The sequence below is a fragment of the Agromyces sp. GXS1127 genome, assembly GCF_050565425.1.
Taxonomy (GTDB): Bacteria; Actinomycetota; Actinomycetes; order Actinomycetales; family Microbacteriaceae; genus Agromyces.
In genome coordinates, this window is record NZ_JBOCIG010000003.1 from 465381 (window position 1) to 521591 (window position 56211).

The 56211-nt window shown below is 73.1% G+C and carries 56 protein-coding genes (2 of these 56 running past the window's edge); 42 read left to right on the plus strand and 14 right to left on the minus strand.

The window, feature by feature from the left end:
- From ACQ393_RS07620 to ACQ393_RS07630, 3 genes are all read right to left on the minus strand, one after another.
- A protein-coding gene (locus tag ACQ393_RS07620) for a GNAT family N-acetyltransferase (protein ID WP_430646225.1) crosses the window boundary here: on the minus strand, nt 1–288 show its 5' portion. It extends 198 nt beyond the left edge of the window; the window shows 288 of its 486 coding nt (coding positions 1–288); it begins with the start codon at nt 286–288; the stop codon falls past the left edge of the window.
- Nucleotides 267–863: an SACE_7040 family transcriptional regulator gene (locus tag ACQ393_RS07625; protein WP_430646307.1), complete on the minus strand. Its 597-nt coding sequence runs from the start codon at nt 861–863 to the stop codon at nt 267–269. Before ACQ393_RS07625 ends, ACQ393_RS07620 begins: the two co-directional genes overlap by 22 nt.
- An 80-nt stretch (nt 864–943) precedes the next feature.
- Nucleotides 944–1675, minus strand: coding sequence for an MBL fold metallo-hydrolase (locus tag ACQ393_RS07630; protein ID WP_430646226.1), 732 nt, complete (start codon nt 1673–1675; stop codon nt 944–946).
- Between the two features lie 57 nt (nt 1676–1732).
- Between ACQ393_RS07630 and ACQ393_RS07635 the strand changes: the two genes are divergently transcribed.
- From ACQ393_RS07635 to ACQ393_RS07670, 8 genes are all read left to right on the plus strand, one after another.
- Complete coding sequence (locus tag ACQ393_RS07635; protein ID WP_430646227.1) at nt 1733–2299, plus strand: TetR-like C-terminal domain-containing protein; 567 nt, start codon at nt 1733–1735, stop codon at nt 2297–2299.
- A gap of 109 nt (nt 2300–2408) precedes the next feature.
- Entirely contained in the window at nt 2409–4016 is a 1608-nt protein-coding gene (locus ACQ393_RS07640; protein ID WP_430646228.1) for a carboxyl transferase domain-containing protein, read from the plus strand.
- A 5-nt stretch (nt 4017–4021) separates the two neighbouring features.
- Nucleotides 4022–6049, plus strand: coding sequence for an acetyl/propionyl/methylcrotonyl-CoA carboxylase subunit alpha (locus tag ACQ393_RS07645; protein WP_430646229.1), 2028 nt, complete (start codon nt 4022–4024; stop codon nt 6047–6049).
- 8 nt (nt 6050–6057) lie between these two features.
- Nucleotides 6058–7221 carry an acyl-CoA dehydrogenase family protein gene (locus tag ACQ393_RS07650; RefSeq protein ID WP_430646230.1) on the plus strand — a complete coding sequence of 388 codons (1164 nt, stop codon included), beginning with the start codon at nt 6058–6060 and terminating at the stop codon, nt 7219–7221.
- Between the two features lie 29 nt (nt 7222–7250).
- Nucleotides 7251–7772: a MaoC family dehydratase gene (locus ACQ393_RS07655; RefSeq protein ID WP_430646231.1), complete on the plus strand. Its 522-nt coding sequence runs from the start codon at nt 7251–7253 to the stop codon at nt 7770–7772.
- A complete protein-coding gene (locus tag ACQ393_RS07660; protein WP_430646232.1) occupies nt 7769–8593 on the plus strand; it encodes an HpcH/HpaI aldolase/citrate lyase family protein in 825 nt (274 codons plus the stop codon). Before ACQ393_RS07655 ends, ACQ393_RS07660 begins: the two co-directional genes overlap by 4 nt.
- Nucleotides 8594–8645: 52 nt before the next feature.
- Complete coding sequence (locus tag ACQ393_RS07665; RefSeq protein ID WP_430646233.1) at nt 8646–9422, plus strand: electron transfer flavoprotein subunit beta/FixA family protein; 777 nt, start codon at nt 8646–8648, stop codon at nt 9420–9422.
- A 10-nt stretch (nt 9423–9432) separates the two neighbouring features.
- The gene (locus tag ACQ393_RS07670) at nt 9433–10419 is read left to right on the plus strand and encodes an electron transfer flavoprotein subunit alpha/FixB family protein (RefSeq protein ID WP_430646234.1); all 987 of its coding nucleotides are present in this window, start codon (nt 9433–9435) and stop codon (nt 10417–10419) included.
- 107 nt (nt 10420–10526) lie between these two features.
- Here the strand turns inward: ACQ393_RS07670 and ACQ393_RS07675 are convergent, their stop codons facing one another.
- Nucleotides 10527–11171 carry a hypothetical protein gene (locus ACQ393_RS07675; protein WP_430646235.1) on the minus strand — a complete coding sequence of 215 codons (645 nt, stop codon included), beginning with the start codon at nt 11169–11171 and terminating at the stop codon, nt 10527–10529.
- Here ACQ393_RS07675 and ACQ393_RS07680 point away from each other — a divergent pair.
- Nucleotides 11161–12138, plus strand: coding sequence for a cytochrome b/b6 domain-containing protein (locus ACQ393_RS07680; protein ID WP_430646236.1), 978 nt, complete (start codon nt 11161–11163; stop codon nt 12136–12138). The genes ACQ393_RS07675 and ACQ393_RS07680 overlap by 11 nt on opposite strands.
- Before the next feature lie 34 nt (nt 12139–12172).
- Here ACQ393_RS07680 and ACQ393_RS07685 read toward each other — a convergent pair whose 3' ends face one another.
- On the minus strand, nt 12173–12970 hold the full coding sequence (locus ACQ393_RS07685; protein ID WP_430646237.1) for an ABC transporter permease subunit: 798 nt from the start codon (nt 12968–12970) through the stop codon (nt 12173–12175).
- On the minus strand, nt 12967–13932 hold the full coding sequence (locus ACQ393_RS07690; RefSeq protein ID WP_430646238.1) for an ABC transporter ATP-binding protein: 966 nt from the start codon (nt 13930–13932) through the stop codon (nt 12967–12969). Before ACQ393_RS07690 ends, ACQ393_RS07685 begins: the two co-directional genes overlap by 4 nt.
- Before the next feature lie 216 nt (nt 13933–14148).
- Between ACQ393_RS07690 and ACQ393_RS07695 the strand changes: the two genes are divergently transcribed.
- Genes ACQ393_RS07695 through ACQ393_RS07705 form a run of 3 tightly spaced genes read left to right on the plus strand, consistent with a single transcriptional unit; the run spans nt 14149 to nt 17331 of the window.
- A complete protein-coding gene (locus ACQ393_RS07695; protein ID WP_430646239.1) occupies nt 14149–15252 on the plus strand; it encodes an aldo/keto reductase in 1104 nt (367 codons plus the stop codon).
- Nucleotides 15253–15312: 60 nt separating this feature from the next.
- Complete coding sequence (locus tag ACQ393_RS07700) at nt 15313–16698, plus strand: M16 family metallopeptidase (RefSeq protein WP_430646240.1); 1386 nt, start codon at nt 15313–15315, stop codon at nt 16696–16698.
- A 27-nt stretch (nt 16699–16725) separates the two neighbouring features.
- On the plus strand, nt 16726–17331 hold the full coding sequence (locus ACQ393_RS07705; protein WP_430646241.1) for a histidine phosphatase family protein: 606 nt from the start codon (nt 16726–16728) through the stop codon (nt 17329–17331).
- Nucleotides 17332–17391: 60 nt separating this feature from the next.
- Here ACQ393_RS07705 and ACQ393_RS07710 read toward each other — a convergent pair whose 3' ends face one another.
- Entirely contained in the window at nt 17392–17883 is a 492-nt protein-coding gene (locus tag ACQ393_RS07710; protein ID WP_430646242.1) for a GNAT family N-acetyltransferase, read from the minus strand.
- Between the two features lie 84 nt (nt 17884–17967).
- Here ACQ393_RS07710 and dapB point away from each other — a divergent pair, with 84 nt between their 5' ends.
- Together dapB and ACQ393_RS07720 are read left to right on the plus strand one after the other, a co-directional pair.
- A complete protein-coding gene (gene dapB / locus ACQ393_RS07715; RefSeq protein WP_430646243.1) occupies nt 17968–18717 on the plus strand; it encodes a 4-hydroxy-tetrahydrodipicolinate reductase in 750 nt (249 codons plus the stop codon).
- Nucleotides 18714–19157 (plus strand): tetratricopeptide repeat protein, encoded by a 444-nt coding sequence (locus ACQ393_RS07720; RefSeq protein WP_430646244.1) that lies wholly within the window; start codon nt 18714–18716, stop codon nt 19155–19157. Before dapB ends, ACQ393_RS07720 begins: the two co-directional genes overlap by 4 nt.
- Here ACQ393_RS07720 and ACQ393_RS07725 read toward each other — a convergent pair.
- The 4 genes from ACQ393_RS07725 to ACQ393_RS07740 form a co-directional block, all read right to left on the minus strand.
- Entirely contained in the window at nt 19129–20034 is a 906-nt protein-coding gene (locus ACQ393_RS07725) for a TIGR01777 family oxidoreductase (RefSeq protein ID WP_430646245.1), read from the minus strand. The genes ACQ393_RS07720 and ACQ393_RS07725 overlap by 29 nt on opposite strands.
- 2 nt (nt 20035–20036) lie before the next feature.
- Nucleotides 20037–20462 (minus strand): OsmC family peroxiredoxin, encoded by a 426-nt coding sequence (locus ACQ393_RS07730; protein WP_430646246.1) that lies wholly within the window; start codon nt 20460–20462, stop codon nt 20037–20039.
- 89 nt (nt 20463–20551) lie between these two features.
- A complete protein-coding gene (locus ACQ393_RS07735; protein ID WP_430646247.1) occupies nt 20552–21073 on the minus strand; it encodes a DUF4395 domain-containing protein in 522 nt (173 codons plus the stop codon).
- Complete coding sequence (locus tag ACQ393_RS07740; protein WP_430646248.1) at nt 21054–21557, minus strand: thioredoxin family protein; 504 nt, start codon at nt 21555–21557, stop codon at nt 21054–21056. Before ACQ393_RS07740 ends, ACQ393_RS07735 begins: the two co-directional genes overlap by 20 nt.
- Before the next feature lie 80 nt (nt 21558–21637).
- Between ACQ393_RS07740 and ACQ393_RS07745 the strand changes: the two genes are divergently transcribed.
- The 15 genes from ACQ393_RS07745 to dapF all read left to right on the plus strand — a co-directional run bounded on the left by ACQ393_RS07745 (nt 21638) and on the right by dapF (nt 36945).
- Nucleotides 21638–22486: a thymidylate synthase gene (locus tag ACQ393_RS07745; RefSeq protein ID WP_430646249.1), complete on the plus strand. Its 849-nt coding sequence runs from the start codon at nt 21638–21640 to the stop codon at nt 22484–22486.
- A complete protein-coding gene (locus ACQ393_RS07750) occupies nt 22483–23010 on the plus strand; it encodes a dihydrofolate reductase (RefSeq protein ID WP_430646250.1) in 528 nt (175 codons plus the stop codon). Before ACQ393_RS07745 ends, ACQ393_RS07750 begins: the two co-directional genes overlap by 4 nt.
- Nucleotides 23011–23083: 73 nt before the next feature.
- Nucleotides 23084–24058, plus strand: coding sequence for a 4-hydroxy-tetrahydrodipicolinate synthase (gene dapA / locus ACQ393_RS07755; protein ID WP_430646251.1), 975 nt, complete (start codon nt 23084–23086; stop codon nt 24056–24058).
- Nucleotides 24059–24196: 138 nt separating this feature from the next.
- A complete protein-coding gene (locus ACQ393_RS07760; RefSeq protein ID WP_430646252.1) occupies nt 24197–25873 on the plus strand; it encodes a ribonuclease J in 1677 nt (558 codons plus the stop codon).
- Nucleotides 25874–26015: 142 nt separating this feature from the next.
- Entirely contained in the window at nt 26016–26507 is a 492-nt protein-coding gene (locus ACQ393_RS07765; protein WP_430646253.1) for an N-acetyltransferase family protein, read from the plus strand.
- A gap of 101 nt (nt 26508–26608) precedes the next feature.
- Complete coding sequence (locus ACQ393_RS07770; protein ID WP_430646254.1) at nt 26609–29533, plus strand: DNA translocase FtsK 4TM domain-containing protein; 2925 nt, start codon at nt 26609–26611, stop codon at nt 29531–29533.
- Between the two features lie 20 nt (nt 29534–29553).
- Nucleotides 29554–30156, plus strand: a complete 603-nt coding sequence (pgsA, locus tag ACQ393_RS07775; RefSeq protein WP_430646255.1) for a CDP-diacylglycerol--glycerol-3-phosphate 3-phosphatidyltransferase — start codon at nt 29554–29556, stop codon at nt 30154–30156.
- An 11-nt stretch (nt 30157–30167) separates the two neighbouring features.
- Nucleotides 30168–30713 (plus strand): CinA family protein, encoded by a 546-nt coding sequence (locus ACQ393_RS07780; protein WP_430646308.1) that lies wholly within the window; start codon nt 30168–30170, stop codon nt 30711–30713.
- Nucleotides 30714–30877: 164 nt separating this feature from the next.
- On the plus strand, nt 30878–31192 hold the full coding sequence (locus ACQ393_RS07785; protein ID WP_430646256.1) for a helix-turn-helix domain-containing protein: 315 nt from the start codon (nt 30878–30880) through the stop codon (nt 31190–31192).
- Between the two features lie 63 nt (nt 31193–31255).
- Nucleotides 31256–31492, plus strand: coding sequence for a DUF3046 domain-containing protein (locus tag ACQ393_RS07790; RefSeq protein ID WP_430646257.1), 237 nt, complete (start codon nt 31256–31258; stop codon nt 31490–31492).
- Between the two features lie 279 nt (nt 31493–31771).
- Entirely contained in the window at nt 31772–32839 is a 1068-nt protein-coding gene (gene recA, locus ACQ393_RS07795) for a recombinase RecA (RefSeq protein WP_430646258.1), read from the plus strand.
- Between the two features lie 13 nt (nt 32840–32852).
- A complete protein-coding gene (locus ACQ393_RS07800) occupies nt 32853–33479 on the plus strand; it encodes a regulatory protein RecX (RefSeq protein ID WP_430646259.1) in 627 nt (208 codons plus the stop codon).
- 23 nt (nt 33480–33502) lie between these two features.
- The gene (miaB, locus tag ACQ393_RS07805) at nt 33503–35113 is read left to right on the plus strand and encodes a tRNA (N6-isopentenyl adenosine(37)-C2)-methylthiotransferase MiaB (protein ID WP_430646260.1); all 1611 of its coding nucleotides are present in this window, start codon (nt 33503–33505) and stop codon (nt 35111–35113) included.
- A gap of 1 nt (nt 35114) precedes the next feature.
- The gene (gene miaA / locus ACQ393_RS07810; protein WP_430646261.1) at nt 35115–36035 is read left to right on the plus strand and encodes a tRNA (adenosine(37)-N6)-dimethylallyltransferase MiaA; all 921 of its coding nucleotides are present in this window, start codon (nt 35115–35117) and stop codon (nt 36033–36035) included.
- A gap of 28 nt (nt 36036–36063) precedes the next feature.
- Nucleotides 36064–36945, plus strand: coding sequence for a diaminopimelate epimerase (dapF, locus tag ACQ393_RS07815; protein ID WP_430646262.1), 882 nt, complete (start codon nt 36064–36066; stop codon nt 36943–36945).
- A gap of 48 nt (nt 36946–36993) precedes the next feature.
- Here dapF and ACQ393_RS07820 read toward each other — a convergent pair whose 3' ends face one another.
- Nucleotides 36994–37605 (minus strand): class I SAM-dependent methyltransferase, encoded by a 612-nt coding sequence (locus ACQ393_RS07820; RefSeq protein WP_430646263.1) that lies wholly within the window; start codon nt 37603–37605, stop codon nt 36994–36996.
- A gap of 43 nt (nt 37606–37648) precedes the next feature.
- Between ACQ393_RS07820 and hflX the strand changes: the two genes are divergently transcribed.
- The 3 genes from hflX (at nt 37649) to metE (ending at nt 42746) form a co-directional block, all read left to right on the plus strand.
- A complete protein-coding gene (hflX, locus tag ACQ393_RS07825) occupies nt 37649–39175 on the plus strand; it encodes a GTPase HflX (RefSeq protein ID WP_430646264.1) in 1527 nt (508 codons plus the stop codon).
- A gap of 242 nt (nt 39176–39417) precedes the next feature.
- Nucleotides 39418–40410 carry a methylenetetrahydrofolate reductase gene (locus ACQ393_RS07830; protein ID WP_430646265.1) on the plus strand — a complete coding sequence of 331 codons (993 nt, stop codon included), beginning with the start codon at nt 39418–39420 and terminating at the stop codon, nt 40408–40410.
- Entirely contained in the window at nt 40407–42746 is a 2340-nt protein-coding gene (metE, locus tag ACQ393_RS07835) for a 5-methyltetrahydropteroyltriglutamate--homocysteine S-methyltransferase (protein ID WP_430646266.1), read from the plus strand. The genes ACQ393_RS07830 and metE overlap by 4 nt, the downstream gene beginning before the upstream one ends.
- 110 nt (nt 42747–42856) lie before the next feature.
- Here the strand turns inward: metE and lexA are convergent, their stop codons facing one another.
- Nucleotides 42857–43534, minus strand: coding sequence for a transcriptional repressor LexA (gene lexA, locus ACQ393_RS07840; protein ID WP_430646309.1), 678 nt, complete (start codon nt 43532–43534; stop codon nt 42857–42859).
- Nucleotides 43535–43847: 313 nt separating this feature from the next.
- Here lexA and ACQ393_RS07845 point away from each other — a divergent pair, with 313 nt between their 5' ends.
- The 9 genes from ACQ393_RS07845 (at nt 43848) to ACQ393_RS07885 (ending at nt 55209) form a co-directional block, all read left to right on the plus strand.
- Nucleotides 43848–44186, plus strand: coding sequence for a LysM peptidoglycan-binding domain-containing protein (locus tag ACQ393_RS07845; RefSeq protein WP_430646267.1), 339 nt, complete (start codon nt 43848–43850; stop codon nt 44184–44186).
- A 58-nt stretch (nt 44187–44244) separates the two neighbouring features.
- Nucleotides 44245–45339: a histidinol-phosphate transaminase gene (locus ACQ393_RS07850; RefSeq protein WP_430646268.1), complete on the plus strand. Its 1095-nt coding sequence runs from the start codon at nt 44245–44247 to the stop codon at nt 45337–45339.
- 44 nt (nt 45340–45383) lie between these two features.
- Nucleotides 45384–45998, plus strand: a complete 615-nt coding sequence (hisB, locus tag ACQ393_RS07855; protein ID WP_430646269.1) for an imidazoleglycerol-phosphate dehydratase HisB — start codon at nt 45384–45386, stop codon at nt 45996–45998.
- Nucleotides 45995–46633: an imidazole glycerol phosphate synthase subunit HisH gene (hisH, locus tag ACQ393_RS07860; protein WP_430646270.1), complete on the plus strand. Its 639-nt coding sequence runs from the start codon at nt 45995–45997 to the stop codon at nt 46631–46633. Before hisB ends, hisH begins: the two co-directional genes overlap by 4 nt.
- Before the next feature lie 111 nt (nt 46634–46744).
- Entirely contained in the window at nt 46745–47491 is a 747-nt protein-coding gene (gene priA, locus ACQ393_RS07865) for a bifunctional 1-(5-phosphoribosyl)-5-((5-phosphoribosylamino)methylideneamino)imidazole-4-carboxamide isomerase/phosphoribosylanthranilate isomerase PriA (RefSeq protein WP_430646271.1), read from the plus strand.
- Nucleotides 47475–48311 (plus strand): SseB family protein, encoded by an 837-nt coding sequence (locus ACQ393_RS07870; RefSeq protein WP_430646272.1) that lies wholly within the window; start codon nt 47475–47477, stop codon nt 48309–48311. Before priA ends, ACQ393_RS07870 begins: the two co-directional genes overlap by 17 nt.
- Nucleotides 48312–48375: 64 nt before the next feature.
- Nucleotides 48376–49818, plus strand: coding sequence for a pyridoxal phosphate-dependent decarboxylase family protein (locus ACQ393_RS07875; RefSeq protein WP_430646273.1), 1443 nt, complete (start codon nt 48376–48378; stop codon nt 49816–49818).
- A gap of 62 nt (nt 49819–49880) precedes the next feature.
- A complete protein-coding gene (locus ACQ393_RS07880) occupies nt 49881–54431 on the plus strand; it encodes an ATP-dependent helicase (RefSeq protein ID WP_430646274.1) in 4551 nt (1516 codons plus the stop codon).
- 1 nt (nt 54432) lies between these two features.
- Nucleotides 54433–55209 carry a DNA-formamidopyrimidine glycosylase family protein gene (locus ACQ393_RS07885; protein WP_430646275.1) on the plus strand — a complete coding sequence of 259 codons (777 nt, stop codon included), beginning with the start codon at nt 54433–54435 and terminating at the stop codon, nt 55207–55209.
- A 33-nt stretch (nt 55210–55242) separates the two neighbouring features.
- On the opposite strand, the gene ACQ393_RS07890 is transcribed toward ACQ393_RS07885, so the two are convergent.
- Nucleotides 55243–55650, minus strand: a complete 408-nt coding sequence (locus tag ACQ393_RS07890) for a DUF1844 domain-containing protein (RefSeq protein ID WP_430646276.1) — start codon at nt 55648–55650, stop codon at nt 55243–55245.
- Between the two features lie 267 nt (nt 55651–55917).
- On the opposite strand from ACQ393_RS07890, the gene infC reads away from it, so the two are divergent.
- Nucleotides 55918–56211, plus strand: the start of a protein-coding gene (gene infC / locus ACQ393_RS07895; protein WP_430646310.1) for a translation initiation factor IF-3. It continues 324 nt past the right edge of the window; the window shows 294 of its 618 coding nt (coding positions 1–294); its start codon is at nt 55918–55920; its stop codon lies beyond the right edge, outside the window.

Sequence of the window (56211 nt, forward strand, 5' to 3'; positions counted from 1 at the left end):
CCAGTGCTCGCGATCGATCCAGTACGTGATCTCGGGCATTCCCGTCTCGGCGTCGATCCAGCGCGCCACGCTGCCGACGATCCGGCCGTCGCAGCGCACGGTGCGCGCGTCGTAGTCCTCCCGCTCCGAGAACCGGGCGTAGTGGGCGTCGTAGGCGGCGCGATCCGCCGGATCGGTCGCCGTGAACGCGGCCATGCGAATGGCCTCGGGATCGAGTTGGATGCGGAACAGCTCGTCGCGGTCGCTTGCGCGGGTCGCGCGCAGGGTCACGACGTGAGGCTCGACCATGCCATGTCCTCCAGGATGCTGCGGACGACTCTGTCCGCGGGTCGGCGCCCATGGATGCGGGCGCTGTGGGGGGTCGAGTTGATCAGTCCGAAGGCGGCGTGTGCCCGGATGCGCAACTCGGATTCGGCCCGGTCGGGCCTCAGGCGGGCGAGCACGCCCACCCACAGTTCGACGTACGAGCGCTGCAGGCGGCGGACCTCGTGCGCGTCGGCATCGCCGAGGCTGTCGAGGTCGCGGTCCTGCACGCGGATGACATCGGCGTTCGCGAGCGCGAAGTCGACGTGGAAGCGGATGAGGGCGCGCAGCGCCTCGTCGGGCGCTGCGAGCTCCTCGACCGTGCGGCGGCCGCCGTCGAGGAGCCCCTGGCTCGCGTCGACGAGGATCGCCGCGAGCACCGCGGCCTTGCCGGGGAAGTGCCGGTAGACCGCGGGTCCGGAGACGCCGGCGGCCTGGCCGAGCTCCTCGAGTGTCACCCCGGGGTACCCGCGCTCGGCGAAGAGCCGCGCCGCCGCGACGAGCAGCGCGGCGCGACGGTCGGCCTTGGCTCGGCCGCGCTCGGTGAGCGTCTCGGTCAGGGGGCACCTCCGCGGGCATTCGGTGAATGCACACTAACCGAGTGGCTCGCCGGTGGCAAGCGTCCCGCGCCGGCGCGGCCTCAGTGCACGGATGCCGCGGCGGCCTCCCGCACGAGCCGGACGGCCTCGGCCGCGCCCCGGTTCCACGGCGTGCCGTGGCCCGGCAGCACCCACGTGGCATCCGTCGCCGCCAGTCGGTCGAGCGAGTCGAGCGCGGTGTCGGGCGCGTCGGTGAACGGCGCGGGCTGCGGGCCGCGCCGCCCCGTGAGGACGTGGCGCGTGGTGAGCGCGTCGCCCACGGCGATCGCATCGAGCGCGGGGGAGTGCACGGCGATGCTGCCGGGCGAGTGGCCGGGCATCGCGATGATCTCGGGTGAGCCGGGGAGGTCGGCGAGCCGTTCGCCGCCCTCGAGCGTGCGGGCGTCGGCGAGGTACTCGGTCTTCGCGCCGCCCTTGCCGAGCGCGTAGGCGAAGAACCGAACGACGGGCCACGGGCGGATGCCGCGGCCGAACGAGGTCGCAGGCTTGTCGCCGCCCTTCGCCCGGTCGAGGTCGGCGGAGTGGACGTACACGGGCACGCCGTGATCGCGCCGGAGGCGCTCGGCGAAGCCGAGGTGGTCGGTGTCGCCGTGCGTGAGGATGATCGCGCGCACGTCGCCGATGCCGAGGCCCGCATCGGCGAGCTCGGCGAGCAGGTCGCCGTAGTGGCCCGCGAGGCCGGCGTCGACGACGGTGACGCCGCGGTCGTCGATGAAGAGGTAGGACGCGACGATCTCGTTGCCGACGCGCCGGAGTCCAGGGGTGAGTTGCATGAAGGCTACGATACATAGCTATGATGGCTAGTGTCAATAGCCATGGAGGAGGCGCTCATGCCGGCACCGGCGAAGGTCACCCCCGATGCGCTGCGGGCCGCGGCGCGCGCGATCCTCGAGCGCGAGGGGCAGCACGGGCTCACCATGCAGGCCGTCGCCGCCGAGCTCGGCGTGCGGGCGCCCTCGCTGTACAAGCACCTGCGCGACCGCGACGCGCTCGTTCGTCTCGCCGCTGAGGATGTCGCCGCCGAGCTCGGCGCACGCATGGACCGGGTGCTCGCCGCGGAGACGGATGCGTCCGAAGCAGTGCGCGCGATCGCGGCATCCGCTCGCCGCTACGCGCGCGAGCACCCGCACGGCTACGGCCTGATCTTCGGGCCGCTGCCCGAACCGGCGCGGGCGCGCGGCTCGGCGATGGAGGGGGCGAGCACCGCGATCCTCGAGGCGGCGCGGCGGCTCTCCGGAGAAGGGCGTTCGCTCGAGTCGGCGCGCACGATCACGGCGTGGATGCACGGGTTCGTCAGCATGGAGATCGCGGGGGCGTTCCGCCTCGGCGGGTCGGTCGACGATGCCTGGGAGTACGGCCTCGATCACCTGATCCGCGGACTCACGGCACCTGCCTGAGCCGCCGGTTGCGGAACTCGGTGAATGATCGCTAACATGAATCCCGGTTAGCGAGCGTTCACCGAACTGCTCGCGGAGCCGCCACGACGGAGAGGCGGAACGGGAGCGGATGCACACCATCACGAGCGCGGTCGACGCGGCTTCCGACGCCGCGCGCGCGAACGCCGACGCCCACGCCGCACTGGCCGACGAACTGCGCGAGAAGCTCCGCATCGCCGCGCTCGGCGGGCCGGAGGCATCCCGCGACCGCCACGTCGCACGCGGCAAGCTGCTGCCGCGCGACCGCGTCGAGCGGCTGCTCGACGAGGGCAGTCCGTTCCTCGAGCTCGCCCCGCTCGCCGCGGGCGACCTCTACGACGACGACACGCCCGCGGCGGGCGTCATCGCCGGGGTCGGGCTCGTGCACGGCCGGCCCGTCATGGTCGTCTGCAACGACGCGACCGTCAAGGGCGGCACGTACTACCCGATGACGGTGAAGAAGCACCTGCGCGCACAGGAGGTCGCGCTCGAGAACCGGTTGCCGTGCGTGTACCTCGTCGACTCGGGCGGGGCGTTCCTGCCGAAGCAGGACGAGGTGTTCCCCGACCGCGACCACTTCGGCCGGATCTTCTACAACCAAGCGAACCTCTCCGCGCGGCGCATCCCGCAGATCGCCGCGGTGATGGGCTCCTGCACCGCGGGTGGCGCGTACGTCCCCGCGATGAGCGACGAGACCGTGATCGTGCGAGACCAGGGCACGATCTTCCTCGGCGGCCCGCCCCTCGTGAAGGCCGCGATCGGCGAGGTCGTGACGCCGGAGGAGCTCGGCGGCGGCGAGCTGCACGCCCGCACGTCCGGCGTCACCGACCACCTCGCGGAGGACGACGAGCACGCGCTCGAGCTCGTCCGGGACATCGTCACGACGCTCCCGGCCCTGCCCGAGCGGGCCTGGGCCGTGCGCGAGCCGCGTGAGCCCGCCGTCGACCCGGCGACCCTCACCGCGGCCGTGCCGGTCGACGTGCAGCAGCCGTACGACGTGCGCGAGGTCATCGCGAGGCTCGTCGACGGCAGCGAGTTCCACGAGTTCAAGAAGGAGTACGGCGACACGCTCGTCACGGGCTTCGCGTGGATCGACGGCCACCCCGTCGGCATCGTCGCGAACAACGGGGTGCTCTTCAGCGAGTCGGCCATGAAGGGCGCGCACTTCATCGAGCTCTGCGACCAGCGCGGCGTCCCGCTCGTCTTCCTCCAGAACATCTCGGGCTTCATGGTCGGGCGCGACGCGGAGGCGGGCGGTATCGCCAAGCACGGCGCCAAGATGGTCACCGCCGTCGCGACGACCCGGGTGCCGAAGTTCACGGTCGTCATCGGCGGCTCGTTCGGCGCCGGCAACTACTCGATGTGCGGTCGCGCCTACTCGCCGCGGTTCCTCTGGATGTGGCCGAACGCGCGCATCTCCGTGATGGGCGGCGAGCAGGCGGCATCCGTGCTCTCGACCGTCAAGCGCGACCAGCTGGCCGTGCGCGGCGAGGGGTGGTCGGCCGAGGCCGAGGAAGCCTTCAAGGCACCCGTGCGCGACCAGTACGAGACGCAGGGCAGCCCCTACCACTCGACCTCGCGGCTGTGGGACGACGGCGTCATCGCCCCCGGCGACACCCGCACGGTGCTCGCCCTCGCCCTCGAGCTCGCCAGCCGCACGCCGCTGCCCGAGCCCCGCTTCGGCCTGTTCAGGATGTGATCGCGATGCGCCCGCCCTTCGACCGAGTCCTCGTCGCCAACCGCGGCGAGATCGCCGTGCGCGTCATCCGCACGCTCAAGCGCCTCGGCATCCGCGCGATCGCCGTGTACTCCGACGCCGACGCCGATGCGCCGCACGTCGCGCTCGCCGACGAGGCCGTCCGGATCGGTCCGGCCGCGGTGGCCGAGAGCTACCTCGACACCGCGCGCATCGTGCGCGCCGCCCTCGAGACCGGCGCGCAGGCGATCCACCCCGGCTACGGGTTCCTGTCCGAGAACGCGGCCTTCGGCCGCGCCTGCGCCGAGGCCGGCATCGTGTTCGTCGGCCCAGGCGAGCTCGCGCTCGAGGTCATGGGCGACAAGATCCGCGCGAAGCGGCACGTCGAGGCATCCGGCGTGCCGGTCGTGCCCGGCGTCAGCGAGCCCGATGCGACCGACGACGAACTGCTCGACGCGGCACCGCTCGTCGGCTTCCCGATCCTCGTGAAGCCGTCGGCCGGCGGCGGCGGCAAGGGCATGCAGGTCGCCCGCGACCAGACGGAGCTCGAGCACGCGCTGCCCGCGGCACGGCGGGTCGCCCGGGCCGCGTTCGGCGACGACACGCTCCTGCTCGAACGCTTCGTCGAGCGCCCGCGCCACATCGAGGTGCAGGTGCTCGCCGACGCGCACGGCAACGTCATCCACCTGGGCGAACGCGAGTGCTCGCTGCAGCGCCGCCACCAGAAGGTCGTCGAGGAGGCGCCCTCGCCACTCCTCGACGCCGCGACCCGCGAGCGCATCGGCGCTGCCGCCTGCGACGCCGCGCGAAGCGTCGAGTACCTCGGTGCCGGCACCGTCGAGTTCCTGGTGTCGGATGCCGCGCCCGACGAGTTCTTCTTCATCGAGATGAACACCCGGCTCCAGGTCGAGCATCCCGTCACCGAGCTCGTCACGGGCATCGACCTCGTCGAGCAGCAGCTGCGGATCGCGGCCGGGGAGCCCCTCGCGATCTCGCAGGAGGGCGTGCGGATGACCGGCCACGCGATCGAGGCGCGCGTCTACGCGGAGAGCCCGGAGCGCGGGTTCCTGCCCGCGACCGGCGACGTGCTCGCCTGGCGGGCGCCCGACGGCGACGGCGTGCGCGTCGATGCCGGCATCCGCTCCGGCCAGCAGGTCACGGCCGACTACGACCCCATGATCGCGAAGGTCATCGCGCACGGCGCCGACCGCGCCGAGGCGATCGCCCGGCTCGACGCCGCGCTCGCCGACACGGTGCTGCTCGGCGTCGAGACGAACATCGCGTTCCTGCGCGCGCTGCTCGCGCACCCCGACGTGCGCGCCGGGCACCTCGACACCGGGCTCATCGACCGGCTGACCGAGGCGGGCGCGGATGTCGCGGGGCTCGCCGCGACCGGCGACCCGGCCGCCGCGCGCGCCGGCGGTTCCGATGCGGATGCCTCGTCGGACCGGCTCGAGGAGGTCGCCCGCACCGCACGCGAACGCGACGCCCGCTCGGCGGCGGCCGGCGACCGCGCCTGGCGGAGTGCCCGCGGCTGGCGGATCGGAACGGGCGGTGCGCCCGCGGCATCCGACGGCATCGCCGACCTCGAGCGCGCGACCGTCGCGATCGACGCCGACGGCACCGTGTGGGTGCACCTCGACGGCCGCACCGCCGCCTTCGAACGCCCCGACCGCCGCGCCGCGCTCGACGCGCGGCTCGCCCTCCTCGAGCGCGGCGGCAGCGCCGACCCCGACCTCCGCGCGCCCATGCCGGGCAGCGTCACGACCCTGCTCGTCGCCGACGGCGACCGCGTCGAGGCCGGGCAGGGCGTGCTCGCGATCGAGGCCATGAAGATGGAGCACCGCGTGACCGCGACCGTCGCGGGCCTCGTCCGCATCCGCGTCGCCGTCGGCGAGCAGGTGGCCCGCGACCAGGTCGTCGCGCGCATCGACCACGTCGCGGAGCCCGTCGAGGCCGGCCCCGCGGCATCCGGAACCGAACCCGTCGACGGCCCGCACGAGGGCGCCGTCGCGAACGCATCCCACGAGGAATGAGGAGCACCATGCACGACCTGACCGACGAGGAACAGCAGCTGTACGACATGGTCTGCGAGTTCGCCGACACCGTCGTCGCGCCGCAGGCCTACGAGGCCGACCGCACGCACGAGCTCTCGATGGACGTCGTGGCGCAGATGGGCGAGCTCGGGCTGTTCGGCCTGCCCTTCCCCGAGGAGGTCGGGGGCCAGGGCGGCGACTACATGGCGCTCTGCCTCGCGATCGAGGCGCTCGCGCGCGTGGACCAGTCGATCGCGATCACGCTCGAGGCCGGGGTCGGGCTCGGCGCCATGCCGATCTTCCGGCACGGCACCGACGAGCAGAAGGCCGAGTTCCTGCCCGACCTCGTGGCCGGGCGCGCACTCGCCGGCTTCGGCCTCACCGAGCCCGAGGCCGGCTCCGACGCCGGTGCCACCCGGACGACGGCCGTGCTCGACGGCGACCAGTGGGTCGTCAACGGCTCCAAGCAGTTCATCACCAACTCGGGCACGCCGATCACCCGGTTCGTCACGGTCACCGCGGTGACGGGGGAGCGCACGCGCCCCGACGGCAGCGTCTCGAAGGAGCTGTCGACGATCATCGTGCCGAACGGCACCCCCGGGTTCACCGTCGGGCCGGGCTACGACAAGTCCGGATGGCGCGCCTCCGACACCCACCCGCTGACCTTCGACGACGTCCGGGTGCCGGCCGGCAACCTGCTCGGCGAGCGCGGACGCGGCTTCGCCAACTTCCTCCGCGCGCTCGATGAGGGCCGCATCGCGATCGCCGCTCTCGCGACGGGCGCCGCGCAGGGATGCCTCGACGAGGCGTTGGCCTACGCGAAGACCCGCAACGTCTTCGGCGTGCCCATCGCGAGCCACCAGTACATCGCGTTCACCATCGCGAACATGCAGGCGCGCGTGCACACCGCCCGCCTCGCCTGGCACGACGCCGCCCGCCGCGCCGACGCGGGCCTCCCGTTCAAGAAGGAGGCCGCGATCGCCAAGCTCGTCTCGAGCGACGCCGCCATGCTGAACGCCCGCGACGCGACCCAGATCTTCGGCGGCATGGGCTTCATGAACGAGACCACCGTGGCCAGGCACTACCGTGACTCGAAGATCCTCGAGATCGGCGAGGGCACGAACGAGGTGCAGCTCATGGTCATCGCGCGCGAGCTCGGGCTCGCGGCGTAGGGGCACGGGCCTCGGGGAGGAGGAGCGTCATGACGGATGCCGCGATGCGCGAGGTCGTACAGCGCGGGCTCTGGTTCGAGGAGTTCGAGGAGGGCGTGCGCTACCTGCATCGGCCCGGCCGCACGGTGACCGAGGCCGACAACGTCCTGTTCACGACGCTCACGATGAACCCGCAGCCGCTGCACCTCGACGCCGCGTGGTCGGCGCGCCAGCCGTTCGGGCGCATCCTCGTCAACTCGCTCTTCACGCTGTCGACCCTCGTCGGCCAGTCGGTGGGCCAGCTCACGCAGGGCACGCTCGTCGCGAACCTCGGGTTCGGGGCGGTCGCATTCCCGAACCCGGTGTTCGTCGGCGACACGCTCTACGGCGAGAGCGTCGTCGAGTCGAAGCGGCTGTCGTCGACGCGCCCGGGGGAGGGCATCGTGGTGCTCGGCCACACGGCCCGCAACCAGGACGGCGCGGTCGTCGCAACGGCGTCGCGCACCATGCTCGTCTGGACCCGCGAGGCGGGCGAACGGCACGCGCGCGAGAACGGCGAGGCGAGCGGATGACGCATCCTCCGTTCTCCTTCGGCCCCGCCCTGCTGTTCTGCCCGGCCGACCGGCCCGACCGCTACGCCAAGGCTGCGGAGCGTGCCGACGCGGTCATCCTCGACCTCGAGGACGCCGTCGCCGAGGTCGCGAAGTCGGCCGCCCGCGAATCGCTCGTGGCGAATCCGCTCGACCCCGCCCGCGTGATCGTGCGCGTGAACCCGGCGTCCACCCCGCACTTCGCCGACGACCTCGCCGCGCTGCGGCGCACCTCGTACCGCACCGTCATGCTCGCCAAGTGCGAGGGCACGGCCGACCTGGTGGCGCTCGAGGACTTCGACGTGATCGCGCTGTGCGAGACCGCACGGGGCGTGCTGGCCGCGGCCGATCTCGCGTCGGTGGACATCGTGTCCGCGCTCATGTGGGGCGCGGAGGACCTCGTCGCCTCGCTCGGCGGTGCCTCCAGCCGCTTCCCCGACGGGCAGTACCGTGACGTCGCGCGGCACGCCAGGTCCCAGGTGCTGCTCGCGGCCGGCGCGCACGGCGTCGCGGCGATCGACGCCGTCCACCTCGACCTCGCCGACGCCGACGGCCTTCGCACCGAGGCCGAGGACGCGGTCGCGCTCGGCTTCGCGGCGACCGCATGCGTGCACCCGGGCCAGGTGGAGGTCGTCAGGGCGGCGTACGCCCCGAGCCCCGAGCGACGGGAGTGGGCGCAGGCGCTCCTCGCTGAGGCGGCGGTGCGCGACCGCGACGGCGTGTTCGCCTTCCGCGGGCAGATGGTCGACGCACCGCTCCTGCGGCAGGCCGAGGCGCTCGTGCGGCGCACGGGGCGGGACTGACAGGATTCCGGTGAGCGACCCGCTCGCCGCCCAGGGAAAGGATTCGGGCTCGATGAAGATCATCGTCCTCGTCAAGGAGGTCCCCGACACGTACGGGGACCGGAAGCTCGACCTCGAGACCGGGCTCGCCGACCGGGCCGCGAGCGAGGCCGTGCTCGACGAGATCGGCGAGCGCGCGCTCGAGGTGGCGCTCGCGTACGCCGACGTGCACGCCGACACCGAGGTGGTCGTCATGTCGATGGCACCGGATGGCGCCGCCGCGACGATCCGGAAGGGCCTCGCGATGGGAGCCGCGTCGGCCGTGCACATCGCCGACCCCGCCCTGGCCGCCGCGGACCTGGGTCTCACCGCGCGCGCCCTCGCCGCCGCCATCCGGCGCACCGGCTTCGACCTCGTCGTCACCGGGAACCTCTCGACCGACGGCAGCGGCGGCGTGCTCCCCGCGATGCTCGCCGAGCTGCTCGAGGTGCCGAATGCGACGGCCCTCTCGTCCGTCGAGATCGCCGACGGCTCGGTGTCGGGCACGCGAGTCTCCGACGGCGCGACCATGCGCGTGAGCGCGCCGCTGCCGGCGGTCGTCTCCATCACGGAGGCACTCCCCGACGCCCGGTTCCCGAACTTCAAGGGCATCATGGCCGCCAAGAAGAAGCCGTTCGAGACGTTGAGCGCCGCCGACCTCGGGATCGATCCGGAGGACCTCTCGGCTGCCTGGTCGATCATGACCGCGATCGCCGAGAAGCCGCCGCGCGCGGCGGGGACCAAGATCACCGACGAGGGCGACGGCGGGTCGAGGATCGCGGAATTCCTGATCGAGAACCGGCTGGTCTGAGAGGACGATGATGACCGACCACCCCGCAGACTCCATCCTCGTGCTCCTCGAGGCGACGCCGGCCGGCGAGCTCGCGCCCAGCGCGGCCGGCCTCCTCGCCGCCGCGGCGGGCATCGGCACCCCCGTCGCGCTCGCGGTCACCGCACCGGGCGGCGCGCCGTCGATCGCGGAGCAGGCCGCCGCGCTCGGCGCCGAACGCGTGCTCGCCGTCGAGACGCCTGCGACGCAGTCCGAGCTCACGGTCCCGCAGGTCGACGCGCTCGCCGCGGCCGCTGCACTCGTCGCGCCCGCGGCCGTGCTCGTCTCGAACTCGATCGACGGCCGTGACATCGCCGGCCGGTTCGCCGCGCGAACCGGCGCGCCCATCGCCGCGGACGCGATCGGGGTCTCGCGCGACGACGAGGGCGTCGTCGCCCACCACTCCGTCTACGGGGGTGCGTACAACGTGGACTCCGCCGCGACCTTCGGCCCGCTCGTCGTGACCGTGCGGCAGGGCGCCGTCGATGCGCGTGCCGAGGCCCGGCCGGTCGAGCTCCAGCAGCTCGACGTCGCCGCGTCGGGTAGGGCATCGGCCGTCATCGAGTCGGTCGAGCCCGTGACGGAGGCCTCGGCCCGACCCGAGCTGAGGGGCGCGAAGCGGGTCGTCTCCGGTGGCCGCGGCCTCGGGTCGGCGGAGCAGTTCGCCCTCGTCGAGGAGCTCGCCGACGCACTCGGCGCCGCCGTCGGCGCGTCGCGCGCGGCCGTCGACGCCGGCTACGTCCCCGCGACCCACCAGGTCGGGCAGACCGGTGTCTCGGTCTCGCCGCAGCTCTACGTGGCACTCGGCATCTCGGGTGCGATCCAGCACAAGGCGGGAATGCAGACGGCCAAGCACATCGTCGCCGTGAACAAGGACCCCGATGCGCCGATCTTCGAGGTCGCCGACTTCGGCGTCGTCGGCGACGTCTTCACCGTGGTCCCGCAGTTGATCGCCGCGCTCGCCGAACGGAAGCGGTGACCCGTGGCCGCTGCAGCGCACCTGCGCCGGGGACTGCCGCGGCGACGCGGCGGCGAGCCCTGGCCGCCGGCCGGCGACGCGCCCGATCCGGCCGCGGCGGCGACCGTTCAGGCCGGCGCCGGCGGCGCCGCCGCCGAGCCGCCGGCGACGACGGCGCCCGGCACGGCCGCCGCGACGCCGGCCGACGCCACGGCGACCGAGACTGCGGCGACCGAGACGACGGCGGTCGCGTCGTCGTCCGCACCCGTCGTGGCTCCCGCCGCCGTCCCGACGGGTGGGACCGACCGGCGCATCCGACGCGGGTTGCCGCGGACCAGGGGCGGCGAACCCTGGCCGGACGTCGAGGCCGCACTCCAGGCTCCGACGGTCGAGACGACGGATGCCGCCGCCGCGCCGCCGTCCGGCGCCGGGCTGCGCCGTGGACTTCCGCGCGTCGCCGGGGGAGCGCCGTGGCCGCCGTCGGGTCCGGCACCGGTCGCCCAGCCCACCGAGCCCGCGTCGACCGCGACGTCTACGGCGGACTCCGTGGCCCCCGCCGCAGCCACGGAGCCCGCGCCGGTCGAGTCCGCGCCCGCGCCCGAGCCTGCGCCGTCGGCCGCGGCATCCGCCCCGCAGCCCGCGCCCGAGCCTGCGCCGTCGGCCGCGGCATCCGCCCCGCCGGCCACGGCCGGGCCGCCCCCGGAATCGCCCCGCGAGGTCCCGCCCGTGGCGGCATCGACCGCGGCACCCGCACGACCCTCCGTGTCCACCACGCCCGCCGCTTCCGCACCCGTCGCGGCGCCGGCCGCTTCCGGCACCGCCCCGCAGGCGGCCCCGACACGGTACGGCGCCTTCACCGCCAGGCAGTGGGTCGGAGCCTCCGTCGTCGGCGTCCTCGCGATCATCGGCGCCGCGACGATCGTCGTGCAGGTCACGCGGTGGTTCCTCGGGCTGGAGTCCATGCAGGACTTCATGGCGACGTACCCCGGCGAGACGCCCCTGCCCGAGGGCGCGCCCGTCGGGTTCCCCGCCTGGCTCGGCTGGCAGCACTTCTTCAACGTCTTCCTCATCGTGCTGATCATCCGCTCGGGCCTGCAGGTGCGCACCGAGCGGCGGCCGCCGGCCTCCTGGACGCCGCGCCGCGCCGATGGCCGCAAGATCAGCCTGACCCTGTGGTTCCACCAGTCGCTGGACCTCCTGTGGTTCGCGAACGGGCTCGTCTTCGTCGTGCTCCTGTTCGCCACGGGGCAGTGGATGCGGATCGTGCCGACCGGCTGGGAGGTCGTCCCGAACGCGGTGTCGGCCGGCTTGCAGTACCTCTCGCTCGACTGGCCGCTCGAGGACGGCTGGGTCAACTACAACAGCCTCCAGGTGCTCGCGTACTTCGTCACGGTCTTCATCGCCGCACCGCTCGCCGCGATCACCGGCGTGCGGATGTCGGGGCTGTGGCCGAAGGACGCCGCGACGCTCAATCGCATCTACCCGGTCGAGTGGGCGCGCGCCGTGCACTTCCCGGTCATGCTGTACTTCGTCGGGTTCATCGTGGTGCACGTGACGCTCGTCCTCCTGACCGGGGCGCTGCGCAACCTCAACCACATGTACGCGGCGCAGGACGCCGACGGCTGGCTGGGCTTCTGGATCTTCGTCGCGTCGCTCGTGGTCATCGCAGCGGCATGGGTCGCCGCCCGTCCGACGGTGCTCGCGCCGATCGCCGGCCTCTTCGGCCGAGTCGGCCGATAGACGACGTCGGGCGCGCGCCGCGGCATCCGCTCGCTCAGACCCCCACGTCGCGGCGACGGAACACGAGCCAGCCGACGAGGAGCAGCGCCGCGATCGCGGCGAGGTTCCACCACAGCATCGGGCTCCACCCGTCCTGCAGCGGTGCATCCCCGTACGCCCATCCGTACGGCGACCAGTCCTTCAGCCAGGCGAGGTCCTCGCTCTGGTTGCCGAGGGCGTTCAGCGCGTAGGCGTACACGGCGACACCGGTGCCCGCGCCGGCCGCCCAGGCGCGCCGCCCCGTCATGGCACCGACCGCGATCGCCGCGGCGGCGCTCAGGCCGACGAGCCCGAACCACGCCACGCTGATCGCCATGAGCGGGCCCACCTCGATCCCGAGTCCGGCGGGCTCGTCCAAGGCCAGCACGACGAGCGCGCTCAGCGCGGCGAGCCACAGCAGCTTCAGCAGCACGGCCGCCGACCGCTCGGCGATCAGCCGACCGCGGATCACGCCGTGCGCGAGCGTCAGCTCGAGCTGCCCGTTCTCCTCGTCGTTCGCGATCGCGTCCGTGCCCCAGCCGACCGCGGCGATCGTACCCAGCACGAAGCCGATGAGGCCGTAGAACGTCGCCTGCGCGTAGCCCGCGCCCGTGGCGATCTGGTCGTAGTTCAACGCCTTGATGAGCTCGGGCGGCAGCGAGTCGAGGAGGGCCTGCATCTCGCTCTGCCCGCCGAACGACGGGTAGATCGGCAGGTAGAGCGCGAGGGCCGCGGCGAGTCCGATGCTCCATCCGAGGAGCCCGCGCCAACCGTCGACCATGGACCGGCGGAAGAGCGGCAGCGGCCGGCTCATCGCCCTCGACCCGTTCCCTCGGCCTCGTCGTCGGGCGTCGCGCCCGAGACATCCGCCCCGTAGTAGGCGAGGACCATCTCCTCGAGGTCCGGCTCCTCGATGGTGAGGTCGACGACGGACAGGCCCGAGACCCCCTTCACGAACGCGTCGACGTGCGAGTCGAGCCGCGCCGACAGCGCGACCGTCCCGAGACCGTTGGGCACGGATGCCACGTCGGCCACGCCCGGCAGATCGTCGAGCGTGCGGCGGGCCGACGCGGCATCCGCCTCGGCCACGACGAGCTTGACGTGGCGCACGGCGTTCTCGCGGAGGTCTGCGACCGTGGACCGCTCGACGATGCGCCCCTGCTTCAGGATGGCGATGTCGTGTGCGGTCTGCTGGACCTCGCTCAGCACGTGCGAGCTGAGGAACACGGTCTGGCCCTTCGCCTTCGCCTCGTGCAGCATCGCGTGGAACTCCTGCTGCACGAGGGGGTCGAGGCCGCTCGTCGGTTCGTCGAGCACCAGCAGCTCGGGCTCGTGCATGAACGCCTGGATGAGGCCGATCTTCTGCTTGTTGCCCTTGGAGAGGCTGCGCACCGGCCGACCGAGGTCGACGCCGAGCCGGTCGGCGAGCTCCTCGACCGCACCCTCGCGCACGGGGCCCGAGATCTCGGCGTAGTGCTTCAGCAGATCGCGGCCCTTCACCCACGTCCCGAGGTGCAGCTCGCCGGGGAGGTAGCCGATGCGCCGACGGAGTGCGGCGCCGCCGCCGCGGGGCGAGCTGCCGAGCACGACGAGCTCGCCGTCCGTCGGGCGGATGATGTCGAGGAGCAGGCGCATCGTGGTGGTCTTGCCGGCGCCGTTCGGCCCGATCATCCCGAACACGGTGCCGCGCGGGATGTCGAGGTCGATGCCGTGCAGTGCGATGGTGGCGCCGTAGCGCTTGGTGAGGCCGCGCGCGCTGACCGCGGGTCCGGTCATCGTCGTCGTCCGCGAGCTGAACGCATGGGCAGCACCGTATGGGCGCCTGCGGTCGCACGACAAGGGCCGGACGTCCTGCGTCGACCGCGCGGGCCGCTGCGGCGGACGCGCGACACCGAGTGTTCACCAACGGTTTCGTAACGCTTCGTCGTCATGTTCAACCACCCGGTTCATTCCTGACATACGCTCGTCTCCAATCCTGGGGAGGAGGATCGCGTGAGCGGACGACACGCACTGCACGGAGGCAGACGTGCCGGGGGGCCGCCTGCCGTCGTCGAGCACGGCGCGGGCGTCGCCGAGATCGTCGACGCGCCGGGCCGCGACGAGGAATACGTGTCCCGCCGCAGCGGTCCGGTGACCGAGGAGATCGCCACGAACGCGGATTCGGGGCCGATCGCCGTGCCCGTCCGCGTCGCGATCGGCGAGACCGGGTTCCACGCGCATCCGCTCGTCCTCGGCACGAGCGCGTTCGGCTCCGCCCTCGACGCCGAGGCCGGCGCCGACATCCTCGACCGGTTCGCCGGACTCGGCGGCAGCCTCATCGACACGGCCGACAGCTACGCCGCGGGCCGGAGCGAGACCATCATCGGCGCATGGATGCGCTCGCGCGGCACGCGCGATCGCGTCCGGGTCGTGACGAAGGTCGGTCGGCACCCCGACCACGCCGGGCTCGCGCCGGCCGCGATCGCACGGGCCGTCGACGCCTCGCTCGAACGCCTCGGCACCGATCGCATCGACCTGCTGTGCTTCCACGGCGACGACCCCGACGTTCCGCTCGAGGAGAGCCTCGGCGCGGTCGACGCGCTCATCGCCGCCGGCAAGGTGCTCGCGGTCGGCGCCTCCGACCTCGCGCCCGAGCGGCTCATCGAGGCCCGCGTGCTCGCCGCCAACGGCCTGCCCCGGTTCCAGGCGCTGACCAGCAGGTACAACCTCATGGAGCGACGTGGGTTCGAAGGGGCGACCGAGCTGGTCGCGCACGCGCAGGACCTGCCGGTCCTGCCGTACGTCGCGCTCGCCGACGGGTTCCTCGCCGGCGCCGTCCGGCGGCGCGCCGATGCGCGTCGCGATGCGCGCGGGGAGCGGCAGGTGCGTCACCTCGGACGTCGTGGCCTGCGCGTGCTCCGGGTGCTCGACGAGGTCGCCGGCGCGCACGGGACCGTGCCCGCGACCGTCGCGATCGCCTGGCTGCTCGCACGGCCCACCGTGGTCGCGCCGATCGCGGGAGTGAGCCGCCCCGAGCAGGTCGACGCGCTGCTCGCCGCGAGCTCGCTGGTACTGCACCGGTCCGAGCTCGTCGAGCTCGATCGGGCGTCGGCGTAGGCGCCGCGCCGGGCCCCTGCCCGGGCTCGCGCCGCGTCCGGGTGACATAGGCTGGGGAGCGTGAACGGCGCCGTCGAACTCCCGCTTGGTGAGCCCGAACTGACCTTCCGCGCCGCCGGTGAGACGCTCGTCCGCCGCTCCGTCCTCCCGTCCGGCATCCGTGTCCTCACCGAGCACGTTCCCGGCAGCCGCAGCGCCACGATCGGGTTCTGGGTCGCGGTCGGGTCGCGCGACGAGCACCCCTCCGACAGTGGCCACCCGGCGACGTTCGGCTCCACGCACTTCCTCGAGCACCTGCTGTTCAAGGGCACCGAGACCCGGAGCGCCCTCGACATCGCGATCTCCTTCGACGCCGTCGGCGGCGAGCACAACGCCGTCACCGCCAAGGAGTACACCTGCTACTACGGCAAGGTGCAGGACAAGGACCTGCCGATGGCCGTCGAGGTCCTCGCCGACATGTTCACCTCGTCCGTGCTCGATCCCGACGACTTCGAGAGCGAGCGCGGCGTGATCCTCGAAGAGCTCGCGATGGCCGGCGACGATCCGGGGGATGTCGCGAACGAGCGCTTCTTCGAAGCCGTGCTCGGCACCCATCCGCTCGCCCGCCCGATCGGCGGCGACGCGGGGACGATCGGCGCCGCCACCCGCGACGCCGTGCTCGAGCACTACCGCGCGAACTACCGCCCGCGCGACCTCGTCGTGACCGCGGCGGGCGCCGTCGACCACGACGACCTCGTGACGCGGCTCTCGTCGGCGCTCGAGTCCGCCGGGTGGGACCTCTCCATCGAGGCCGCACCGGTCGACCGTCGCGCGTCCGAGCTCGCCCTGGTCGACGGGCGCGCACCGCTCGCCGTGGTCGAGCGGCCCGGCGAGCAGGTGAACCTCGTGCTCGGCGTGCCCGGCCTCGTCGCGACCGACGAGCGACGGGCCGTGATGAGCGTGCTCAACACCGTCTTCGGCGGCGGCATGTCGTCGCGGCTGTTCCAGCAGATCCGGGAACGCCGCGGCCTCGCCTACGCCGTCTACTCGTTCGCACCGGGGTACTCCGACGCGGGGGTGTTCGGCATGTACGCCGGATGCGCGCCGAAGAACGCCGCGACCGTGGCCGCGCTCATGCGCACCGAGCTCGAGCGGCTCGCGCACCACGGCGTCACCGATGACGAGCTCACCCGCGCGATCGGCTACCTCGGCGGCGCCTCTGCGCTCGCGCTCGAGGATTCCGACACGCGGATGTCGCGACTCGGCCGCGCCGAGCTCGCACTGGGGGAATTCGCCGACCTCGACGAGGCCCTGCGCCGCGTCGGACGCGTCACCGCCGACGACGTCCGAGCGCTCGCGGGAGAGCTGGCCGCCCGGCCGTTCTCGCTCGTCGCGGTCGGCCCGGTCGACGAGCACGCCTTCCGCTCGATCGTCGACCAGCCCGCCGCCCGACCCGACGTCGCCTGACGACGACGCCCGACCACAGGACACGACGTGCCCCACCACCTCTACCTCGTCCGCCACGGCGAGCAGCTCGACGCCGAGCACGGCCTCCCCGACGGACCGCTCTCCCCGCGAGGGCGCCGCCAGGCCGAACTGCTCGCGGAGCGCCTCGGCGGGATCCCGTTCGATGCCGCCTACCACTCGCCCCTGCAGCGTGCCGCCGAGACGGCCGACATCATCGCCGCCAAGCTCCCGTCGCTGAAGCCCGAGCCGTCGGCCCTGCTCTTCGACTGCGTGCCGTCCGGCCCGGCCCCGGAGACGCCCGCCGCCTACGCCCCGTTCTTCGGCTCGTTCACCGAGCTCGACTTCGAGGCGGGCCGCGCGCAGATGGCCGACGCGAACGCCGAGTTCCTCCGCTCGCACCGCGAGGACCGCCACGACCTCCTCATCACCCACAACTTCGTGATCGGATGGTTCGTGCGCGAGGTGCTCGGCGCACCCGAGTGGCGCTGGGCGACCATCAACCAGGCCAACTGCGGCCTCACGGTGCTCACGCAGCGCGCGCCCGGCCGCCCCTGGAACCTCGTCGTGCACAACGACCTCGCGCACCTCCCGCCCGAGCTGCGGACGGGGCTTCCCGAGCCGTACGGGCTTTGACGCCGCGGGTCGCCGCCCCTGGCGCCGGCCGAGCCCGGGTCGCGCCGCCGAGGAGCCGGCTCAGCCGGCCGCGCGAGCGACCCGCTTGCCGTACCAGTTCGTGGCGTTCGGGTTGTCGTTGTAGGGCTCGATGCCGACGTAGCCGCTCGCGGCGTAGAGGCCGCCGGCGGCGGCCAGGCTCGCGTTCGTGTCGAGCACGAGCTCCTCGGCGCCGAACGCGACCGCACGGCGCTCGAGCTCCTCGAGCAGCGCTCGGCCCCCGCCCTGGCCGCGGGCGGCCGGCGCGAGCCAGAGGTGCTTGACCTCGTACCGCACGTGCCCCTCGGCCGACGGTGGGATCCGCCGCACCCCGCCGCATCCGACCGCTGCGCCCGACTCGTCCTCGACGACGACGAAGACCCCGGCCGGGGGTGCGAACTGCTCGTCGACCGGCCAGGTCGGACGGTACTCGCCCTGCTCGGGCGGGAAGCCCGCGGCCCGCTCGGCGAAGTAGTCGCCGATCAGCCGGTTCGCGTCGGGGTCGGTCACGGCGGCGTCGCGGAAGCGGAGCATGCGCCCAGCCTACGGCGCGCTCGCGCGCCATCCGTCGCCGCTCGACCGCGGGGCGCCCCCGCCCCGGTTGCTAGGGTGAACGTCGTGACGATCACGGTGGCGGTGGCTGGCGCGACGGGGAAGATGGGGCGCCTCGCGACCCGGCTGATCGACGAGGCCGACGACCTCGAGCTCCACTCGGGGCTCGATTCGTCCTCCAGCCTCGAGGAGCTCGCGGGCGCCGACGTCGTGCTCGACGTCACGCACCCCGCCGCGAGCGCGGCGATCGTCGAGGCCGCGATCGAGGCGGGCGCCTCGGTCGTCGTCGGCACGTCCGGCTGGTCGCGCGAGCGCATCGCCGAGGTCGAGACCCGTCTCCGTGAGGCGGATGCCACGTCGGGGGTGATCTTCGTACCGAACTTCTCGATCGGCAGCGTGCTCGGGTCCGCGTTCGCGGCGTTCGCCGCCCGGCACTTCGACTCGATCGAGATCGTCGAGGCGCACCACGCGGGCAAGGTCGACTCGCCGTCGGGCACCGCGGTGCGGACCGCCGAGCTCATCGCCGCCGCACGCGGCGAGCTCGGACCGGTCTCGGCACCGCACGCCGACCAGCGAGCCCGCGGGCAGCTGGTCTCGGGCGTCCCCATCCACAGCCTCCGCATGGACGGCGTCCTCGCCGACCAGCGCGTCGTGCTCGGCGGGCCGGGGGAGAGCCTGCAGATCACGCACTCCACGATCGCCCCGACGGCTTACGAGGCCGGCATCCTCCTCGCGCTCCGCCGCGCTGCGTCGACCGAGGGCGTCACCGTCGGCCTCGACGCGCTGCTCGGGCTCGAGCTCCCCGGCGACCGATGAGCGGCGCGAAGGTCGGCGCCGTCGTCATGGCGGCGCTGCTGGCCCTCTACGTCGCGCTCGTCGGATGGCGCGCCGTGCAGTTCGTGCTCACCGGCGAGCCCGTCGCGGTCGCGATGGGCGTCGCCCTCATCGTCCTGCCGATCGTCGCGGCATGGGCGATCTGGCGCGAGTTCGCGTTCGGGATCCGCTCCCAGCGGCTCGTGGAACGCCTCGAGGCCGAGGGCGCCCTCGACCTGGGCATCCCGGTCCGCCCGAGCGGGCGCCCCGAGCGCCGTGAAGCGGATGCCGCGTTCCCCGCGTTCCGCGAGGCGGTCGAGGCGGAACCCGACTCGTGGCGGGCGTGGCTCCGGCTCGGCCTCGCGTACGACGCGGCGGGCGACCGCCGACGGGCGCGCCGTGCCGTGCGCCGGGCTATCGAACTGGAGCGGGCTCGGGACTGAGCATCGCGTCGATCGCCGACTCGACGCTCGGGTGCCGGAACCGGTAGCCGTCGTCGATGAGCCGTTGCGGTCGCACCTTCTGGCTGGAGAGGAGCAGGTCGTCGGCGGCCTTGCCGAGCGCCGCCTCGAGCAGCTTCTCGGGCACGGGGATCACGTACGGCCGGTGCATGCGCTCAGCGAGCGCTCCCATGACGCGGTCGGCGGTGGCCGGGGTCGGTCCGACCAGGTTCACCGGCCCGGACACGTGCGAGCCGAGCAGGTGCACGATGGCCTCCACCTCGTCCTCCAGCGCGATCCACGGCCAGTGCTGGCCGCCGGTGCCGAGACGTCCCGAGACGCCGAACGTGGTGAGGGCGCGGATGCGCTGCATCGCCCCGCCTCGGCCGACGACGATGCCGGTGCGGAGGACGACGGTGCGCGTCCCGTGGGGGGCGAGCTGTGCGGCCGCCTCCCAGCGCGCCACGACCTCGGCGAGGAAGCCGGTGCCCGCCGCCGAGTGCTCGGTGAGCAGTTCGCCGGGCCGATCGCCGTAGTAGCCGACGGCGGACGCGCTGAGGAAGGTCGACGGCGGCGCGTGCGCCTTCCGCATGGCGTCGGCGAGCGTGCGGGTGGCGGCGATCCGGGACTCGAGGATCTCGTCCCGATAGCGTCGCGTCCACGGCAGTCGGGCGAGCGAGGCGCCCGAGAGGTTCAGCACGGCGTCGACGCGGTCCATCACCGTGAAGTCGATGATCCCCGACGACGGCGACCAGCTCACCTCGTCGGCCGCCTGCGCGCGTCGTCGCACGAGGCGGACCACGTCGTGCCCGTCGGCGACCAGGCGGTCCCGGACCGCCGTACCGATGAAGCCGGATGCGCCGGCGACGAGGATCCGCACCGCTACGCGAGCTCCGCCTCGATCGTGATCGGGATGCCGGCGAGCGCCTTCGAGATCGGGCAGTTCGCCTTGGCGTCGTCGGCGAACGCCTCGAACTCGGCCTCGGTGATGCCGGGCACGCGCGCACTCACGAGCAGGTGGCTGCCGGTGACGCCCTCACCGGGCTGGAAGGTCACGGCCGCCGTGGTCTGGATGCTCTCGGGCGTGTGACCGGCCTTCGCGAGGATGTTCGACAGGGCCATCGAGAAGCACGCGGAGTGCGCGGCGCCGAGCAGCTCCTCGGGGTTGGTCGTCCCGGCCTCGCCCTCGGTGCGGGCCTTCCAGTCGACGGCGAACTCGCCCCGCTTCGACGAATCGAGGCGCGTCGTGCCCGACCCCTCGAACAGGCTTCCCGTCCAGACCGTGGTCGCTTCGCTCGTCAGTGCCAATGGGTCCTCCTCCTCGAGCCGGGGTCCCAGCCTATCGAGCGGATGCCGCGTCCGGCAGTCGCGCCGGGGTGCGCGTCGCCCGTGCCGCCTCAGGCAGTCCGGATCATCCGGGCGCGCACGAGCAGCAGGTACAGCCGGCAGCCGAGGCAGTACCCGAACGCCGCGTTGAGGAAGGCGGCGATGAACGCCGCCGCGGCGGCGATCGGCACCGCCGCCGGCAGGCCGAGGATGCCGAGCACGACCCCGATCGCCGTGACGACGAGGCCGACGAGCTGGGCGAAGGTCGGCGGGCGCGGGTCCTCGGGCTCCGAGGGCGGCGCGAGCCGCGGCCGGACGAGGTGGCGGAACACGAGTCCGAACGGGTGCCGGGCCACGCCGGCGGCGGCGGCCCAGGCGAAGAGCACGGCGAGGGCGGTCAGCAGCACCAGTGCCGCCTGCGCGAGGCCGCCGACGGCGAGCACGACCGCGGCGAGGAGCAGCACGGCGGTGATCCCGGCCGAGAAGCGCGGGCCCCGCGGATCGATGCCGGGACGGCGCTGGGCCGCATCGGCTGCGGTGGACTCGGACGAACCGGACTCGGAGGAACCGGACTCAGACGGGGTGGATGGCACGGGACCTCCCGGTGGTGGTGTCGAGTTCGTCGCGGAGCTCGTCGATGCGGGGCACGCCGGCGATGCGCGCGACCGCGCGCCCCGACGGGTCGAGGACCAGCACGGTCGGCGTCTGGGTCACGCGGAACGCGTCGGCCAGGTCGGCCCGGTGCGTGAGGTCGATCTCCACGTGCCGCACCCCGTCGTACTCCGACGCGAGCTCGACGAGGGCGCGTGCCGTTCCGGGGCAACGACTGCAGTACTCGGTCGAGAACTGCACGAGCGTCGCTCCGTCGCCGAGCGCGGCGGGCTCGAGCTGGAGGCGCTCCGCGTCGGAGCGCGCAGGTGTCGCGCCCGGCCGGATCGCCGACGCCGCGCCGGCGGGAATGCCCGAGGCACCGCCGAGGCGCTGCACGCGACCGGTGCGCGCCCGCCACACCAGCCCGATCACGAGCGCGACCGCAGGCAGGCCGATGCCGACGGCGAGGGCGGGCGCGAGCTCCATGTTCCGCAGGCTACGTCCGCGGTCCGGCGGGGTCACCTCGTGTGACGCCGGGTGACGTGCGCGGCATCCGCCCGCCTGTCATGCCCGCCCGTCGCCCGTGGCGGCGTAGCCTTGACGCCGTGGCCAGCGCGATCCCGACTCCGTACGAAGACCTGCTCCGCGACGTGCTCGAGCACGGCACGCCGAAGTCCGACCGGACGGGGACCGGCACGCGCAGCATCTTCGGCCGCCAGATCCGCTTCGACCTGTCGCAGGGCTTCCCGCTCGTGACGACGAAGCGCGTGCACTTCAAGTCCATCGCGTACGAGCTGCTGTGGTTCCTCCGCGGCGACTCGAACGTCGGATGGTTGCAGGAGCACGGTGTGAGCATCTGGGACGAATGGGCGGATGCCTCGGGCGACCTCGGTCCCGTCTACGGCGTGCAGTGGCGCAGCTGGCCGACCCCGTCGGGCGAGCAGATCGACCAGGTCGCGCAGGTCATCGAGCAGATCCGCACGAACCCCGACTCGCGCCGGCTCATCGTCTCGGCGTGGAACCCGGCCGACATCCCGGACATGGCGCTCGCGCCGTGCCACGCGCTGTTCCAGTTCCACGTGGCCGACGGGCGACTGTCGTGCCAGTTGTACCAGCGCAGTGCGGACCTCTTCCTCGGCGTGCCGTTCAACATCGCCTCCTACGCGCTGCTCACGCACCTGGTCGCGCAGCAGGCCGGACTCGAGGTCGGCGACTTCGTCTGGACCGGCGGCGACTGCCACATCTACGACAACCACGTCGAGCAGGTCACCGAGCAGCTGACCCGGGAGCCCTTCCCGTATCCCACGCTCCGCATCGGGCGTCGACCCGACTCGATCGACGACTACCGCTTCGAGGACTTCGAGGTCGTCGGGTACGAGCACCACCCCGCGATCCGCGCGGCCGTCGCCGTATGAGCGACGCGTTCGACAACGATGACGCCCCGCGGATCGGCCTCATCTGGGCGGAGGCGCGCGGGGGAGTGATCGGCGCCGCGGGCGGCATGCCGTGGCACGTCCCCGAAGACCTGGCGCACTTCAAGCGCACGACCCACGGTGCGCCCGTCGTCATGGGCCGGCGGACCTGGGACTCGTTGCCGCCGCGGTTCCGCCCCCTGCCGGGGCGGGCGAACATCGTCGTCACCCGGCAGGCCGACTGGCACGGCGACGGCGCGGTGCGCGCGGCCTCCGTCGACGAGGCGCTCGGGCTCGCGGCATCCGACGCCGACGACCGCGTCTGGGTGATCGGCGGCGCCGAGCTCTTCGCCCGGACGATCGACCTCGCCGACCGGCTCGTCGTCACCGAACTCGACCTCGACGTCGACGGCGACACCTTCGCGCCCGACCGCACCGGCTGGCACGTCGTCGCCGCCGATCCCGCCGACGGATGGCACGACTCGCGCTCCGGCATCCGCCACCGCTTCCTCACCCTCGCCCGCTGACCTGGAGGCTGCGAGGCGGCTGTGGGTGCGATGCGGACACGGCACGGTCGCGCGTGGCGATAGCCTTGAGCACGTGACTTCTGAGAATCCCTTCGGACAGGTGCTCGTCGCGCTCGTCACGCCGATGACGGCGGACGGCGAGGTCGATTGGCCGGCCGTGGAGAAGCACATCGACGACGTGATCACCGCGGGCGCCGACGGCATCGTCGTCACGGGCACCACGGGTGAGACGTCGACGCTCACCGACCATGAGAAGATCCGCCTCGTCGAGGTCGGCAAGGATGTCGCGGCCGGCCGCGCGAAGATCATCACGGGCGGTGGTTCGAACGAGACCGCGCACGCGATCGAGCTGTACAAGCACAGCGAGCAGGCCGGCGCCGACGGCATCATGATCGTCACGCCCTACTACAACAAGCCGACGCAGGCGGGCATCCTCACGCACTTCCGACTGGTGGCGGATGCCACCGACCTGCCCGTGATCCTCTACGACATCCCGGGCCGCACGGGCGTGCCGATCACGTACGAGACCATCCTCCGGCTCGCCAAGCACCCGAACATCCTCGCCATCAAGGACGCCAAGGGCGACTTCAGCGAGGTCAGCCGCGTGCTGAACCAGACCGATCTCATGTACTTCTCCGGCGACGATGCGAACGTGCTGCCGCACTTGGCGATCGGGGCGACGGGTCTCATCGGCGTGACGGCGAACATCGCGCCCGCCCCGTACCGCACCATCGTCGACGCCGTGAACCGCGGGGACCTGACGACCGCGACCGCCGAGCACCGGCGGCTCGAGCCGCTCGTGCGCGCCGTGATGACGCACGTGCCCGGGACGGTCGCGGCGAAGTACATCCTGCACGGCCTCGGCCGCATCGGCAGCCCGCGCGTGCGCCTTCCGCTCGTCGGCCCGGAGGAGTGGGAGGCCGCGCTCATCGAGGACGAGATCGACCTCGTGCAGGGCATCCCCGGCGTGGACTTCCACAACTTCCGTCCCGACCGCAACGCCGCCGCCGGCGGCGCCCTCCCGAAGGTGGCCGGCACGACGCGCTGAGGGCGACGGATGCCGCGGCGGGCCGCCGAACGCAGGGGCGGCCACGAGGCGACGGGCATCCGACCGGAATCCCCGGACCGAGACATCCGCGACCACGAGGGTCGCACCGAACTGAACACCGCAACGTGAGGAGGGCGCATGCCCGACGAGATCATCGACCCCGCACCGCTCGAGCCGGGGACGCTCCGCGTCATCCCGGTCGGCGGCCTCGGCGAGGTCGGCCGCAACATGACCTGCTTCGAGATCGACGGCAAGCTGCTGATCGTCGACTGCGGCGTGCTCTTCCCCGAGGAGCACCAGCCGGGCGTCGACCTGATCCTGCCCGACTTCGGCTTCCTCAGGGAGCGCCTCGACGACGTGGTCGCCGTGGTGCTCACGCACGGGCACGAGGACCACATCGGCGCCGTGCCGTACCTGCTCAAGCTGCGCGCCGACATCCCGCTCGTGGGCTCGCAGCTCACGCTCGCCCTCGTCGAGGCGAAGCTCAAGGAGCACCGCATCGCGCCGTACAGCCTCACCGTGAAGGAGGGGCAGACCGAGAAGCTCGGGCCGTTCGAGCTCGAGTTCGTGGCGGTGAACCATTCCATCCCCGACGCGCTCGCGGTCGCGATCCGCACCGCGGCGGGAACGGTGCTCGCCACCGGCGACTTCAAGATGGACCAGCTGCCGCTCGACGGCCGCCTCACGGACCTCCGCGAGTTCGCGCGCCTCGGCCAGGAGGGCGTCGACCTGTTCCTCGTCGACTCGACGAACGCCGACGTCCCCGGCTTCACACCGCTCGAGCGGGCGATCGGGCCCGTGCTCGACGAGGTCATCGCGCGCTCGCCGCGGCGCGTCATCGTGGCGAGCTTCTCGAGCCACGTGCACCGCGTGCAGCAGGTGCTGCACGCCGCGCACCAGAACGGTCGCCGGGTCGCGCTCCTCGGCCGCAGCATGGTGCGCAACATGACCATCGCGGCCGACCTCGGCTACCTCGACGTGCCAGAGGGCGTGCTCGTCGACTTCAAGAAGGCCGGCGACATCCCCGACGACAGGATCGTGTACATGTCGACGGGCTCGCAGGGCGAGCCCATGGCCGTGCTCAGCCGCATGGCGAACCGCGACCACCAGATCGAGATCGGCGAGGGCGACACGGTCATCCTCGCCTCGAGCCTCATCCCGGGCAACGAGAACGCGGTGTACCGCGTGATCGACGGCCTCACGAAGCTCGGCGCGAACGTCGTGCACAAGGGCAACGCGAAGGTGCACGTCTCGGGCCACGCGGCCGCCGGTGAATTGCTGTACTGCTACAACATCCTGCAGCCGCGGAACGTCCTGCCGGTGCACGGCGAGTACCGGCACCTGGTCGCGAACGCGCGCCTCGCACAGGACACCGGCATCCCGGCGGAGCGCACGTTCCTCGCCGAGAACGGCACCGTGCTCGACCTCCGCGACGGCGAGGTGAGGGTCGCCGGCCAGCTCGACCTGGGCTTCGTCTACGTCGACGGTTCGACGGTCGGCGAGATCACGGACGCCGACCTGAAGGACCGCCGGATCCTCGGCGAGGAGGGTTTCATCTCGGTCATCGTCGTGGTGGACGCCTCGACCGGTCGCGTCATCGTCGGCCCCGAGATCCACGCGCGCGGCTTCGCGGAGGACGACGCGGTGTTCGAGGACGTGAAGCCCAAGATCGTCGCCGCCCTCGCGGACGCCGCGCACCACGGCGTCCGCGACCCGCACGCGCTGCAGCAGACGGTGCGCCGGACGGTCGGCAGCTGGGTGAACCGGCGCCTGCGGCGCCGCCCGATGCTCGTGCCGCTCGTCATCGAGGCGTAGGCCGCGAGGGTCGGCCGCGCCGGCGGCACCGGCCGCTCAACCGCGCCTGGCGGGCGCCGGCCGGACCGGCGTCCGGGTGACGGATGCCGCGGCATCCGTCGTGGGAAACACCGCCGTAACGCGGCGCGCGTACCCTCCGTCCATGGCGGCCTTCACGATCAGGTCCGCGCTCCCCGCGGACGGCGGCTTCCTCGCCGACATGGTCGTCGAGGCGGCGAACTGGCGAGCGGATGCGACGCGCCCGCGCCCGGTCATCCTGGCCGACGCCGTGCACGCCGCCTACATCTCGGGGTGGCAGCGACCCGCCGATCGCGGCGTCGTCGCCCTCGACCCCGAGGGGCGCCCGGTGGGCGCCGCCTGGTACCGCCTGTTCGGCGCCGACCGGCCATCGATGGGGTTCGTCGCGACCGGCGTCCCCGAGCTCATCATCGGGGTGACGCCGCTGTGGCGCGCGCAGGGCCTCGGACGTGCGCTCCTCCGCGCGTTGACGGAGGACGCCCGCGCGGGCGGCTATGCGCGGCTCGCGCTCTCCGTCGAGCACGGCAACTTCGCGCACGAGCTGTACCGGTCCGAGGGGTTCTCGGTGATCGCGTCGGCCGACGGACGCGACACCATGGTGCGGCTCCTGCGCTGACCGCGACCGCCCGCCGGAGGGCGCCGGTCGGCCGCCCCGACTGCGCCGACACTCGACCGGCCTGCCGGGTCGTGTCGCAGCGGGGCCGTAACGTGGAGCGCATGGCTACGAGCACCAGGTCGAACGGTCGCGCCTCCGGCGCGTCCGGGCGCGGCTCGTCGACGCGCACCGCGCCCACCAAGAAGCTGCCGGCGCAGCGTTCGTCGACGCGCGCGGCGCGCAGCGCATCCCAGAAGTCCGACGGCCCGGGGGTCCTCGTCCGAGCCTGGATGGGGCTCGCCCACCTCACGGGCGGCGCGGCCCGTGCGCTCGGCCCCGAGACGCTCGCCAAGGAGGAGCGCCGCGACGGCCTGCCCTTCTTCCTCGTCCTGCTCGCCGTGTCCGGTGCGATCGTCGAGTGGTTCTTCATCAACGACCCCGTGGCCCAGACCCTCGACGCCTACACGTTCGGGGGCCTGTTCGGCCGCGTGGCGTTCGCGCTGCCCGTCGTGATGCTCATGTTCGCCGTCTGGCTGTTCCGGCACCCGAGTTCGGTGCACGACAACACGCGCATCGGCATCGGCCTCGGGATGCTGCTCATCACCGTCTCGGGGCTCTGCCACCTCTTCGGCGGGCAGCCCTCGCCCAGCGAGGGCATGCCGGTGCTCGCCGGTGCCGGCGGCATCCTCGGCTGGATGCTCGCGCAGCCGCTCATCCTCCTCATCACCGAGGTGGGTGCGGGCATCGTGCTCGTGCTCCTGGTGCTGCTGTCGCTGCTGATCCTCACCAAGACGCCGCCGAACCGCATCCCGCAGCGCTTCCGCGAGCTGTACACGTGGCTGTTCGGCGCGATCGAGGGCGAAGCGGATGCCGCGGCCGCGTCGAACGCGGACGTCGAGTCCAAGCCCAAGCGCCGGTCGAAGGCCGAGCGCGCGCAACAGGTCGAGCTCGACGGGATCGACGACGAGGAGGCGCCCTCCGGCGGCATGCTGCCCTGGTGGCGCCGGAACGCCTCGAACCGCGAGGAAGACCCCGAGTTCGCCGACGCGGGTGCCGACGGCATCACGGAGGTGTTCGGCGAGGGGTCCGCGGCGGGGAGCTTCGAGACGCCGCTCGAGGGCGTGCGACCGGCCGACCCGTACGGGGCGGGCGTCATCGACGACCTCGAGCGTGCGGAGTCCGCCCTGCAGCGGTTCACGGGCGAGGTGGCCGGAAGCGGCACGGGCCTCCGCGGCGACGACGCCGGCGCCACCGAGGTCATCGCTCCCGCCGGGGCCGCACCCGTGCCCGGTGCGGCGGCGGGCGCCGCGGCGCCGGAGGGCGGGGCCGCGGCATCCGTGGACGAGGGCGCCGACGAGCTGCCCGACCGGCCGTACCACCTGCCGTCGTCCTCGACCCTCGCGGCGGGGGCGCCGGCGAAGACCCGCTCGGCGGTGAACGACGAGGTCGTGCGCCAGATCACGGGCGTGCTCGAGCAGTTCGGCGTCGACGCGAAGGTCACCGGCTTCTCGCGCGGGCCGACGGTGACGCAGTACGAGATCGAGCTCGGGCCGGGCGTCAAGGTCGAGCGCGTGACCGCGCTGTCGAAGAACCTGTCGTACGCGGTCGCGTCGAACGAGGTGCGCATCCTCTCGCCGATCCCCGGCAAGTCCGCGATCGGCGTCGAGATCCCGAACGCCGACCGCGAGACGGTCACCCTCGGCGACGTCCTGCGCTCGGGCGCCGCGGTGAACGCGAAGCACCCGATGACGATCGGCGTGGGCAAGGACGTCGGCGGCGGCTACGTGGTCGCGAACCTCGCGAAGATGCCGCACCTGCTGGTCGCCGGTTCGACCGGGTCGGGCAAGTCGAGCTTCGTGAACTCGATGATCACGAGCCTGCTGATGCGCGCCAAGCCCTCCGAGGTGCGGATGGTGCTCATCGACCCGAAGCGCGTCGAGCTCGCGCCCTACGCGGGCGTGCCGCACCTGATCACGCCGATCATCACGAACCCCAAGAAGGCCGCCGAGGCGCTGCAGTGGGTCGTGAAGGAGATGGACATGCGGTACGACGACCTCGCGTCGTTCGGGTTCCGCCACATCGACGACTTCAATGCGGCGGTGATCAACGACGAGATCAAGCTGCCCGCGGGCAGCGAGCGCAAGCTCAAGCCGTACCCGTACCTGCTCGTCGTGGTCGACGAGCTCGCCGACCTCATGATGGTGGCCCCGCGCGACGTCGAGGACTCGATCGTTCGCATCACGCAGCTCGCCCGCGCGTCGGGCATCCACCTCGTGCTCGCGACGCAGCGGCCCTCGGTCGACGTCGTGACGGGCCTCATCAAGGCGAACGTGCCGTCACGGCTCGCCTTCGCGGTCACGAGCGTCACGGACTCCCGCGTCATCCTCGACCAGCCGGGCGCCGACAAGCTCATCGGCCAGGGCGACGCGCTGTTCCTGCCCATGGGCGCATCCAAGCCGATCCGCGTGCAGGGCGCGTGGGTCACCGAGACCGAGATCGACCGCGTCGTGACGCACGTGACGCGCCAGGCCCGCCCCGAGTACCGCAAGGACGTCGAGGCGGCCGTCGAGAAGAAGGAGATCGACTCCGACATCGGCGACGACCTCGAACTGCTGCTCGCGGCGGCGGAGCTCGTGGTCTCCACGCAGTTCGGGTCCACGTCCATGCTGCAGCGCAAGCTCCGCGTCGGCTTCGCCAAGGCGGGTCGCCTCATGGACCTCCTCGAGTCGCGCGAGATCGTCGGCCCGTCCGAGGGGTCCAAGGCGCGCGACGTGCTCGTGACGCCCGAGCAGCTGCCGGGCGTGCTCGCGAAGCTGCGCGGCGAGGAGCCGGCGCCGCCCGCGGCATCCGCCCCGCCCGCCGCGGCCGCCCCGGCTGCCGCACCCGTCGGGGCCGCCCCGGCCACGACCGGCGCGACCGGCTCGGGCGCCGCCGACGGCGACGTCGACGACCGGTACGACGACCCGGTCGGCCGCATCCCCGACGGGCTCGAGGAGGTCGAGGCCGACGGCGACGAGGACGCCTGGGGCCTCACCGGCCGCGACTGACCGACGGCTAGGCTGAACCCATGACCGCACCCGACGGCCGTGGCCGTTCGTCGAACTGGAACCTGCCGAACGCGATCACGGTCGTCCGGATCGTCATGGCGCCGATCTTCTTCTGGCTCCTGCTCGCCGACGGCGGCGCCGACGGTCCGTTGCGCTGGTGGGCGGCGGTCATCTTCATCGTGGCGATCTCGACCGACTGGGTCGACGGTCACCTCGCGCGCTCGCGCGGGCTCGTCACCGACCTCGGCAAGATCCTCGACCCGATCGCCGACAAGCTCCTGACGAGCGGCGCGCTCGTGTGCCTGTCCATCCTCGGCGAGCTGTGGTGGTGGGTGACGATCCTCATCGTCGTCCGCGAGGTCGGCATCACGGTCTGGCGCCTCGTCGAGCTCCGCCGCGGCACGGTCGTCCCGGCGTCGTCGGGCGGCAAGGCGAAGACCTTCACGCAGGCGATCGCGATCTCGCTGTTCCTGACCCCGCTCTGGACGTTCCTCGGCGATTGGGTCTTCTGGGTCAACTGGGCGTTCATGGCGGCGGCGCTCGTCCTCACGGTGTGGTCCGGCCTGCTCTACGTGCGCGACGCGATCCGCCTCGCGCGCGAGCACCGTGCCGAGTCCCGGTGACCGACGAGCGGATGCCTCCTGCCGCGCGTGATGCGGATCCGGCCCGCGCCGACGAGCTCGCCGACCGCCTCGTCGCGCGGCTGCGCGCGGGCGGCCGGACGGTCGCCTGCGCCGAGTCGCTCACGGGCGGGCTGCTGTCCGCGGCGATCGTCGACGTCCCCGGCGCGTCGAACGCCCTGCTCGGCGGCGTCGTCGCGTACGCGACCGAGCTGAAGCACTCGCTGGTGGGGGTCGACGCGCGCCTGCTCGCCGAGCGGGGGCCGGTCGATGCCGAGGTCGCACGGCAGCTCGCCGAGGGCGTGCGGGCGCGATGCGCGGTCGACGGCCGCGCCGCCGACCTCGGGCTCGCCACGACGGGCGTCGCGGGCCCCGACCCGCAGGGAGGCCATCCGCCCGGGCTCGTGTACGTCGGCATCGCGTCGGCGCGCGGCGCGCGCGCCGTCGAGCTCCGGGTCCGCGGCGATCGGGGCGCGGTGCGCCGGGGCGCGGTGGTGCGAGCGCTCGCGGAGGCCCTGGCGGAGCTCGACGCGCTGGACGCGGCATCCGTCTCGGACTGATGGGCCCTGCGGGAATACCCCGTATGAAGACCCTGTTACAGGTGTCGGGTTCAGAGCAAAACACCAGTGACCACGGGTAGGCTCGGTGAACGGGATGAGGCGCTAGACTGACCTCCCCGTACCGGCCCCGGTCGGGGTTCGCAGGTGAGACGAGGGAGGTTCCGATGGTTCTGGTTCGACAGGAGATCGGCGACGTGCTGAGGGACTTCCGCCTGCAGAAGGGCCGGACCCTCCGCCAGGTCGCCAGCAAGGCGAGTGTCGCGCTCGGCTACCTCAGCGAGGTGGAGCGCGGCCAGAAGGAGGCCTCGAGCGAGATCCTCGCGTCCGTCGCGGACGCGCTCGACACTCCCATCTCCGTGATCATGCACGAGGTCGGCGACCGCATCGCGGTGCTCGAGGGGCTCAACACCCCGTCGGTGCCCGACAGCCTCCCCGACGAGCTGGTGGCGGAGTTCGACGCGGACATGATGGTCCGCTGATCCACGATCCACGCGAACGGCCGGTCCTGGGGACCGGCCGTTCGCACGTTGCGGAGGACATCGGTGAAACGCAGTGAGTTCGCACTGGCGGTCGAGCAGGAGTTCGGCCCGGGGTATGGGGACGTCGTGGTGAACGACCTCGTGCTCGTCGAGCTCGGCAACCGCACCGCTCGCGAGGCGCTCGCGGCCGGCCTCGCGCCGCGCGACGTCTGGTCGGCGCTCTGCGCGGCGACGGATGTCCCGGAGGAGCGTCGTCACGGCGTGGGCCGTCCCGAGCCGGGGGAGCGGCCCCTCCGGTAGACCGTCGGACGCGGCCCCGGATGCATCCGAAGACGCGTTCGACACGCCGAAGGGCGTGTCGAACATCCGTTCGGGTGCTGCGTTAGGCTCCTCACCAGCAGGAGGGACGACGCGTCCATCCACAGCCGGAGCCTTCGGGCCGCGGATGTCGGTGGCCGGCCGTACGGTCGGAGGCGTCGGAACACACCGCAACCGCCTTGTCGCGAGACGTGCCGGGTCACGGCCCGGCACGCGGAACGACAGCCTAGAGGCAGCCGTCACCACCACGAAGGAGCACCGATGCCATCACCCGCAGACCGCGAGAAGGCCCTCGAGACCGCACTCGCCCAGATCGACCGCCAGTTCGGCAAGGGGTCGGTGATGCGCCTCGGCAGCGAGGAGCGCGCACCGGTCGAGATCATCCCCACCGGTTCGATCGCACTCGACGTCGCGCTCGGCGTCGGCGGCCTGCCGCGCGGCCGCATCATCGAGATCTACGGCCCCGAGTCGTCGGGTAAGACGACCCTGACCCTCCACGCGATCGCGAACGTGCAGCGGGCGGGCGGCATCGCGGCGTTCATCGACGCGGAGCACGCGCTCGACCCCGAGTACGCGAAGAAGCTCGGCGTCGACATCGACTCGCTGCTCGTCTCGCAGCCCGACACGGGTGAGCAGGCGCTCGAGATCGCCGACATGCTGATCCGCTCGGGGTCCATCGACCTCGTCGTCATCGACTCCGTCGCGGCCCTCGTGCCCCGCGCCGAGATCGAGGGCGAGATGGGCGACTCGCACGTCGGCCTCCAGGCCCGCCTCATGTCGCAGGCCCTCCGCAAGCTCACCGGTGGCCTCAACCAGACCAAGACGACGGCGATCTTCATCAACCAGCTCCGCGAGAAGATCGGCGTGTTCTTCGGCAGCCCCGAGACGACCGCGGGCGGCAAGGCGCTGAAGTTCTACGCGTCGGTGCGCCTCGACATCCGCCGCATCGAGACCCTGAAGGACGGCTCCGAGGCGGTCGGCAACCGCACGCGCGTGAAGGTGGTCAAGAACAAGATGGCCCCGCCCTTCAAGCAGGCCGAGTTCGACATCCTCTACGGCGTCGGCATCTCCCGTGAGGGCAGCCTCATCGACTACGGCGTCGACCAGGGCATCGTGAAGAAGTCCGGCGCCTGGTACACCTACGACGGCGACCAGCTCGGCCAGGGCAAGGAGAACGCCCGCAACTTCCTCATCCAGAACCCCGACATCGCCGCCGACATCGAGAAGAAGATCCTCGCGAAGCTCGGCATCGGCCAGGTCGGCGCTGCGCCGGCGGCCGCCGCACCGTCGAACGTCGAGTCGCTCGCGGCGAAGCGCAAGGGCGCCTGAGTCGGCGGTTCCGATGACCGATCAGCGGAACGAGCGACTCGCGCCGGTCACCTACCTGCCGTGGGTGGCCCGGTCGGAGGAATCCGACGGGGCCGCCCGGCGTGGGGCGGGATCCGCGGTGCGTGCCGCGCCCGAGCAGGTCCTGGTCGAGGAGCCCGAGACCGGCCCCGAGCGAGACGATCGCATCGACCGGCTGATCGTCTCCCGGTTGCGTCGCTCGTCGCTCTCGGTGTCCGAGGTCCGCTCGACCCTCGTCGAGCACGGGCTCGACGAGGGCGAGGTCGAGGAGTGGATCGAGCGCTACCAGCGGCTCGGCTACCTCGACGACCGTCGGCTCGCGGAGCAGCTCGTCCACAGCCACGGCGTCCGGCGCGGCCGGGGGAGCGGCGCACTGCTCCACGAGCTGGGGCGCCGGGGGATCGACGACGAGCTCGCGCGAGAGGCGGTCGACACCCTCGATCCCGACGTCGAGTTCGAGCACGCGCTCCTGATCGCCGAACGCCGCGCCCGGCAACTGGCCGGGCTCGATCGGCACGTCGCGGAACGGCGCCTGTCGGCGTTCCTCATGCGACGCGGGTACGGCAGCGAGCTCGTCCGTCGCGCTGTGGCCGCCGCGCTCGACGACGCTGAGCCCGAGTGATCGGATCGTAGACTGGTGCGATCATGAGCACCATTCACGAGGCGATGCCCGCGGCCGCGGAGCCCCTCGCCGCCGAGACGGCCGCGCCCCGCACCTACGAGGTCCGCACCTTCGGGTGCCAGATGAACGTGCACGATTCCGAGCGCCTCAGCGGGTCGCTCGAGGCGGCCGGCTACGTCCCGGCCGACGGCGCCGAGCCCGACATCGTCGTGATCAACACGTGCGCGGTGCGCGAGAACGCCGACAACAAGCTGTACGGCAACCTCGGCCACCTCGCCGGGGTCAAGCGCCGGCATACGGGCATGCAGATCGCCGTCGGCGGCTGCCTCGCCCAGAAGGACAAGAACGTCATCCTCGAGAAGGCGCCCTGGGTCGACGTCGTCTTCGGCACGCACAACATGGGATCGCTGCCGAGCCTGCTCGAGCGTGCGCGCCACAACGACGAGGCGCAGCTCGAGATCCTCGACGCGCTCGAGGTGTTCCCGTCGACACTGCCGACCAAGCGCGACTCGACCTACTCCGGCTGGGTCTCGATCTCGGTCGGCTGCAACAACACGTGCACGTTCTGCATCGTGCCCGCGCTCCGCGGCAAGGAGAAGGACCGTCGGCCCGGCGACATCCTCGCCGAGGTGCAGGCGCTCGTCGACGACGGCGCCGTCGAGGTCACGCTCCTCGGCCAGAACGTGAACTCCTACGGCGTCGAGTTCGGCGACCGTCAGGCGTTCGGCAAGCTGCTCCGCGCGGCGGGCGGCATCGACGGCCTCGAGCGCATCCGGTTCACGAGCCCGCACCCCGCGGCGTTCACCGACGACGTCATCGACGCGATGGCCGAGACGCCGAACGTGATGCCGCAGTTGCACATGCCCCTGCAGTCGGGCTCCGATCGGATCCTCAAGGCGATGCGCCGTTCGTACCGGTCCGAGAAGTTCCTCGGCATCCTCGACCGCGTGCGCGCGAAGATCCCGAACGCCGCGATCTCGACCGACATCATCGTCGGCTTCCCCGGCGAGACCGAGGAGGACTTCCAGGAGACCCTCCGCGTCGTCGAGGCCGCACGGTTCGCGTCGGCGTTCACCTTCCAGTACTCCATCCGCCCGGGCACGCCCGCGGCGACTATGGCCGACCAGGTGCCGAAGGAGGTCGTGCAGGAGCGCTACGAGCGCCTCATCGCGCTCCAGGAGCGCATCTCCTGGGAGGAGAACCAGAAGCTCGTCGGCACGGCCGTCGAAGTGCTCGTCTCCACGGGCGAGGGAAAGAAGGACGCCGAGACGCACCGCCTGAGCGGTCGTGGGGAAGACAGCCGGCTCGTGCACTTCGAGGTGCCCGCGGGCTCCGACCTGCCGCGACCCGGCGACGTCGTCTCGGTCGAGATCACGCAGGCGGCGCCGTTCCACCTCCTCGCCGACTCGGTCGACGGCGCGCCGCTGCGCATCCGTCGCACGCGAGCGGGCGACGCCTGGGACCGTGCGCAGGCCGAGAGCTGCGGGGTTCCGGCCGCGCCCGGCGCCGCCGCGGCATCCGCCGGGGGTCGCGTCTCGCTCGGCCTGCCGTCGCTGCGCATCGGCGGCGAGCCGCTCACGAGCCCCGGCGTCGGCACCATGCCGATCTACGACCCCGCCGACGGCCAGCGCTGACGTGACGCTGATCGCGGTCGTCGGTGCCACGGGCACAGGCAAGTCGCGCTTCGCGCTCGACCTCGCCCACGCGATCGCCGCCCGGGGCGGTCGTGCCGAGGTCGTCAACGCCGACGCCATGCAGCTCTACCGGGGCATGGACATCGGCACCGCCAAGCTTCCCGTCCATGAGCGCGAGGGCGTGCCGCACCACCTGCTCGACGTGCTCGACGTGACCGACGACGCATCCGTCGCCGCCTACCAGGCCGAGGCCCGCGATGTCGTCGACGACATCGCGGCGCGCGGCGGGGTCGCGATCCTCGCCGGAGGCTCCGGGCTGTACGTCTCGAGCGTGATCCACGACCTCCGGTTCCCCGGGACGGATGCCGCGATCCGCGCGCGCCTCGAGGACGAGCTCGAGGAGGTCGGTCCGGGGCTGCTGCACCGCCGCCTGCGCGAGCTCGATGCGGAGACCGCCGCGAGCGTCGATCCGCAGAACGGGCGTCGCATCGTGCGCGCGCTGGAGGTCATCGAGCTCACCGGGGAGCCGAAGGCCGCGCGCCTGCCGGACGAACCCGTGCCGTGGCGGCCGCACCGCATCGTGCACCTCCGCGCCGAGCGCGCGACGCTCGTCGCACGTCTCGACGCCCGCGCCGCGGGCATGTGGGCCGAAGGGCTCCTCGACGAGGTGCGCGGGCTGGTGCCCGCCGGCCTGGAGCGAGGGGTCACCGCGCGCAAGGCCATCGGCTACGCGCAGGCGCTCGCGCAACTGCAGGGGCGGATGTCGGAGGCCGACGCCATCGCGGAGACGCAGGCGCTGACCCGGACGTACGCCCGACGGCAGGTCGGGTGGTTCAAGCGGTACGCCGCGGCATCCGTCGTCGACGCCCTCGATCCGGAGGCCGTGGCCGCCGAGGTGGCGCGGCAGGCCGACGGCGTCTGAGGCTCGCCGCGCTCCCTAGACTGGTGCGATGGCGTTCGATCTGCGCTTCACCAAGGGCCAGGGCACGGGCAACGACTTCGTGCTGTTCAGCGACCCCGAGGGTGAGCACGAGCTCTCGCCGACCCAGATCGCCGCGGTGTGCGATCGCCGCTTCGGCGTCGGCGCCGACGGGCTGATCCGGGCCGTCCGCTCGGAGCGGCTCGCCGACGGCGGCGCGGCGCTGGCCGAGGACCCGCAGGCGACGTGGTTCATGGACTACTGGAACGCCGACGGGAGCATCTCCGAGATGTGCGGCAACGGCATCCGGGTCTTCGTCCGCTACCTCGTCGACCAGGGCCTCATCGCGGCCGACGGCGACGAGTGGATCGCGATCGGCACCCGGGCGGGCGTGCGCCGGGTCCGCGTGACCGGCGCCGGATTCGAGGCCGACCTCGGCCTGTGGCGCCTCGACGGCGGCGAGCCGCTCGTGCGCGCCAAGAACCTCGGCGTCGCCCGGCCCGGGCTGGGCATCGACGTCGGCAACCCGCACGTCGTGGTCGCACTCGCCGACGACGACGAGCTCGACGGCCTCGACCTCGCCTACCTGCCGATCCTCGAACCAGAACCCCAGGCCGGCGCGAACGTCGAGTTCGTGGTGCCCGCCGAACCGCTCGTCGAGAACGGTCGCGGGCGGATCCGGATGCGCGTCCACGAACGCGGCTCCGGGGAGACGCTCTCCTGCGGCACCGGAGCGGTCGCCTCCGCGCTCGCCGTGCGGCACTGGGCCGGCGAGGGCGCACCCGACGTGTGGGTCGTGCAGGTTCCGGGCGGCGTGCTCGGCGTCCGCATGGAACGACGACCCGACGGCGAGCACGTGCTGCTCACCGGCCCGGGCGAGCTCGTCTTCGACGGCGTGCTCAGCCTGCCCTGACGCGGCGGGGCGCCGCTTCGACCGGTCGCCTCGACGTGCCTCGCCGGCTCAGGTCTCGCGCGTGACGGTGAGGACGCGGAAGCCCTTCGACGTGCTCACCCGATCCACGCGCCATCCCGCGCCGAGGTCGTCGGCGAGCCAGCGCTGGAGCGAATCGGCGCCGAGGTTCTTCTGCACGACGAGCCACGCGGTCGCGCCGACCTCGAGCCGGGGGAGCCAGTGCCGCAGCAGCGCGTGCAGCTCGGCCTTGCCGATCCGGATGGGCGGGTTCGACCAGATCACGGAGAACCGGACGTCGTCGGGAACATCCGAGGGATCGACGGCGTTGACGTTCTCGAGGTGCAGGCGCTGCGCATTGCGGCGGACCAGGTCGAGCGCCCGCTCGTTCACGTCCACCGCCCAGACCGTGGCCTCCGGCGACTCGAGCCCGAGCGTGAGCGCGATCGGACCCCACCCGGCGCCGAGGTCGAGCAGGTGGCCGATCGACGGGGCGTCGGGCACCTCGTCGAGCAGGACGCGCGTGCCGAGGTCGACGTGGTCGGGGCTGAAGACGCCGCCGGCGGTCTGCACCTCGACGTCGCGGCCGGCGAGTCGCACGGGAACGGTCCGGAGCGCCGCCCGGTCGGCGGGCTTGGACGAGAAGTAGTGCTCCTGCGGCATACGGGGAAACCTATCGCAGGCGAACGGAAGTAGGCTGGACAGGATGAACGACGCGGCACCCGAGACCAACGACGACGCGGTCGAGCGCGTGCTGCGCAGCACCGACGCACGAGCCGGCGTGTCCCGGTTCGGTGCGTCCGACGCCGCCTCGATCCAGCGCGCCGGCCTCGCCGGCGCAGCCGAGGACGGCTTCGACGGCGAGCAGTACGACCGTGAGGAGCGTGCGGCCCTCCGTCGTGTCGGCGGGCTCTCGACCGAGCTCGAGGACGTCACCGAGGTCGAGTACCGGCAGCTGCGCCTCGAGAACGTCGTGCTGATCGGCGTGTACCCGCAGGGCTCGCTCGAGGACGCGGAGAACTCGCTGCGCGAGCTCGCGGCCCTCGCCGAGACGGCGGGGGCGCGGGTGCTCGACGGCGTGCTGCAGCGTCGGCCGCACCCCGACCCGAGCACCTACCTCGGCCGCGGCAAGACCGAGGAGCTGCGGCACGTGGTCGCCGCGCTCGGCGCGGACACCGTCGTCGCCGACACCGAGCTCGCCCCGAGCCAGCGGCGCGCGCTGGAGGACGCGGTCAAGGTCAAGGTCATCGACCGCACCGCCGTGATCCTCGACATCTTCAGCCAGCACGCGAAGAGCCGCGAGGGCAAGGCGCAGGTCGAGCTCGCGCAGCTCGAGTACCTCCTCCCGCGCCTGCGCGGCTGGGGCGAGTCGATGTCCCGCCAGGCGGGTGGCCAGGTGGGCGGCGCGGGCGCCGGCATGGGCTCGCGCGGTCCCGGTGAGACGAAGATCGAGCTCGACCGACGCCGCATCCACTCGCGCATGGCGAAGCTCCGTCGGCAGATCGCGGGCATGAAGCCCGCACGTGACGCCAAGCGTGCGAACCGCAAGCGGAACGCGGTGCCGTCGGTGGCGATCGCCGGGTACACGAACGCGGGCAAGTCGAGCCTGCTCAACCGGATCACCGGTGCGGGCGTGCTCGTGGAGAACGCGCTGTTCGCCACGCTCGACGCGACCGTCCGCCGCAACACGACGGCCGACGGCCGCGTCTACACGATCGCCGACACCGTGGGCTTCGTGCGGAACCTGCCGCACCAGCTCGTCGAGGCGTTCCGGTCCACGCTCGAGGAGGTCGGCGACGCCGACCTGATCGTGCACGTCGTCGACGCCGCGCACCCCGACCCCGCCCAGCAGATCGCGACCGTGCGCGACGTCATCGGCGAGGTGGGCGCCCGCGACATCCCCGAGCTGGTGGTCTTCAACAAGGCCGACCTGGTCGCGCCCGAGGACCGGTTGGTCCTGCAGGGCCTCGAGCCGAACGCCGTGTTCGCGTCGGCGCGCACGGGCGAGGGCGTGGCCGAGGTGCTCGCCGCCATCGGCCGCATGCTCCCCGACCCGGCCGTCGAGGTCGACCTGCTCGTGCCGTACGACCGCGGCGACGTCGTCTCCGCCCTCCACGAGGGCGGCCGGGTGCTGTCGACCGAGTACGTCGAGGACGGCACGCGCATCCGGGCGCTCGCGTCGCCCGAGCAGGCCGCGCAGCTCGAGGAGTTCCGCGCGGAGGCGCTGGCGTAGCATCCGCTCGCCCGACCCGCGTCACTCGCCGTCACACCGGTCACTCGTCGTAACACCGGGAGCGGAACCGGTCACCCGAGCGTATCGTCGCACCTGATCGTGGCGAGCGGCCGGATGTCGCCCGCCTGGAGCGACCGCCGAGCCCGGCACCCGCCCGCGAGACCCACCTGCCGTTCCGGCCGGTCGGGCGCGGCGTGCCGTGCACTCGACCACCCCCGGGACTGCTCGCCACCTGGAGCGACATGACCGGAACCCAGCCCGACGGCGCCGCCGCCCGGCCGCGCGTGCCGATCTCGTTCGAGCTGTTCCCGCCGCGGACCGACGCGGCGGCGATCGCGCTCGGCCGCACCATCGACCGGCTCGCCGAGGTCGACCCCGCGTTCATCTCCGTGACCTTCGGCGCGGGCGGATCGAGCCGCGACCGCTCGCTCACCGTGCTCCGGTACATGCTCGAGCACACGGGCGTCGAGCCGATGGCGCACCTCACCTGCGTCGGGTCGAGCCACGCCGAGGCGAACCGGCTCGTGCGGGAGTTCCTCGACGCGGGCGTCACGAGCTTCCTGGCGCTCCGCGGCGACCCGCCGGCCGGTACCGCCGACGCGGAGGACGCGATCGGCGACCTGCACAGCGCCGCGGAGCTCGTGCAGCTCATCCACCGGGTGCAGGAGGAACGCGAGCCGTTCGGGCGGTCGCGCATCCCCGGCATGCCCGGGGTCACGGCCATCCGCGAGCGTCCGCGCCCGGAGCGCGTCGCCGTGGCGGCCTTCCCGAGCGGGCACCCGCGCTCGCGCGGGTCGAACCAGGACGTCGACGTGCTGCTCGCCAAGGAGGTCGCGGGCGCGAACCTCGCGATCACGCAGCTGTTCTGGCATGCCGACGACTACCTGTCGTTCGTGCAGCGCGCCCGGACGGGCGGGGTGACCATCCCGATCCTGCCGGGCATCATGCCCGTCACGACGCCGGCGCGGCTCGCGCGGCTGGAGCAGATCACGGGCGTCCCGGCGCCGGCCGAGCTCGCGATCGACCTCGAGATCGAGCCCGACGCGGACGCCCAGTTCGAACTCGGCGTCGCGCACGCCGCGAAGCTCGTCGCCGACGTCCTCGCGGGCGGCGCCCCCGGACTGCACCTGTACACCTTCAACCGTCACGAGGCCGTCCTCGCCGTCCTGGAACGGCTCGGCCTCGCCAACACCCCCGCCCACGCGGGCACCGAGAGGAACACGAGAGAACGATGACCGCACCCGCCTTCCCCACCGGCACGATCCTCGGCTACCCGCGCATCGGGCGCCGCCGCGAGCTCAAGCACGCCGTCGAGGCGTTCTGGGCCGGCCGGATCGACGCCGCCGAGCTCGAACGCATCGCGGCGGGCCTCCGCGCCGCGACCCGCGAGCGGCTGGCCGAGCTCGGCCTCGGCCGGACGGACTCGGCGATCCCCGAGAGCTTCTCGAACTACGACCAGGTCCTCGACGCGGCCGTGGCCGTGGGCGCGATCCCGACCCGCTTCGAGCGGCTGCTGGGCGCCGACGGACGCCTCGACCTCGCCGGCACCTTCACGGTGGCCCGCGGCGAGGGCGCCGACGCGCCGCTCGAGATGACGAAGTGGTTCGACTCGAACTACCACTACCTCGTGCCGGAGATCGGGCCGGACACCGCGTTCGCCGCGCACGCCGAGGCGCTCGTCGCGCAGGTGCGCGAGGCGCGCGCGGCCGGGTTCGTCACGCGTCCGGTGCTGGTCGGCCCGGTCACGTTCCTCCTGCTGTCGAAGGCGGCGGACGGCGCGCCCGAGGGCTTCCGTCCGCTCGACCGCCTCGCCGACCTCGTCCCGGTCTACCGCGCGATCCTCGGCGAGCTCGCCGAGGCCGGCGCCGAGTGGGTGCAGCTCGACGAGCCGGGACTCGTGAGCGAGAGCCTCGACGAGCCGCGCGATCGCGTGCTCGAGGCGGTCGCGCTCGCCTACGACGCCCTCGGCGCGGCCGAGGCGCGTCCGGCGATCTTCGTCGCCGCCCCGTACGGCGACCTCGGCGACGCCCTGCCTGCGCTCGCGGCCACGCCCGTCGAGGCGGTCGGGTTCGACCTCGTCCGCGGCGACCTGCCGGAGCGGCTCGACCCCGTGACGGAGGAGGCGCTCGCCGCGAAGACGCTCGTCGCGGGCGTCGTCGACGGCCACAACATCTGGCGCGGCGACCTGGAGCAGGCGTTCGCGCGCGCCGAGGCGCTGCGCTCGGTCTCCGGCACGGTCGCCGTGTCGAGTTCGACCTCGCTCCTGCACGTGCCGCACGACGTCGACGACGAGACCGCGCTCGACCCGCGGCTGGTGAGCTGGCTCGCGTTCGCCGACCAGAAGGTCGCCCAGGTCGCGACGCTGGCGCGGGGCGTCACCGAGGGGCGCGACGCCATCGCGACCGACCTCGACGCGGCATCCGCTGCCCTCGCCGATCGCGCGGCCGCGACCGGTGTTCGGGTGCCGGAGGTGCGGGACCGGCTCGCCGCACTCGACGCGGGCGCCTTCGCGCGCGCCGCGTACGACGACCGTGTCGCCGCCCAGGAGGACCTCGCGCTCCCGGCGCTGCCGACCACCACGATCGGCTCGTTCCCGCAGACCGCCGACATCCGTCGCGCCCGCGCTCGCCTCGTGAAGGGCGAGCTGACGGATGCCGCCTACCGCGACCTCATGCGCGAGGAGATCGAGCGGGTCGTCCGCCTGCAGGAGGACCTGGGTCTCGACGTGCTCGTGCACGGCGAGCCCGAGCGCAACGACATGGTGCAGTACTTCGCCGAGCTGCTCGACGGGTTCGCCGTCACGCAGCACGGCTGGGTGCAGTCGTACGGCTCGCGTTGCACGCGTCCGTCGATCCTGTGGGGCGACGTCTCGCGTCCGGCGCCGATGACCGTGGAGTGGTCGGCATACGCGCAGTCGCTCTCGGAGAAGCCCGTCAAGGGCATGCTGACCGGGCCCGTCACCATCCTCGCGTGGTCGTTCGTGCGCGACGACCAGCCCCTCGGCGACACCGCCCGGCAGGTGGCGCTGGCGCTCCGCGACGAGATCGGCGACCTCGAGGCCGCCGGAATCCGGATCATCCAGGTCGACGAGCCGGCGCTCCGCGAGCTGCTGCCGCTGAAGCTCGCCGACCAGCCCGCGTACCTCGACTGGTCGGTCGGCTCGTTCCGCCTCGCCACCGGGGGCGCTGCGCCGGCGACGCAGGTGCACACGCACCTCTGCTACTCGGAGTTCGGCGTCGTGATCGACGCGATCCGCGAGCTCGACGCCGACGTCACCTCGATCGAGGCGGCGCGCAGCCGCATGGAGGTCGTGGCCGACCTGGCCGCGAGCGGCTTCGACCACGGTGTGGGTCCCGGCGTCTACGACATCCACTCGCCGCGCGTGCCGAGCGTCGAGGAGGTGCGCTCGCTCCTCGAGCGCGCTGTCGACGGCGTGCCCGCGGGCCGGCTCTGGGTGAACCCGGACTGCGGCCTGAAGACCCGCGGCTACGACGAGACGGTCGCGTCGCTCGCGAACATCGTCGAGGCGGCGCGCTCGGTGCGCGAGGGGGTCGCGGTCGCGACCGCCTGATCCGACGCACGAGGGCGGATGCCGCGGGGTGAGCCCGCGGCATCCGCCCTCGTCGTCGGCGGGTGTGCTGGGTCGAAGCGGGCCGGCACCGGGGCTCGCCGGCTCGGCGATCAGACGGTGCGGAGCACCGCGACGACCTTGCCGAGCACCTCGGACTCGTCGCCGAGGATCGGCTCGAAGGCCGAGTTGCGGGGGAGCAGCCAGGTGTGGCCGTCGCGCTGGCGGAAGACCTTGACGGTCGCCTCGCCGTCGAGCATGGCCGCGACGATCTCGCCGTTCTCGGCCGTCTTCTGGGATCGGACGACGACCCAGTCGCCGTCGCAGATCGCGGCGTCGATCATGGAGTCGCCGACGACCTTGAGGATGAACAGCTCGCCCTTGCCGACGAGCTGACGGGGGAGCGGGAAGACCTCCTCGACCTGCTGCTCGGCCGTGATCGGCACGCCGGCCGCGATGCGGCCGACCATCGGGACCATGGCGGCGTCGCCGACCGGAGCCGGCTCGACCGACGCCGGGCGCTGCTCGGAGCCGGGCACGTCGATCAGGATCTCGAGTGCGCGCGGGCGATTCGGGTCGCGTCGGAGGTAGCCGGCGAGCTCGAGCTGGTTGAGCTGGTGGGTGACGCTCGAGAGGGACGAGAGGCCGACGGCGTCGCCGATCTCGCGCATGCTCGGCGGGTAGCCGCGGTCGGAGACGGACGCGCGGATGACCTCGAGGATCGCGACCTGCTTCGGGCTCAGCGTCTTGCGCCGACGGGACCGGCCACCCGTGCCTCGTGCCTGGTCGATGTCGATGCTCACGTGCCTCGCCTCTCGTCGGGACCGCCGTGGTCCGGATGTCGGTGGTCGGTGTTCGACTGTCGTCGGACATTCGAAACTGTATCCGTCTCGCACCCGGCCGACAAACATCCGTTCGAGTGTGTCGCGATATCCAGGTCCGGAAATCCCACTTCCGGTGCTTGCAGCGTGGAATGTTCGAAGATATATTCGGAACACAGCTTCGCATCCGGTCCTCCCGGCCGAGGGCCGGATGCGGGGCTGGAGCCTCGGGAGGTGCGGAATGAGTGCAGTGGTGATGGGGGCCGCAGGAGCGGCTCAGACGATGCCCGCGTTCGGATCGTCGACCGTGCGCACGCGCCTCAGGCTCACCCGGCGCGGCCGCGTCGTCCTCACCGGCCTCGCCGCCCTTCCCGTCGCGCTCGGTGTGCTCATCGGGGTGCTCTCGTCGGGCGGTGCCGTCGCCGGTATCGACGACGGGCGGGCCGCGGCCGCGTTCGAGACGATCGAGGTCGGCGCCGGCGACACGCTCTGGGCGATCGCCGAGTCGATCGCCCCGTCGTCCGATCCACGTGACGTGATCTACGAGATCATGCGCCTGAACGGCCTCGACGACGCCGTCGTCCAGCCCGGCCAGGAGCTCGTGCTCCCCGCGACCCGGTGAGCGCGCCCGGTCGCCGCCGCACGCCGACACACGGGGAGCGCGCGGATAGCATTGATCGGTGACGAGTCTCGACGACCTGCCCATCCGTGATGACCTTCGCGGCAAGACCCCGTACGGTGCTCCCCAGAAGGTCGTGCCGGTCGCACTCAACGTCAACGAGAACACGCATCCGATCCCGGAGGACGTGGCGCACGACATCGTCGCCCGGGTCGCCGCCGCCATCATCGGCCTGAACCGCTATCCGGACCGCGAGTTCACGCAGCTGCGGACGGCGCTGGCCCGGTACCTCGGGCACGGCCTCGTTCCCGAGCAGCTCTGGGCGGCCAACGGGTCGAACGAGGTGCTGCAGCACGTGCTGCAGGCGTTCGGCGGTCCCGGGCGCACCGCGCTCGGCTTCGGTCCGACCTACTCGATGTACGGCCTGCTCTCGTCGGGCACGGGCACCGGGTGGATCGCCGCCGACCGCGACGCCGACTTCGAGCTCTCGCCCGAGACCGCGGTCGCCGCGATCGATCGCCACGATCCCGACATCGTGCTGCTCTGCTCGCCGAACAACCCGACGGGCACGCCGCTGTCGCTCGAGACCATCGCCGCGGTGGTCGACGCCGCGCGCGGCGTGGTCGTCGTCGACGAGGCATACCAGGAGTTCGCCGACCCCGGCACGCCGAGCGCGCTGACCCTGCTCGAAGGGCGACCCCGGCTCCTGGTGTCGCGCACCATGAGCAAGGCCTTCGCCTTCGCCGGCGCGCGAGTGGGCTACCTCGCCGCCGACCCGGCGGTCATCGACGCCCTGCGTCTCGTCCGACTGCCGTATCACCTGTCCGCCCTCACGCAGGCGGCCGCGCTCGGCGCCCTCGCGCACGCCGACGAGATGCTCGCGATGGTCGGCGAGATCCGCGCGCAGCGCGAGCGGATCACGCGGGAGCTCGCCGCGCTCGGATTCCGGCCCTATCGCAGCGGCGCGAACTTCGTCCTGTTCGGCGGCGTCGACGACCCGCACGCCGTGTTCGAGGCGCTGCTCGAGCGCGGCATCCTGATCCGCGAGATCGGCCTGCCCGGTTGCCTGCGCGTCACCGCGGGCACCGAGGCCGAGACCACCGCGTTCCTCGAGGCCATGGCGTCGTTCGCGCCGTCGGCGGCCCCGAACGCCTGATCCGACCCGGAATCCCCACCGGCCTCCCCGAATAGGATGACCCCATGAGCACCGAACGGCCCGCGCGCACCGCACGCGTGCAGCGCGAGACCAGCGAGTCGAGCATCGACCTCTCGATCGACCTCGACGGCACCGGCACGAGCGATATCGAGACGACCGTGCCGTTCTACGACCACCTGCTCACCGCGTTCGCCAAGCACTCGCTCACCGACCTGACCGTCCGTGCGAAGGGCGACATCGAGATCGACGTGCACCACACGGTGGAGGATGTGGGGATCGCGCTCGGGCGCGCCATCCGCGACGCGCTCGGCGACAAGACCGGCATCTCCCGGTACGGCGATGCGCTCGTCCCCCTGGACGAGGCGCTCGCCCAGGCCGTCGTCGACATCTCGGGTCGCCCGTACCTCGTGCACACCGGCGAGCCCGACGGCTTCGAGTACCACCTCATCGGCGGCCACTTCACGGGCTCGATGGTCCGGCACGTCTTCGAGGCGATCACGTTCAACGCCGGGCTCACGGTCCACGTCACCGTGCTCGGCGGCCGTGACCCGCACCACATCGCCGAGGCCGAGTTCAAGGCGTTCGCACGGGCGTTCCGGCAGGCGAAGGCGCTCGACCCGCTCGTGCGCGGCATCCCCTCGACGAAGGGCGCCCTGTGACCGCGATCCGCCGGGTCGCGGTCCTCGACTACGGCTCCGGCAACGTGCACTCGGCGGTCAAGGCGCTCGAGCGCGCAGGAGCCGAGGTCGAGCTCACCGCCGACCGGCGCACCGTCATGGAGGCCGACGGTCTCGTCGTCCCCGGCGTCGGTGCGTTCGCCGCCGTCATGGACGGCCTGCGCGCGGTCCGCGGCGACGAGCTCATCGACCGGCGTCTGGCCGGCGGCCGGCCCGTGCTCGGCATCTGCGTGGGCATGCAGGTCATGTTCGAGCACGGCGTCGAGCGCGGCGTCGACACCGAGGGCCTCGGCGAATGGCCGGGCGCCGTCACCGAGCTGCCGAGCGAGGTGCTGCCGCACATGGGCTGGAACACCGTGCAGCCCGACGAGGGTTCGGTGCTCTTCGCGGGGCTCGAGGAGGAGCGCTTCTACTTCGTGCACTCGTACGGGGCGCAGTCGTGGAGCCTCGATGTCATCCCGCCCTTCCCGCGGCCCAAGCTGACCTGGTCGGAGCACGGCGGTCGCTTCCTCGCCGCGGTGGAGAACGGCCCGCTGTCGGCGACCCAGTTCCACCCGGAGAAATCGTCGGAGGCCGGCATCCGCCTGCTCTCGAACTGGATCGGATCGCTCGGCTGAGCCCGGCGAGACCTCCCGAGACCTTCGATGCGTCACGGCGTTCCGGTGCGGACTAGGATGCTGTGACTGTGCCGAGGCCGCGTGTTCGCGGCATCCGATTCGAGGACAGTGATGAGTGAGTTCAGCAAGACCCCCCGCCTGGTGCTGCTTCCGGCAGTCGACGTGGCGGGAGGCAAGGCGGTCCGCCTGACGCAGGGCGAGGCGGGGACCGAGACGAACTACGGCGACCCGGTCGACGCGGCCGCCGACTGGGCCGACCAGGGCGCCGAGTGGATCCACCTCGTCGACCTCGACGCCGCCTTCGGGCGCGGTTCGAACGCCGGGATCCTGAAGAAGGTCATCCGCCAGGTCCGCGGTGTGAACGTCGAGCTCTCGGGCGGCATCCGCGACGACCGGTCGCTCGAGAACGCCCTCGAGATCGGCGCGAAGCGCATCAACCTCGGCACCGCGGCCCTCGAGAACCCGGAGTGGGCGGCATCCGTCATCGCGCAGTACGGCGAGGCCATCGCGATCGGCCTCGACGTCCGCGGCACGACGCTGGCCGCGCGCGGCTGGACCAAGGACGGCGGCGACCTCTGGCAGGTCATGGACCGCCTCGAGGAGGCCGGCGCCGCTCGCTACGTCGTGACCGACGTCACGAAGGACGGCACGCTCCAGGGCCCGAACGTCGAGCTGCTCCAGCGCATCATGGAGCGCACGCGCCGCCCGGTCATCGCCTCCGGCGGGGTCTCGAGCCTCGACGACATCGCGGCGCTGCGCCAGCTCGTGCCGCACGGACTCGAGGGCGCGATCATCGGCAAGGCGCTGTACGCGGGCGCGTTCACGCTGCCCGAGGCGCTGGATGTCGCATCGCACTGACCCGTCCGCAGACTCCGCGGGTCGTCCCTGGGCAGGACGGTCGTTCCAGGCGAACCCGCACGCGGCCGATGACGGACGGATGCCCGAGGCACTCGGCGCCGCCCTCGCGCGGTTCCGTGCGGGCGAGGGCGGCCAGGCCGACGTCGTCGCGGCGTTCGGGTCCGCGCGCCTGCTGATCCCGCTCCTCGCGGAGCTCGGCGACGGCGGCACCGAGGTGGGCGCCCACGGACATGCCGTCGACAAGAGCCAGGAGCTCTCGATCGTGACGGTCGAGGGCCCCGACGGGCGGCGGGTGCTGCCCGTGTTCGGTTCGGTCGACGCGATGGCCCGCTGGAACCCGCTCGCCCGGCCGGTGCCGGCGGACGGCGTCCGGGTCGCCCTCGCCGCCGCCGACGACGGCACCGAGCTCGTCGTGCTCGACCCAGGCTCGCCGACCGAGTTCGTGCTGCGACGGCCCGCGGTCTGGGCCGTCGCACAGCAGCAGCCGTGGCAGCCGCCGGCCGAGTCGGAATCGGTTCGAACGGCGTTCGAACGATCCGTCGGCGGCGAACTCGCCGTGCTCGGCGCCGACCTCGTCGCCGGCGATCCCGACGCCAGGCTCCGGGGACCGGAGCTCGTGGTGCGGCTCCGGCTCATCGCCGGATTGACCCGGACGGAGCTGGATGCGACCACCGCGCGCCTGGCACGACGCTGGGCTGCGGACGACGCGATCGCGACGGGCGTCGACTCGCTCGCCGTGAGGCTCGTGGCCGGGGAGGACGGGGCCGGCGACGACGCTGCGGGCGATGGCACCGCCGGGGAGGACGCGGCCGGGCGTTGACCGGGACGGCCGGTCCGGAGCAGGATCGGGTCTGCGCGCCGACGCGCGGAAGTCCAGGTGGATGATGTCCGACGAACCATCGAACGCCGATCCGGGGTCGCCTCCGCAACCGGACCCCGGCCGCTGGCCGCTCGACGACGCCCTGCTCGATCGCGCGCACCGGCACGCCGTCGAGTGGCTCGGCGGGGTCGCGGAACGGCCGATCCCGCCCCGCGCGGGCGTCGGCGAGGTCATGGATGCGCTCGGCCGGGAGCTGCCGGAGCGAGGCGAGTCCGCGGCGGCGGTCGTCGACCGACTCGCCGAGGGCGCGGAACCCGGGCTGATCGCCACGGGCTCGCCGCGGTTCTACGGCTGGGTGATCGGCGGCACCCAGCCGGTCGCGCTCGCCGCCGATTGGCTGGTGTCGGCGTGGGACCAGAACGCCGGACTGGGGATCATCTCGCCGGGCCTGGTGGCCGCCGAGGAGATCGCGGGCGCCTGGCTGCTCGACCTGCTCGGCCTGCCGGCCGAGAGCGACGTGGGGTTCGCGACCGGCGCGACGACCGCCCAGTTCGCGTGCCTCGCCGCCGCCCGAGACGAGGTGCTCCGACGCGTGGGCTGGGACGTCGAGGAGCAGGGGCTCAGCGGCTCGCCACGGATCCGCTGGCTCGCGGGCGCGGAGCGCCACGCCACGATGGACCTCGCGGCCCGCTACCTCGGCCTCGGGGCGCCGACCGTCGTGGCCTGCGACGACCAGGGCCGCCTCCGGTCCGATGCGCTGGAGTCCGAGCTCGCGCGAGGCGAGGGGCCGGCGATCGTCGCCCTGCAGGCCGGCAACATCCACTCGGGCGCCTTCGACCCGTTCGCCGAGGCGTGCCGCATCGCGCACGAGACGGGCGCGTGGGTGCACGTCGACGGTGCGTTCGGGCTGTGGGCCGCGGCATCCCCGCGCCTCGGGCACCTCACGACCGGGCTCGCCGACGCCGACTCGTGGTCGACCGACGCCCACAAGACGCTGAGCGTGCCGTACGACTGCGGCATCGCGATGGTCCGCGATGCGGCGGCGATGCGGCGCGCGCTCAGCATGCAGGCGAGCTACCTGCAGGCGACCGAGGTCGGCGCCGACCCGCACGAGCGGGTCGCCGAGCTGTCCCGACGCGCGCGCGGGGTGCCGACCTGGGCCGCGCTCCGGCATCTCGGTCGGGCGGGCGTGGCCGAGCTCGTGGACCGGCTCGCGGGCTCGGCGCGGATCATCGCCGACGGCCTCGGCGCGCTGCCGGGCGTGGAGGTGCTGAACGAGGTCGTCTTCACCCAGGTCTGCGTCGCCCTCCGGGACGACCCGACCACGGAGGCGCTGAGCCGGGCGCTGTGGGAGGACGGCGAGGTGCTCGCCATGACCTCGCGCTGGCACGATCGCTCGGTCGTGCGCTTCTCGGTGAGCAACTGGGGCACGGATGCCGCGCAGGCGCGCCGCACGGTCGCGGCGGTGGCGCGCGTGCTCGACGGGCTGCGGTCGGCCGCGGGCTGAGGAGTCGCCGAGCGTCCCGAGCGCCCGGCGTCGATGTCGGCGGCATCCGCTTGAATGGGAGGATGACCGGGGCCATCGACTCGTTCGCGCCCGCGACGCGGGCGTGGTTCACCGAGTCCTTCCACGAGCCGACGCCCGTGCAGGATGCCGCGTGGCGGGCCATCGCGGCGGGCGAGCACGCGCTCGTGGTCGCGCCCACCGGCTCGGGCAAGACGCTCGCGGCGTTTCTCTCGGCCATCGACCGGCTGCACCACGAGGGTCCGGCGGTCGACGCGGCGACGGGCGAGGTTGCGGATGGCGCGGCGCGCGCCACGCGCGTGCTCTACCTGTCGCCGCTGAAGGCGCTCGGCGTCGACGTGGAGCGGAACCTCCGTGCGCCGCTCGTCGGCATCGCCCGCACCGCGGCTGCACTGGGGGTCGACGTGCCGGAGGTCACGGTGGGCGTGCGCTCGGGCGACACCTCGCCGACCGACCGCCGGGCACTCGTGAAGCGCCCGCCCGACATCCTGATCACGACGCCCGAGTCTCTGTTCCTCATGCTCACCTCGCAGGCGCGAGAGACGCTCACCGGCGTCGAGACGGTCATCGTCGACGAGATCCACGCCCTGGCGGGCACCAAGCGCGGTGCGCACCTCGCGCTCTCGCTCGAGCGACTCGACGAGCTCGTCGCCCGGCCGGTGCAGCGCATCGGGCTCTCGGCGACCGTTCGCCCCCACGAGGAGGTGGCGCGGTTCCTCGCCGGCACGCGTCCGGTCTCGATCGTCGCGCCGCCGTCGGGCAAGCGCTTCGACCTGCGGGTCACGGTGCCCGTCGACGACCTCGGCGACCTCTCCGGCGAGGCGGGCGGGTCGGTCTGGCCGCACGTCGAGGAGGCGATCCTCGACGAGGTGCTCGCGCACCGGTCGACGATCGTGTTCGCCAACTCCCGCCGGCTCGCCGAACGCCTGACCGCACGGCTCAACGAGCTGTGGGCCGAGCGCACGGCCGAACCGGTCCCGGAGCTGGAGGTCGTCGGAACCGGCCGGCCGCCGGCCGAGCTGCCCGGCGCATCGGGCATCACGGCCGGCGCGGAGCCGATCATCGCGCGATCGCACCACGGCTCCGTGAGCAAGGAGGAGCGCGCGCTCGTCGAGGCCGACCTCAAGGCCGGCCGCCTGAAGTGCGTCGTCGCGACATCGAGCCTCGAGCTCGGCATCGACATGGGCGCGGTCGACCTCGTGATGCAGGTCGAGTCGCCGCCGTCGGTCGCGAGCGGGCTGCAGCGCATCGGCCGCGCCGGCCACCAGGTCGGCGAGGTGTCCAAGGGGCTCATGTTCCCGAAGCACCGCGCCGACCTGCTGCACTCCGCGGTCGTCGCCGAGCGCATGGTCGAGGGCGCGATCGAGCCCATGCGCATCCCCGCGAACCCGCTCGACGTGCTCGCGCAGCAGACCGTCGCTGCCGCAGCGATCGACGAGTGGGAGGTCGAGCACTGGTTCGACGTCGTGCGCCGTGCGGCGCCCTTCGGCACGCTGCCGCGCTCGGCGTTCGACGCGACGCTCGACCTGCTCGCGGGCCGCTATCCGTCCGACCGGTTCGGCGAGCTCCGGCCGCGCATCGTGTGGGATCGCGACGCCGGCACGATCACGGGCCGACGCGGCGCGCAGCGGCTCGCCGTCACGAGCGGCGGCACCATCCCCGACCGGGGGCTCTTCGGCGTGTTCATGATCGGCGACGCCGGGCCGGGGCGACGCGTCGGCGAGCTCGATGAGGAGATGGTGTACGAGTCGCGCGTCGGCGACGTGTTCGCCCTCGGCGCGACGAGCTGGCGCATCCAGGAGATCACGCACGACCGCGTGCTCGTCTCTCCGGCGTTCGGAGAGCCGGGGCGGCTGCCGTTCTGGAAGGGCGACGGCATCGGCCGGCCAGCCGAGCTCGGTGCCGCGATCGGCGCGTTCATCGGCGAGCTCGCCGCGGCCGACGAGCCGACCGCGATCGCCCGCACCGCCGCCGCGGGGCTCGACGAGCGCGCCGGCGCGAACCTCGTCCGCTTCATCGCCGACCAGCGCGAGGCGACGCGCATCGTGCCCGACGCCGAGCACCTCGTCGTCGAACGGTTCCGCGACGAGCTCGGCGACTGGCGCATCGTGCTGCACTCGCCGTACGGCATGCGCGTGCATGCGCCGTGGGCGCTCGCGGTCGACGCGCGCGTGATGGAGCGACTCGGCGTCGAGGCGCATGCCGTCGCGAGCGACGACGGCATCGTGCTGCGCATCCCCGACACGGCGGACGAACCGCCCGGCAGCGAGCTGTTCGAGTTCGACCCGGAGGAGCTCGCGCAGCTTGCGACCGAGCGGGTCGGCGACTCGGCGCTGTTCGCGTCCCGCTTCCGGGAGTGCGCCGCCCGCGCGCTGCTGCTGCCCCGGCAGAACCCCGGCCGGCGGTCGCCGCTCTGGCAGCAGCGGCAGAAGGCGTCGCAGCTGCTCGAGGTCGCGCGCGACTACCCCGACTTCCCGATCGTGCTCGAGGCCGTCCGCGAGTGCCTGCAGGACGTCTACGACCTGCCCGCGCTCACCGCGCTCGCCGAGCGCATCCGGGGGCGTCGCGTCCGGTTCGTCGACGTCGCGACCGAGACCGCGAGCCCGTTCGCGGCGAGCCTGCTGTTCGGCTACGTCGGCGCGTTCATGTACGAGGGCGACGCGCCCCTCGCGGAGCGGCGCGCGGCGGCGCTCTCGCTCGACCCCGGGCTCCTCGCTGAGCTCCTCGGCACCGTCGAGCTGCGTGAGCTCCTCGACCCGGCGGTCGTCGAGGAGACCGAGCGGATGCTCCAGCGACGTCACCCCGACCGGCTCGCCCGCGGCGAGGAGGGCGTCGCCGACCTGCTCCGCGAGCTCGGGCCGCTCACGGGCCCCGAGATCGGCGACCGGGTCGACGCGACGACGGATGCCGCGGCATCCGTCGATGCACTGGTCGCCGCCCGCCGCGCCGCACGCGTGCGGTTCGCGGGCACCGAGTGGATCGCGGCCGTCGAGGACCTCAGTCGCCTGCGCGACGCGCTCGGCGTGCCCATCCCGCCCGGGCTGCCCGACGCGTTCGGCGAGGCCGTCCGCGACCCGCTCGGCGATCTCGTGAGCCGGCACGCGCGCACGCACGGCCCGTTCACGACGACCGCCGTGGCGGAGCGGTTCGGCATCGGCTCGGCGATCGCGCACACCGCGCTCGCGCGACTCGCGGGGGAGCGCCGCCTCGTCGAGGGCGCGTTCCTGCCGCACGGCAGCGGTGCCGAGTGGTGCGACGCCGAGGTGCTGCGCCGCCTCCGCCGCCGGTCGCTCGCGGCCCTCCGGGAGGAGGTCGAACCCGTCGCCCCGCGCGAGTTCGCGCGCTTCCTGCCCGACTGGCAGCACGTCGGCGGACGACTGCGGGGAGTCGACGGCGTCGCCGCGGTGATCGAGCAGCTCGAGGGCGTGCGCATCCCCGCGTCGGCGTGGGAGTCGCTCGTGCTGCCGGCGCGTGTCGGCGACTACCGCCCCGAGTTCCTGGACGAGCTCACCGCGAGCGGCGAGGTGCTGTGGGCGGGCCAGGGCGCGCTCGCGGGCGACGACGGCTGGATCAGCCTGCACCTCGCCGACACGGCCAAGCTCACCATGCCCGCGCCGGTCGACCAGCCGCTCGACGCGATCGAGACCGAACTCCTCGCCGTGCTCGGGGGCGGCGGCGCGTACTTCTACCGTCAGCTCGCCGAGGCCGTGAACGCGACCGAGGACGCCCCCGTGCTCGACGCGCTCTGGCGGCTCGCCTGGGCCGGCCTCGTGACGAACGACACGTTCGCACCGGTCCGCGGACTGCTGCTCGGCGGGGGAGCGCACAAGACGCGTGCCAGCGCTCCGCGCGCCCGCATCCGCGGGCGCACGGTCTCGCGTCGCGTGCTCGCCCAGGCGGCCGCCGCCGCCGAGGGCGCGCGCTCGCCGCGCTCGGCCCCGCCGCGGGCGGCCGGACGGTGGTCGGTGCTGCCCGTGCCGAGCGACGCCGCCACGCCGCGAGCCCACGCGCTCGGCGAGACCCTGCTCGAGCGCTACGGCATCGTCACCCGGGGGTCGGTCATCGCGGAGGACCACCTCGGCGGCTTCGCGCTCGCCTACCGCACGCTCGCGGGGTTCGAGGAGACCGGCCGCGTGCGGCGCGGCTACTTCATCGACGGCCAGGGCGGCGCGCAGTTCGCCACGAGCGCCGCAGTCGACCGGCTGCGGCAGGCGCCGCAGGGCGGCGCGTCCGCGCTCGCCGCCACGGACCCCGCGAACCCGTACGGCGCCGCGCTCGACTGGCCCGAGCCCGTCGTCGAGCTCACGCACCGGCCCGCGCGCAAGGCGGGCGCCGTCGTTGCGATCGTCGACGGCGAGCCCGCGTTCTACCTCGAGCGCGGCGGGCGTACCGCGCTCGTCTTCACCGACGACGACGCGGCGCTGGCGCAAGGGGCGACGGCGCTCGCCGAGGCCCTCGCGCGGGCCCGCGGGGCGCGCTTCCGCGTGGAGACGGTCAACGGCGCGCCCGTGTTCGGCTCGGCACTCGACGCGCCGCTCCGCGCCGCGGGCTTCCGGGAGACGCCCCAGGGCCTCCGCTTCGAGGCGAGGGGCTGAGGTGCCCGAGGGCGACACCGTCCACCGGGCGGCGCATCGGCTCGACGCCGCGCTCGCCGGTCGCGCGGTCGTGCGGAGCGATCTCCGCGTGCCGTCGTTCGCGACGGTCGACTTCGCCGGCGAGACGATCCACTCGGTCGGCAGCAGGGGCAAGCACCTGCTGATGCGCATCGGCGACCGGGTGCTGCACACCCACCTCAAGATGGAGGGGGAGTGGCGGGTGCTCCGCGCGGGGCAGCGCTGGCCTCGACCGGCGCATCGCGCCCGCGCGATCCTCGAGACGGCGGATGCCACGGCCGTCGGCTTCGACCTCGGGCTCGTCGAGGTCTTCCCCGCCGCCGAGGAGGCCGACCGGCTCGCCTACCTGGGTCCCGACCTGCTCGGCCCCGACTGGGACGCCGCCGAGGCGGCGCGCCGCCTCGCGGATGCGCCGGAGGCGCTCGCGATCGTGGCCCTCGCCGACCAGCGCAACCTCGCGGGCCTCGGCAACGTGCTCGTCAACGAGGTGTGCTTCCTCCGCGGCATCCGCCCGGACCGGCCGATCGGCGAGGTCGACCTCACCCCGACGATCGACCTGGCTCGTCGCGTCATCCACGCCAATCGCGACCGACTCGAACGCACCACGACGGGCGACACGCGGCCCGGCCGGCGGCTCTGGGTCTACGGGCGAGCCGGTGAGCCGTGCCGGCGGTGCGGCACGCGCATCGAGCACGGGCGGTTCGGCCGCAACGACGTCGAGCTGCGCGACACGTACTGGTGCCCGCACTGCCAGCGGTGAGCCGAGGAGCACGCGACGCGCGCGAATCGAGACCTAGGAGACCGGCCCGGTCCACTTCTCGCCGGGGCCCTTGCCGAGCTCGTCGGGAATGGTCGACGCCTCGCGGAAGGCCAGCTGCAGCGAGCGGAGCCCGTCGCGCAGCGACCGCGCGTGCATGTCGCTGATCTCGGGGGCGCCCGCCGTGATGAGGCCGGCGAGCGCGTTGATGAGCTTGCGCGCCTCGTCGAGGTCGGTCTGCGATTCGGGGTCGTCGGCGAGGCCGACCTTGACGGCCGCGGCGCTCATGAGGTGCACGGCCGCCGTCGTGATGACCTCGACCGCAGGCACGTCGGCGATGTCGCGCGTGGCGTCGGCGACGGCCTGCTCGGCGCCGGCCGGCGTGCCTGCCGGGGGGTGGTCGTGCTCGGGCGCGGGCCTGGACTCGGGCGAAGTGTCGCTCACCGGGGGATTCCTCTGCTAGACTACTGCGGGCTCCGGGGCCAGTCCCCGGTACGAAAGTGGAGAGACTCCCACCCGCGCATACCGCTTCATCAAGGTTACCGGGTCGTTCGCACTCCCCTTCCCCGCTCGCGCGGGGGAGGAGCAAGGGTGCCGCATGAGCCCGCGGTGAGAATCCGCGGGGCGTCATCGCGTGGATTTCCGCTCTCGTCTTCGGGCGGCATCCGTCTCCCGAAGGGCTGGACACCAGTTCGAGTAGAGGAGACTCGCATCAGCGATCCGCGTACCAATGACCGTATCCGCGTCCCCGAGGTCCGCCTCGTGGGCCCTGGCGGAGAGCAGGTCGGCGTCGTGAAGATCGAGGTGGCACTGCGGCTCGCGCAGGAGGCCGACCTCGATCTCGTCGAAGTCGCGCCCAACTCCCGTCCGCCGGTCGTCAAGATCATGGACTACGGCAAGTACAAGTACGAGGCTGCGCAGAAGGCGAAGGAAGCCCGGCGCAACCAGGCGAACACGATCCTGAAAGAGGTTCGGTTCCGTCTCAAGATCGACAAGCACGACTAC

Coding starts and splice junctions, on each gene's coding strand:
- ACQ393_RS07875 (WP_430646273.1), top strand. CDS start 48,376: ATGTCCGACGAACCATCGAACGCCGATCCGGGGTCGCCTCCGCAACCG.
- ACQ393_RS07880 (WP_430646274.1), top strand. CDS start 49,881: ATGACCGGGGCCATCGACTCGTTCGCGCCCGCGACGCGGGCGTGGTTC.
- ACQ393_RS07660 (WP_430646232.1), top strand. CDS start 7,769: ATGACGCATCCTCCGTTCTCCTTCGGCCCCGCCCTGCTGTTCTGCCCG.
- ACQ393_RS07785 (WP_430646256.1), top strand. CDS start 30,878: ATGGTTCTGGTTCGACAGGAGATCGGCGACGTGCTGAGGGACTTCCGC.
- miaB (WP_430646260.1), top strand. CDS start 33,503: ATGAGCACCATTCACGAGGCGATGCCCGCGGCCGCGGAGCCCCTCGCC.
- ACQ393_RS07760 (WP_430646252.1), top strand. CDS start 24,197: ATGCCCGACGAGATCATCGACCCCGCACCGCTCGAGCCGGGGACGCTC.
- ACQ393_RS07635 (WP_430646227.1), top strand. CDS start 1,733: ATGCCGGCACCGGCGAAGGTCACCCCCGATGCGCTGCGGGCCGCGGCG.
- ACQ393_RS07645 (WP_430646229.1), top strand. CDS start 4,022: ATGCGCCCGCCCTTCGACCGAGTCCTCGTCGCCAACCGCGGCGAGATC.
- ACQ393_RS07830 (WP_430646265.1), top strand. CDS start 39,418: ATGACCGGAACCCAGCCCGACGGCGCCGCCGCCCGGCCGCGCGTGCCG.
- ACQ393_RS07845 (WP_430646267.1), top strand. CDS start 43,848: ATGCCCGCGTTCGGATCGTCGACCGTGCGCACGCGCCTCAGGCTCACC.
- pgsA (WP_430646255.1), top strand. CDS start 29,554: ATGACCGCACCCGACGGCCGTGGCCGTTCGTCGAACTGGAACCTGCCG.
- ACQ393_RS07720 (WP_430646244.1), top strand. CDS start 18,714: ATGAGCGGCGCGAAGGTCGGCGCCGTCGTCATGGCGGCGCTGCTGGCC.
- ACQ393_RS07820 (WP_430646263.1), bottom strand. CDS start 37,605: ATGCCGCAGGAGCACTACTTCTCGTCCAAGCCCGCCGACCGGGCGGCG.
- dapF (WP_430646262.1), top strand. CDS start 36,064: ATGGCGTTCGATCTGCGCTTCACCAAGGGCCAGGGCACGGGCAACGAC.
- ACQ393_RS07665 (WP_430646233.1), top strand. CDS start 8,646: ATGAAGATCATCGTCCTCGTCAAGGAGGTCCCCGACACGTACGGGGAC.
- hflX (WP_430646264.1), top strand. CDS start 37,649: ATGAACGACGCGGCACCCGAGACCAACGACGACGCGGTCGAGCGCGTG.
- hisB (WP_430646269.1), top strand. CDS start 45,384: ATGAGCACCGAACGGCCCGCGCGCACCGCACGCGTGCAGCGCGAGACC.
- ACQ393_RS07800 (WP_430646259.1), top strand. CDS start 32,853: ATGACCGATCAGCGGAACGAGCGACTCGCGCCGGTCACCTACCTGCCG.
- ACQ393_RS07710 (WP_430646242.1), bottom strand. CDS start 17,883: ATGCTCCGCTTCCGCGACGCCGCCGTGACCGACCCCGACGCGAACCGG.
- ACQ393_RS07780 (WP_430646308.1), top strand. CDS start 30,168: ATGCCTCCTGCCGCGCGTGATGCGGATCCGGCCCGCGCCGACGAGCTC.
- ACQ393_RS07740 (WP_430646248.1), bottom strand. CDS start 21,557: ATGGAGCTCGCGCCCGCCCTCGCCGTCGGCATCGGCCTGCCTGCGGTC.
- ACQ393_RS07750 (WP_430646250.1), top strand. CDS start 22,483: ATGAGCGACGCGTTCGACAACGATGACGCCCCGCGGATCGGCCTCATC.
- ACQ393_RS07630 (WP_430646226.1), bottom strand. CDS start 1,675: ATGCAACTCACCCCTGGACTCCGGCGCGTCGGCAACGAGATCGTCGCG.
- ACQ393_RS07685 (WP_430646237.1), bottom strand. CDS start 12,970: ATGAGCCGGCCGCTGCCGCTCTTCCGCCGGTCCATGGTCGACGGTTGG.
- ACQ393_RS07745 (WP_430646249.1), top strand. CDS start 21,638: ATGCCCGCCCGTCGCCCGTGGCGGCGTAGCCTTGACGCCGTGGCCAGC.
- ACQ393_RS07870 (WP_430646272.1), top strand. CDS start 47,475: ATGTCGCATCGCACTGACCCGTCCGCAGACTCCGCGGGTCGTCCCTGG.
- priA (WP_430646271.1), top strand. CDS start 46,745: ATGAGTGAGTTCAGCAAGACCCCCCGCCTGGTGCTGCTTCCGGCAGTC.
- metE (WP_430646266.1), top strand. CDS start 40,407: ATGACCGCACCCGCCTTCCCCACCGGCACGATCCTCGGCTACCCGCGC.
- ACQ393_RS07670 (WP_430646234.1), top strand. CDS start 9,433: ATGACCGACCACCCCGCAGACTCCATCCTCGTGCTCCTCGAGGCGACG.
- ACQ393_RS07690 (WP_430646238.1), bottom strand. CDS start 13,932: ATGACCGGACCCGCGGTCAGCGCGCGCGGCCTCACCAAGCGCTACGGC.
- ACQ393_RS07770 (WP_430646254.1), top strand. CDS start 26,609: ATGGCTACGAGCACCAGGTCGAACGGTCGCGCCTCCGGCGCGTCCGGG.
- ACQ393_RS07650 (WP_430646230.1), top strand. CDS start 6,058: ATGCACGACCTGACCGACGAGGAACAGCAGCTGTACGACATGGTCTGC.
- ACQ393_RS07765 (WP_430646253.1), top strand. CDS start 26,016: ATGGCGGCCTTCACGATCAGGTCCGCGCTCCCCGCGGACGGCGGCTTC.
- ACQ393_RS07655 (WP_430646231.1), top strand. CDS start 7,251: ATGACGGATGCCGCGATGCGCGAGGTCGTACAGCGCGGGCTCTGGTTC.
- recA (WP_430646258.1), top strand. CDS start 31,772: ATGCCATCACCCGCAGACCGCGAGAAGGCCCTCGAGACCGCACTCGCC.
- ACQ393_RS07640 (WP_430646228.1), top strand. CDS start 2,409: ATGCACACCATCACGAGCGCGGTCGACGCGGCTTCCGACGCCGCGCGC.